Raw genomic sequence first — 56918 nt, 5'->3', positions numbered from 1 at the left:
GGCGGCTGATGCGCAGCACGCCGCCGGCACCTGCCGGATGACGGCTTATGAGGAGCCGCGTGGCGTGGTCGATCCCGATCTGCGGGTCAAGGGTGTGCGTGGCCTGCGCGTCGCCGATGCGTCCATCATGCCGGCCGATTGCCGAGCAAATACGAATTTTACGTGCATGATGATCGGCGTGATGGCGGCGCGGCTGATCGTCGGGGCGGGTCAGGTGGAACCGGAACCAACGGCGCGCTAGCCCATGAAGGCACGGAACGCTCGGCATCGGCGCCTTGCGGTGCTGGTTCAGGCACAACGTGGATGGAAAGCCGCCGGCCGCCAAGACGTCGGGATCTGTGCGGGCCGCGGGAGCAGTCTGGTTGTTCCCGAAGAGGCGTTGGGAACCGGCTCAGTGTGAGATCGCCTCCAGTTCCAGGTTGCGCGTTCGCGGACCAAATATGCCGATGGAGAGCACCACCATCAGCATGGCAAAGGCGATCAGGCCGAAGACACCGGTGGTGCCGTTGAAGTTGGCGAAGAAGAACCCGATGATGAAGCTGGCGAACACCGTGCTGATGCGGCTGAACGCATAGGTGAAGCCGACGGCGCGGGCGCGCACGCGGGTAGGGAACAGTTCGCTCTGGTAACTGTGGAAGGAATACGACAGCACGTTGTTGGCCAGCGTGATCAACACGCCGAACAGGATCAGCAGCGGCATGGTTGATTGCTGAGAGAACAGCACGCCAAAGACGCCGATGCAGACCGCCGCCCCGACCAGTTGCCATTTGCGCTCGATCTTGTCGGCGAAGCTCATGGCCAGCAGCGGGCCGAACGGATTTGCGATGGCGATGATGAAGGCGTATTGCAGGCTGCCGCCAAGGTTGATGCCGATCTGCTTGGCGATCAGCGTCGGGACCCAGGCGGCGAAGCCGTAAAAGCCGAAGGTCTGGAAGAACTGGAACACCATCAGCATGATCGTCCGGCTGCGATAGGGCGGCTGCCAGATCTCGCTGAACGCGCCCTGCGCCGAAAGATCTTCCACCGCATGCGGGTTGGCATCCGGCAGGGCGACACCGCCGCGGTCAGCGCGCACCTGTGCCTCGATCCGGGCGGTGATCGTTTCGGCTTCCATCAGTCGGCCCTGGTTGAGCAGCCAGCGCGGGCTTTCCGGAATGCTGCGCCGCAGGAACCATACCGCCAGCGCGCCGATCGCGCCGATCGCCACGACCCAGCGCCAGCCGTCCCAGCCCAGCGGGCTTCGCGGCACCAGGATGTAGGAGAGCAGGGCAACCACCGGCACGACGGCGAACTGCACACACTGGTTGAAGGCGAAGGCTCGGCCGCGCATGTGCTTTGGCACGAGTTCGGCGATGTAGGTGTCAATGGTCACCAACTCCACGCCAATGCCGATGCCGGCGATCATGCGCCACAGGCAGACACCGAAACCGGTGGCCTGGAACGCCATGACCAGCGTCGCGGCGCAATAGGCCAGCATCGAGAAGGTGAAGATCGCGCGCCGGCCGTACTTGTCGGCGACGAAGCCGAACACGAAGGTGCCGATGAACAGGCCGAAGAAGGTCGAGGCGACGAACAGTGCCGGTCCAGAGAACATGCCGATGGCGACTCCGGTCAGCATTCCGGTCTTCACCAGGCCGGGAATGACATATCCGGTCATGAACAGGTCGTAGAACTCGAACATGCCACCGAGGGAGAGCAGGGTGACCATCTTCCAGATGTGGCGGGTGGCCGGCAGCCGGTCCAGGCGGGCCAGGATGGCGGCCGCGGTTTGCGGTTCGGCGCCGAATGTCGCGGTGCCTGCTGTCGTGGACATGGTCTTCCTCCGCGGCTCCGCCGCTGTCTATTGGGTCGCGCGAACGACTTATTCGCTGGCTGCCGTCTCGGCAATGGTCAACCATGTGTTCGGCGGGGCAAGCGGAGGATTGCCTGCTGCGTCTCAATCCGTAAAAATCGCATGGCGCGGTTATTCCGACGGATTTCAATCGCTGTCGTCATCGACGGCTGTCGACGTATCATTCGGCGGAGGATCGACCTGCCGCGGGATGACGGCCAGGCAATGGGGTGACGCGACGGTTTCCGGACGATTGCCCGAGGAGGAACGACCCATGCGAACACGTATCTCATCCGGATCGACATTCGAAACGGATATCGGCTATTCCCGAGCTATCATCGACGGCGACTGGGTCTTCGTTTCCGGCACCACCGGGTTCGACTACGCGACGATGACGATTTCCCCTAACGTGCGGGAACAGGCCGAGCAGACGATGCGGAATATAGCGGGGATTTTGCGAGAGGCGGGCTGTGACTTCGCTGATGTCGTGCGGGTGCGCTACCTGCTGCCGTCGGCGGCGGATTTTCCGGCATGCCGGCCGGTGTTGAAGCGATATTTCGAGGATATTCGTCCTGCCGCGACGATGATGGCGGTGGGACTTGCCGATCCACGCATGAAAATCGAGATCGAGGTGACCGCCCGCCGGTCGGGCTAGTATCGCGCATCAGAGAAGCGCGATACGTCGCTATTGGCCTGAAGTATCTGATTCACGCGCCGAAACGTGGCCGCTACGCGTCTCAAGCTTCTCTGCGATCAGATACTAGACGTGACGGCTGTCGTCAGCCGATCTCCGGTGTTCCGCAGGCGCATGCGACCATCAATCGGCCTGGCCTTGTGGCCCTGACCTTTTCATCAAGCATCGCCCGCGCCAAGGGTCGAGCGGCCGGCGTGATCGGCTGGCGGATTTCAGGTCGTCGATCGTGCGACACGGGTCTGGGCGCCGCCGCGAATTGAAGCGGCGCCCGTTCCGCGATTGGCTACTCGGCCGCATCCGGCAGTTGACGCCCGGTATCCCGCGCCACGCCGCGCATCGCCGGACCCACGTAGCGGGCCGAACGGCCGCCGCGCGCCAGATCACCCAGGGAGATCACGCCGACCACGCGCTTGTTGCGGTTGACTACCGGCAGCCGGCGCACCTGCTGCTCCGCCATGTTGTCCGCGACATGCGCGAGGTCCTCGTCCTCGTAGACGTACTTGACCTCCTGGGTCATCACCTCGCGCACCTTGGTGCGCACTGGGTCCTTGCCTTCGGCAACCAGCCGCATGGCGACATCGCGGTCGGTGACGACGCCGACCAGCCGATCGCCTTCGCCGACCGGCAGGACACCGGTATCCTCATCGCGCATCAGCCGTGTCGCCTGCTGCACCGTGTCGTCCGGGGTCGCCAGCTTGACGTCGGAACTCATCACGTCGGAGACGATCCCGTTTTCCTGGTGCTGCTGGTTCCGCGGTTCATGGCCGTTGCGCTGCCGTTCCTCGAGCCGCGCCTCGATCGGACGCAACGTCTGTTCGGCGGTCTGCTGAGCGGCGCGAACCAGAGTGCTGGTGCCCTGCAGCATCGCGTCCATGTAGTCACGCATGAAGCGCCGCTGCAGGTTGAAGACCGCTTCGGGATCGGTCATGCGGAGCAGTTCCTGGGCGGCCCGTACATTCGACTGCACAACGCCGTTGACCAGGCCTGATACGCTTTCCTGCATATCGCGCAGCCGGTCGGTGGCGGTATCCGGCGCGAGCACGAAGCTGCGCACGCCAGCGGCGGTTTCCTCGACCGCCTGTGCCATGCGGCGGCCGATCGTCTCGAAGCGTTCCGCCGTCTGTTCCAGCAACTGGTGGTGTCCCTGCGCCAGCGCCTCGGCGCCGCGGCGGCCGACTTCAGCGCCGGCCGCCGCGGTGGCCCGCGTCGCCTCGGCCCCAGCCGCACCGCGCTGGCGCAGCGCGTTGCCCATTTCGCGGCTGCTGTCCCGGGCGGCCTGGCCGCCATGCTGAGCGGCCACCGCGCCGGCCAAATTCAGGCTCTGCTCGCTGTTCGCGGCCTGGCCTGCCGCCGCGCGGGCCTTGCGCTCGCCTTCATTGGGCGTTGCTTCATTGGTTGCATTGGTAACCTTCGTGTCGGGTAACTGCGCCATCATTCACTCCTAGCAGGTAATGTGTTTTCGACTTCAAGCCGGATCAACGGACGATAGCCGGGTGCGGCTGCGCACGCACGCCCGCAACCCGGATACTTCCTGATTTCAGCATCTGATTTTGCCAGACGGGTTTGAAACGGGCCCCGGGCGCGCGCGTGATCTGGCTCCGCATCGCGCGCCATCGTTCTGAGGCCAGCCCCTCGTTTTCCGAGACAGGCAAAGACCTAGCACGCAGCATCCGGCTTGCACACCACCTCGCTTTTTTGTGAGCGAAGATTATTATGCTGGCTCATGTTGTTGCCGGGCTCGATCAGTAGCAAATGCCGTTGCTGAAGATGAACCTTGGGTAATAGTTGCAGCAACTGAAAGATCAATTGGAACGATCAGGTAGACCATTCCTTCTAAGCAACATAACCCGGAAAGGCCGCGGCCGGCACCTCGGCCGGCCCATGCGGCTGGGGAACATGATCCTGCCGCTGCGTGCAAAGCAACTTCACCGCCGGGTTTTGGCCTTTGGCGGACAGACGTGTAGAACCGGCGCATGCATCGACCCTCCCTCCCGGACTTTCCGCCGCCGGCGCTGGTCGCGACCAGCGCCGCACTGGAAGCCTTCTGTCAGCGCATGCACACCGAGGGGTTCATTACCGTCGATACCGAGTTCATGCGCGAACGCACCTACTGGCCCGAGCTGTGCCTGGTGCAGATCGCCGGCGAGACCGAGGTCGCGGTGATCGACGCCATGGCGCACGGCATCGACCTGACCGCCCTCGGCAGGCTGTTCGCCGACCCCACGGTCACCAAGGTCTTCCACGCCGCCCGCCAGGACATCGAGATCTTTGTCCTGCGCTATGGTGACGTGCCGCGTCCGCTGTTCGACACCCAGGTCGCGGCGATGGTCGCCGGGTTTGGCGACCAAGTCGGCTACGACGCGCTGGTCGCCGCGCTGACCGGCGGCAGCATCGACAAGGCGCATCGCTTCAGCGACTGGTCGGTGCGGCCGCTGTCGGACGCGCAGCTTGCTTACGCCGCCGCCGATGTGACCTGGTTGCGCGCGGTCTACACAAGGCTCAGCGAGAAGCTGGAGCAGGATGGCCGGCTCGCCTGGGTCGCGGAGGAGATGGCGATCCTGTCCAATCCCGCGACCTACCGCACCGATCCGGCGCAGGCCTGGGAGCGGCTGCGTCCACGCTCCAGCAACCGCCGCTTCCTGCAGGTGCTGAAGGCCACCGCGGCGTGGCGGGAACAGGAGGCGCAGCGCGTCAACATCCCTCGGCAGCGGCTGGTGAAGGATGAGGCGCTGCTGGAGATCGCTGCAACCGCGCCGGCCAGTGCCGACGCGTTGGCCCGCGTGCGCGGGGTGACCCGTGGCTTTGCCGAGGGCCGCTCCGGCGCGTCACTGATGCAGGCGCTGGCCGCTGCCCGCCGGGTGCCGGACGGGGACCTGCCGGCGGCGCCGCAGGGGCGCGATAACGTGCGTCCGTCGGCGGCGCTGGTGTCCTTGCTGAAGGTGATGCTGGCGGCGAAGAGCGAGCAGCATCACGTGGCACCCCGGCTGGTCGCCAGTTCGGACGATATCGACCGGTTGGCACTGGAAGACCAGCCGGACATCCCGTCGATGGCCGGCTGGCGGCGGGAGGTGTTTGGCGAGGATGCGCTGCGGCTGAAACAGGGGCAGGTCGCGCTGGGGGTCGAGGGACGGCGGGTGAGGTTCATCCCGATCTAAGCTTAATCGCCATAAGTTTTGACGGATGGCCCTAAAATTTCGCCGCCATGTCATATGTCGCAGGCCTTGGCCGCTAGTTTGGGCAGTTCTCTTTCGCCCATTCGGGTCCTTTAACTCCAGTGATGCAGGGGCTCCACGGACCTTTGTAGCCGCTAGAAATAGAAGGGCCGGAGTAGGCACCGCCACCCGGGCCGGTGTAGGCGCCCCCGCCAGGGCCTGTGTAGATGCCGCCACCCGGACCAGTATACATGCCGCCGCCCGGACCGGTGTAGAGACCCCCGCCCGGACCAGCATAAAGGCCGCCGTCCGGACCAGTGTAAGCACCGCCGCCCGGACCGGTATAGAGGCCCCCGCCTGGACCAGTGTAGCAAGCCCCTCCGGGACCGGTGTAACCCCGACACTCAGCGAGAGCTGCCGATAAAGAAAGACCGCCGCCGATCAGAATCGCTAAAAGCAGTATTCTTACGTTACGCATGGACGCATTGCCTTTTCGGGCGCTAATTGTCACTGTACATTCAGAACTTCGTAGCGATTGGCTTGGCCGCAACGGCCGATCAGATGCTTTCCAGCTCCGCGAGGAAAGCAGGCATTAGGTCAGATATCCGGTTGTAGGCATACTCGAACGCGTCAAGCGAACCGAGCATTGCGCTTGTAATCATGCCGCGTGCGCTATCTGCACCGCGCAGGCCGCGCCCAAAGTAGGTGGTAAAACTGGGTTCGTCGTTCTTGGCATAAAGCCCTGCAACGCCCCACCAATTGGGATGAGCAACCTCGCTCAGGCTGTCATAGCTCGACAGAACACCCGGAATCTTCTTATCCATTTTCCTTAAGCAGTCGAGGATGTGAACCGGCTTCGGCGCTTCCGGCCATTTTCCTGAACCGGCCAGCAGGCGCATAAGGAGGTCATTCAATTGCTGCGGAGGATATTTGCTGCGTGCATCAAGCACGTCCATGAGCTTCCATGCCAGCGCGGCGTTTTCGGTGACGGCGCGCGTCAGGATCGCAGCGGCGGCGAAGTCGTCGCGCTCCAAGGCGTTGCAAGCAGTGCGCGCCAATTCCTCGGTGCGCCAGATCAGGGCTTCCCGCGTGCAAAGTACTTGAAAGGGAGCCTTCGACTTGACGCCCAAGGCTGCGGCATCAACAGATTGTGGGAGGTTGGCCCGCAGCCTGTCAACCCACGTGCGCAAGTCTGCGACTGTGTCTAAGTGTTCTGCCATCGTGTCCTTTGACCACCGCGCGGCACGGTATCAAAGCCTTCGGCGGCTGGTAGGACAACGACTGCCGTCAGTCTCAAACCGGCAACAGATCCTCCAGCTTCCATTCCTCCGCCGAGGCCCCCGCCAGCGCCTGGATGCGGCTTTCGTCCGCGCGCAGTTCCGCGGCCGGTCCGTGATAGACCATCTGGCCGTTTTCCAGCACATAGGCGTCGTCGGCGATGTCCAGGCTCATGCGCACATTCTGTTCAACCAGCAGAACGGAAATCCCTTCGGTGCGCATATGTTCGACGATCCGGAACACCTCCTTGACGATAAGCGGCGCCAGGCCTTGCGAGGGTTCATCCAGGATCAGCAGCCGCGGGTTCAACAGCAGCGCGCGACCGATCGCCAGCATCTCCTGCTCGCCGCCCGACAACTGCCGCCCGAGGTTGCCGGCGCGTTCGGCGAGCCGAGGAAACAACTGATACACGCGCTCGATCGTGTAGGGCCCGGGACGCTCGATCGGTACGCGCAGGTTGTCGTCGACCGTCAGGTTGGCGAAGACGCGGCGGCCTTCCGGCACGTAGCCGACGCCGGCGGCGGCGATGCGGTAGGGCGGCAGGCCGGAGATGGTCTGTCCGAACAAGGACACGCTGCCGGACCGGGGTGGCGTCAGGCCCACCAGGCTGCGCAACGTCGTGGTCTTGCCGGCGCCGTTGCGGCCAAGCAACGTGGTGATGCGGCCTTCCGCGACGCTCAGGCCAACATCGTGCAGGATATGGCTCTTGCCGTAATAGGTGTTCAGCCCCTCGGCCGTCAGCGCGCTCATTCGGCTTTCCCCAAATAGGCTTCCTGCACGATCGGGTTGCCGGCGATTTCGGCGGGAGTGCCTTCAGCCAGCATCTTGCCTTCGCCCAGCACGGTGATCTTGTCGGCCAGGTTGAACACCACGCGCATGTCGTGCTCGATCAGCACGATGGTGTAGGCGTGGTTCCGGTGCAGGCGGCGGATCAGATTGGCGACGGCGTAGGTTTCGTGCTCGCCCATGCCGGCGGTGGGTTCATCCAACAGCAGCAGCCGGGGTTTCAGGGTCAGCGCGGTGGCGATCTCGGCGGCGCGCTGGTCGCCGTGAGACAGTTCGCCGACGCGGCGATCCGCCTTGCCGGTCAGTCCGGACTGGGTCAGCGCCTCGTCGATCCCGCGGTTGACGGCGGCGCTGTGGCTGGCACCGAGCCAGAAGCGCTGGCGGAAGCCCTGGGCGCTTTCCACGCCGATGCGGATGTTGTCGCGAACCGTCAGTTCCGGAAAAACCTCGGTGATCTGGAAGGTGCGCGCCATGCCCCGGGCGACCCGTTTGGCCACAGCCAGCCTAGTGACGATGTCGCCGTCGAAGACGATGTCGCCGGAGGTCGGGGCAAAGAAGCCGGAGATCATGTTAAAGAACGTCGTCTTGCCAGCGCCGTTGGGACCGATGATGGCGCGCAGTTCCCCGGCCGCCACCTGCATCGAGACACCGCTGACGGCGACCAGGCTGCCAAACCGCTTGGTGACGTGGCGAACGTCCAGCATGGTCATCGGCCGCCCCTGAATTGCAGCATGCCGAGGATGCCGCGGGGAAAGAACAGCACGACCAGGACGAAGATCAGGCCGACGAACGACATCCAGTTGACGGTCATCGAGGAGATGTAGTCCTGCACCACGACGAAGACCGCCGCGCCGACCAGCGGGCCCCAGAAGGCGCGCATGCCGCCCATCACGGCCATGATCACGATTTCCCCGGACAGGGTGTAATGCAGCCCCATCGGGTCGGCGAAGTTGTTCAGCAGGGCATACAGCGCGCCGGCCAGGGCGGTAAAGGCGCAGGAGATCGAGAAGGACATCCAGATATGCCGCTCGATCGGGATGCCGAGGAAGCGGGCGCGGCGTTCGTTCTCGCGGATCGCCAGCAGGGTGCGGCCGAAGGGCGAGGCGAGCAGCAGGCCTTGCAGCGCGGTGGCGACAGCGAACACCGCGAGCAGGAAATAGTAGAAGGCGAGGTCGCTGTTGGCGATGTCGATGGTGGCGAAGCCCAGGTGCAGCGGCGCGCGGGAAAAGCCGCGCAATCCGTCGTAGCCGCCGGTCAGGCTGTTCCAGCTATAGGCGACGTAGAAGGCGATCTGGCCGAAGGCGACGGTGACCATGGCGAAGTAGACGCCGCGGCGGCGGACGATCAGCAGGCCGAACAGGGTGCCGGCGAGACCGCCCAGCAGTACGCCTGCCAGCATCGCCAGGGGCGTGCTGGCGGCAAGGTATTTCAAGGTCAGGCCGGCGCCGTAGGCACCCAGGCCGAAATAGGCGGCATGGCCAAAGCTCATGACGCCGGTGAAGCCCAGCAGGATGTTGAACGACATCGCGGCAAGGCCGAGCACCAGGACACGGCCGGCCAGGGCGGTGTAGCCGCCGAGGAGGGGCAGCCAGAGCGGGACGGTCAGCAGCAACGCCCAGACGATGACCGCACTCAGCCACGGTCGCGCCGCCGCGGCGGGGGCGGCTCGGATGGCGGTGGTGGCACTCATGTCAGCATCCCTTCCTCGCCCATCAGGCCGCGCGGTCGCAGGACCAGGACGACGAGCATGATGACGTAGATCACGGCCTCGCTCGCGGCGGGCCAGAAGACGGTGGTGAGGGCGGCGGCGACGCCGATCAGCAGGCCGCCGACCAGGGTGCCGGTCAGGCTGCCGACGCCACCGACAATGATGGCGATGAAGCTGGGCATCAGCAGGTCGTCGCCCATGTTCGGGTTGAGCCCAAGCTGACCGGCCGCGAGCACGCCGGCGACACCCGCCAGCAGGGAGCCGACGGCGAAGTTGAAGGATCGCAGCATGCCGACGTTGACACCCAGGGCGGCGACGGTGTCGAGGTCGAGCGTGCCGGCGCGGATGCGGACACCCACGCGGGTGTAGCGCAGGAAGGCGAATAGGCCTGCCACCGCGGCGATGACGATCGCCACCATGAAGATGCGGTACCAGGTAATAAAGAACAGATCGGCCGACAGCGGCGCGGCGAGGACGTCGGGGATGGTCATCGGCAGGCCGTTCGGCCCCCAGATATAGCGGCAGGCATCTTGCAGGATGAACGCCAGGCCGAAGGTCAGCAGCAGGCTGTAGACCGGGTCGCGGGCGTAGACGCGGCGGATCATCAGCCGTTCAATAATAAAGCCGAACACGCCGGTCAGGATCGGGGCCACCAGCAGCGCCCCCCAGAAGCCGATGTACGGCGTCAGCACGAAGGCGATGTAGCCGCCCAGTGCGAGGAAGTTGCCGTGCGCGAAGTTGATGACGTTGGACAGGTTGAGGATGAGCGACAGGCCCAACGCCATCAGCACGTAGAACGCGCCGATGATGAGACCGTTCGTGACGTTGAACAGAACGAGTTGCAGCATCGGCCGCCCTTCAGAGGTCGGGGTTCAGGGCACTTGCGTCAGGACGGATAGACCATCTTGCAGCCGGTGTCGGCGACCGGGCCGGCGGCGTGCTCGCCTGGGACGACGTTGGTAACGGTCACCACGTTGTCCGGATTGCTGGTCGGCGGATGCACGTCGCCGACGAAGATGTTGGACATCAACTGATGGTCGCCGGCGCGGTAGGCGATGGTGCCGGGCTGTGCGGCGATGTCGGGCGGCAGCGCCAGGCCTTCCATCGCCCGCGACATCTTCAGGCCGTCCAGGGATTTGGCCTTCTCGGCGGCCAGGCGGACGGATTCCACGGCGACCATACCGAACCAGTGACGCGCGGAGGGCGTCTTGCCGGTTGCCTTGCGGAAGTCGGCGACGAACGCCACCGCCTCTGGCACGTTCGGCTGATCCCACCACCACTCCATGGCCCAGGTGCCGGACTGGGCTTCCTTTGGCACCGCCTTGATGGTTTCAAGCTCGAACAAGGCGCCGCCCAGGTGCATCTCGTTCTGCATGCCGAACTGGGTGAACTGCTTCATGCAGTTAATCTGCGCCAGGCCGCCCATGTTGTTAAGCAGCACGTTGGGCTTGAAGGCCTTGGCCTTGATCAGTGACGCGGAGAAGTCCGACGTGTTGATCGGCAGCATCTCAGCCTGGTAGGTGCCGCCGAGCGCCTTCAGATGTTTGATGAAGCTATCCTGCAGGGTGTGGCCGTAGGCGTAGTCCGGCGTGATGAAGAAGAACTTCTTGCCGAAGCGCTTCACCAGTTCCCCGGTGACGGCGGTGGCATCCATCGATGTGGTGTTGCAAATGCGAAAGACGTTCCACTTGCAGTCCGTCCCGGTAATCGGGTCGGTGTGGCCGCCCGGCACGATCTGGAAGACCTTAGCTTCGTTGGTCACCTGCGACATCGCGTAGGCGATGCCGGAGTTCACGTCGCCGAAGATGACATCGACCTTGTCGCGCTCGATCAGCTTGTGGGTCTTCTGCACGCCGGTGCCGACGTCGTTGGCGGAATCTTCCACCAAAAGCTCCACCTGGCGGCCGAGGATGCCGTTCTTCTTGTTGATTCTGGCAACGGCGTATTTCGCGCCCTCGACCTCGCTGGCGGCGAGGGCGGAGAGGATGCCGGTCAGCGGATCGACCATGCCGATCTTGACCGAGGTCTCGCCGCGGGCGGCGATGATCGGTGGGGCGCCGAGGACGCCGAGGACGAGTGTCGACTGCAGCAGGCCACGCCGGCGGATGGTCGGTGATGTCATCTTGTCGTTTCCCGAAAGGTTTATATTTGGTAATGTTCTTGCATTTTGGAGCGTAGCCGCTCGCGGTGGCGGCGTCGAGGGGTATATTCCGGATGCGGCGTCGTCGCGAATCACGACCGCGCGCCCTGGATGAGACGCCTCGGGCGCGGTCATCCCGAACGCACTTGCAAACATGCAGATAGCTTTATATAGCCCGGCCGCGCAGCAGGAGCCGACATCATGACGACGATCCAGGATTTCAGGGTCAAGGACCTTTCCCTCGCCGAATGGGGCCGCAAGGAAATCAGCATGGCCGAGGACGAGATGCCCGGGCTGATGGCGATCCGCGCCGAGTACGGCCCATCGCAGCCGCTAAAAGGCGCCCGCATCGCCGGTTGCCTGCACATGACGATCCAGACCGCCGTGCTGATCGAAACGCTGACCGCGCTCGGCGCCACGGTGCGCTGGTCATCGTGTAACATCTTCTCGACGCAGGACCACGCCGCCGCCGCGGTCGCCGCCGCGGGGATTCCGGTGTTCGCCTGGAAGGGGCTGAACGAGGAAGAATTCTGGTGGTGCATCGAGCAAACCGTGCGCGGTCCCGCCGCAGCGACCGGTGACGCCTGGACACCCAACATGATCCTGGATGACGGCGGCGACCTGAGCCTGCTGATGCACCAGAAGTACCCTGAGATGCTGACCGATGTGCGCGGCATCTCAGAGGAAACCACCACCGGCGTGCACCGCCTGTGGGACATGGCGAAGGCCGGCACGCTGCTGACGCCGGCCATCAATGTCAACGACAGCGTCACCAAGTCGAAGTTCGATAACCTCTATGGCTGCCGCGAGTCGCTGGTGGACGGCATCCGCCGCGGCACCGACGTGATGATGGCGGGCAAGGTCGCCGTGGTGAACGGCTTTGGCGATGTCGGCAAGGGATCATCCGCGTCGCTGCGCAACGCCGGCTGCCGCGTCATGGTAACCGAGGTCGATCCGATCTGCGCGCTGCAGGCCGCGATGGAAGGTTACCAGGTTGTCACGATGGACGATGCCGCGCCGTTGGGCGATATCTTCGTCACCGCCACTGGTAACATAGACGTGATCACGATCGAGCACATGCGGGCGATGAAGCATCGCGCTGTGGTCTGCAACATCGGTCACTTCGATTCGGAAATCCAGATCGACGCCCTGCGCAACTACAAGTGGGACAACGTCAAGCCGCAGGTCGACGAGGTCGTGTTCCCCGACGGCAAGCGGCTGATCGTGCTGTCCGAAGGCCGCCTGGTGAACCTGGGCAACGCCACCGGCCACCCCAGCTTCGTGATGAGCGCCAGCTTCAGCAACCAGGTGCTGGCGCAGATCGAACTGTTCACCGCGCCGGCCGGCAAATACCAGCGCACCGTCTATACCCTGCCGAAGCACCTGGATGAGAAGGTCGCTGCGCTGCACCTGGCCAAGGTGGGCGCCAAGCTCACCGCGTTGTCAAGCAAGCAGGCCGAGTATCTTGGTGTTGCCGAACAAGGACCTTACAAGCACGACCTCTACCGCTACTAGAGCGTCCCGCGCGCATTCACCGGCTTGTCACAACGGCGCGCTGGCGGCGCATGATTATGCTTCCTATTTGAAGCCCGTGTCGCTCATAAGGCCATTCCGGCGGTCGCTGGATTGGCCGGAACGATGCGGGCTTGAACGGGGATCGCGTGATGCTGACGGTGACACGGCCGCCGCAACCACCTTACACGGATGCGGTGCGCAGGGCCTTGGCGGGGGTGAAGGATTCCAGGGTGGCGGACGACCTGTTGTTCCTGGAGGCCTGGGAGATCCGGCCTTCGTCGCATCTGGGCACCACCTTAAGGGCCAGCCAGATCCGGCGCGCCAATCCGGCTCTGGCGGCTGAAATCGATGCCGAGTTGAAGGCCCGCCTGAAATCGCTTCGCCTGTCATGACCCGCGCGCCGTGATTCCTGCGTCGGATCGGCGTCAGGCGCCTCGCCCCGCGCCGTTCGCCCGCCGGGTTTGGGCGGCGCTGACGGAGCTTCCGCCGGCATAGCCGGTGTTCTTTGGCTGGAAGGATTGCCGCTCATCGAGCGGGCGATAATGTTCCGCTCGTGCGCTGGCTGCCGAACCGGGCGCTGGTCACACTTTGGGCAAACGACCTGTGCGGCCGCATGGGCGCGCGGCGCAGCCAAACCGTCAACAGCCGTCATGAGCGAGTCAAGGATCTGCTTCGCCGCCACCGGGGCATTGCCACCAAATGCCTTGCCAGCTACCTCGCCAGCTACCTCGAATGATTTTATCTCGCAGGCATCCACGCGGATCCATCGCCTCGCGCATGTCTCGACGCCGCGCTCGGATGTCACGCATAGCAATTGAGAACAGAGCCAAAAATTCACCACGCCCTTCGCGACGGGCTCATCCGAGTTACATGCCACTCAGCCGGTACGGCCAAAGTCGAGTTAGACCATGATCGTTTGAGGTTGCCTCATAGCGGATGTCTGATCATGGTCTAATCCTTTGTCTGATCGCGTGATTTACGCCTTCCGGCGGATCAGCCTCAGGCGATGACGCTTCAATGTGCGGTAGCGACGGCGTAAGTAGCGGTGGCGCCTGTTGTCAGTAGCGATGACACGCCGCTGCCGAAGTGCGTCCCGTTGACGTCGATGCCGTTCACGTAAAGATTTCGGTCAGTGCTTGATGTTCCACCGTAAGCGTCGTTGGTGAATGTTATCGCGATCTTGTGCGTGCCCGTGCCAAAGTTGCCGGCGAACGTGAGATCTTCCCATGAGCCCGCGCTGTGGGATGCGACAATTGCCTGCGGCGTGGTAATCTGCTTGTTGTCGACAGTCAGTTGGAAGTCGGCATTGCCCTGGTAGGCATCCTCGGACAAATGCACCGTCAAGACATCGGCTGGAACGGCTGACGTGGGGGCGCCGCCCGTCTGGAGCATCGCCGTGCCATTGGAATACAGTGCGGCACCGGCATAGGTGCTTCCATCATAGCTGATGGAGTCCGCATACAGATTACGATCGCCAACCCCAGGGCTATAGAGATCGTTTAGAAACTGTATCTTAACGCTCGCGTTCGCACCCCAGTTACCCGTCAGCGCGAAGACATCGCTGTCGCCGGTCGCATGCAGCGCGGAAGCCGTCATTGTGCCACCGGTCTGCTGGCCGTTCACCGATACAATGAATTGCGCATCGCCCGCGTAAGCATCTTCCGACATGCGAAGTGTAAGCGTATCGGAGGTGGGAGTAGGAGTGGGAGTGGGAGTGGGAGTGGGAGTGGGAGTGGGAGTGGGGACGCCCTGAAAGAGATCACCCGCGGTCGACTTCTGCCAAACCGACACGTTTGAAACGGTCATCGGATTATTTGGCCCGGTGCCAAGTATCAGCGCCAGATGTGACACGTCCAGCAGGCTAAACGGATTAGCCGTTGCTGACTGCGCCGGATTATACTGATTCCAGTGATCGGCGGTGCCGACCTGCTGGCCGTCGAAAAACCACTCCATGGTGCCTTGCGCCGTGGCGGTGGCGGGGATCCACAGCATGCCATAGGTGTGCGGTTGCGCGAGGTTGGTTCCGGCCGGAAGCGTTATGGGGGCGTTCTGGGCTGGAATCTGAGGGCCATTGCCGCCCGCATACCAATCATGCATGTTGCTGCCATACGACAATCCCGCCCATTGGGTATCATACTCCATGGCGTCAACTTCAATCGTGTTGCCATTGGCATATTGAGCCATACCTTCGATGGTGTTGGCCCAAAATGAAGGCCAGCCCCCGGACGTGGAAGGCGCGCCGGTGAATGATAGCGTGGCTTGGAAATAACCGCCGCCACCAAACGCTTCTCCGGTCCAGGTTGTCGGCGTGCTGCCGACCGAGGCTGTGGTCATCTGTGCGTTATAGGCGTTGTCGCCGCCCGCGCCGGATATGGTTACGCTTCCATTAGTATCTTGCGTTGTGCCAGAACGGCCTGGATAGTTGCCATAGAAGTTCATTGGGTACCAGTTTTGTCCCAATGTCAGCGCCGGCCCGAAGGTTTGTGTATTGTAACCGACTGCGGCGGCAGGAACGGGGGCTGTGCTCATACGTCACTCCTTTTCCATAGTTATTGGGTTAAATCGTTTTGCCAGAGCTGAGCTTCGGGCTGTGATCCACCAATCGTGTGAAAGCGGCGAACCCGCTCATGGAAGTGACGCCCGACATTTAAGGCTACCATTTTCGTGATTGCCAGATATCTTATGTACGATCCGAAATCGAATTCAATTAAAATTTGATGCCGATATATTATTTCGAAGTAAAGACGCTAACGTCCGATATCGCAACGTTAATTTTGAATAAACGGGACTGGTTTTACAATGCTCAAACCGGGTTGGAGGACTGGAAGGCGTCGGGCGCGGTTCCCGAAACTCCTCGGGATTGTTTCTAGGTTGCGCTAAGCCTGCCGCCGTACGACCGCGACATGATCGACATTCCGTGCACCCGCCACGACAGGCTTGGCCGAACAGCTTGCTGTTCGGCGCGAACGGGCCAACCTCAAGCTGACAGCGTTTTTTGCTTCCATGCTCCATGAAGGCGGCTGGCATCGACGTCGTGACCATATTTCCCCGGTTGTGCCCCCTTTACCGATGTGGTGGCATCAGGGGACCGACGATAAGGAAATCCTCGATGGCCACGCACCGTCTTGCCTCGACACCGGAAACCGTGCGCTGGGGTGTCTTCGACCCCAAGTTTCCGCCGCTCATCACCATCGATTCAGGTGATACGCTGGTGCTGGAGTGCGTGTCCGGTGGTCCGGACGTCATGCCGCCGCCCGACTCTGGCCTGAAAATTCCGGCCGCGCTGGCCGCCATTCATGCCGCGAACCTGCCGCGCGCGCCCGGCCACCTGATCACCGGCCCGGTCGCCGTCAGCGGCGCTGAACCAGGCGATATGCTGGAGATCCATATCGACGACATCGAACTCGGCTGTGACTGGGGGTATTGCGGCTTCCGCCCGCTGGCCGGCACGCTGCCGGAAGACTTCCCCGAGCGCTACCTGTCGCACATCCCGGTGGACCGGGACCGGAAAACCTGCAAGCTGCCCTGGGGCACCGAGCTGAAACTGTCGCCGTTCTTCGGCGTGATGGGGGTGGCTCCGCCGCCCGCTTATGGGCCGATTTCCACGGTCCAGCCGCGCGAGCATGGCGGCAACCTGGACAACAAGGAACTTGGCGTCGGCTCGACGCTGTTCCTGCCGGTCTGGGCGCCGGGCGGGTTGTTCTCGGCTGGCGACGGCCATGGCGTGCAGGGTGACGGTGAGGTCTGCATCAACGCGTTGGAGATCTGCCTGACCGGCAGCTTCACGCTGACCCTGCACAAGGGCGGCGGGGTGCGCGATCCGATCCTGAAATACCCACGTGGGGAAAGCGCCAGCCACTACATCTCGATGGGGATGAACGAGGACCTGGACGTGGCGATGAAGACCGCCCTGCGCGAGATGATCGCCTTCATCACCAGCCGAACCAACCTGTCCCGCCAGGAGGCTTACCAGTTCTGCTCCCTGGCGGTGGATTTCCATGTCACCCAGACGGTGAACGGGGAGAAGGGCGTGCACGGGCTGCTGAAGAAAGGGCTGCTGTTCTAGTATCGCGCATCAGAGAAGCGCGATACGTCGCTATTGGCCTGAAGTATCTGATTCACGCGCCGAAACGTGGCCGCTACGCGTCTCACGCCTCTCTGCGATCAGATACTAGGCGTGGCTACAAGGTGTTCCGCACACCGCCGCGCCAGGCGCCTGGGCGGTGCCAACCGCATTCCGCGGACGTCACCCGAGACTCGCGCCGCCTATCCCGAACAGCGTCCCCGCCGGTCAGCCCCAGGCAACGGCGCAGTTGATGCCACAACCTTGAGAAGCTCAAAGTTGGGGCCGCTCGTCTGGCAGACCAGGGGCAGGCGGGGAGAGATGTGGGCCAGGGCTGGAACCAGGACCAGGACATAGTTGTAGTCAGGTGAAAGGCGGTCCAGCGAGGTGCGGCTTTCGCCGAGAGCGTCCTGCTGCCAAAGTTTCGTGAAGTGTGGCTGGAAGAACAGGATCTGCCCCGACATGTTGGCAAAGATGCCGGGGTCGAAGGCTTGCCTGCGTGCCACGGCATAGGATGCGAACCGTGTCAGCGTCGGCTGGCGGAAAAACCCGCCGCCGGGCAGTCGCCCCTCGACCACCATCAGGCGAGCGCCCACCGGCAAACCGCTGAGTGCATGGTCGAGTGCCGTCAGGGTCGGCTCCCAACTTAGCCAGAAGGTCGCGATCATGGCGATGCGGCCCAGCGTTAGCGCGCCGAAATACAGGCCGAACGGAACGAGCAGGCGCTGATGGCGCAAGCCCGGCAGCAGACCGACGAGCAGAAAGAACGATATCGCCCAAGGCAGCCGATAATCGATCAACGCCGTGCCGTATGCGGTGGCGGGCAGCAACAGCCAGACGATCAGCAACATTGCCACGATGGTTGCCGCGATTGCGTGCAAGCGGATCGTCCGGCTCAGCAGCGCGGCAGCCAATCCCGCCATGGCCAAAGCCAGCAGCGTGACCTCCAGCTTCGGGCTCGAGAACAGCATGATGGAGGCAAACGACCGCGCCTTGTCGTGCAAAGTGCTGAACGAGATCGCATGGTCCGCCGCGCCGTCGCCGTTCCGCGGGCTGAACCCAAGGAAAATCAGGAACACCGGCAGCAGGCAGCATACTGGCCGGAGCTGACGCTTCAGCAATTCGCGCGGCAGACGGCGCGTGACGCCTCCGGCGGCAATGTAGCCATGGTTCAGCTCGCAACAACCGATCGCAATGGCAAACAGGCCGAAGGCGGCGAGATGGCAAAGCAGGAGTGCGACGCCGAGGGGAACCAAAGTAGTGGCGAGGCGTGCAAGCGGCTGGCTGCGAAGCCGCAAATAGAAGCCGAAAAACAGCAGCGCCAGCCCGACGCCAAAACAGTAGCTGAGGAAGCCGTACTGGAATGGGCCACCATAGCAAAGCAGCGGCGCCAGCCGGTAAATCCTTGTCTGTCCGCTGCCGAGCTCACGGTTCACCAGACGAGTGCCGAGGAAAAGCAGCAGCATCGTGCTGATGCAGAAGGCCCGGACCGCCATGTCGATGGACACAACCTGTCGCGCCACAAGGACAAATATTTCCAGCGCCAAATTCGGCACGAGAGCCCAGTGAATGTAATAGAATCTCTGCAGGTCGGGACTGCTTGACCAGTCGCGGATGACATATTGGCGCGCCAGATGGCCGGGCAGGTCGACCAGCGGCAGGTGTGCGGTGAGCAGCAGCGGGATGATACAGATCATGCCGACGAGGCCGTCGATCCAGGCATCACGTGCCGGTTGAAGACTCGACAGAGAAGGAAGGCGGAACCTGTCAGCTTTCACGTAACGATCGGCTACACGCATCGGTGGCATACGGAGCACTTTCTCGCTGTTATTTCGTAGTATGCCGGGACTTTCCCAGGCATGCCGGAAAATTGCTAATGATGAAAGCGTTATGGATTTCAAGTTCAGAGGATCAGGGCACCTGCACAGGACCTCCTGGCGCGCCGGTCAGCGTGATCAGTCACGAACGGGCTTCTGGCGTGGCTGCCGATCCGCACGCCGCTACCCGGTCGTGAATGTTTCGGACCCTCCACCGAGCGTGCTGTTCGTGAAGCCGCCGATCGATGCATTCCGCGGGATCACCCGCCACCACGGCGTTGGCGCCGCGCGTTCGCTATCCGCACGCCAAGCTTCTCCCGCTTTGATGCCCGGTCATAGCGTGACGGAGAGAGGCAGGCCATGAACGGCGACCCGTCGCATCTGTTGCCAACCCAGGAGCGGGCTGGCAATTGCTCACCCGGACGTGCCCGCAGGCGGGTCTGTTGCATGCGCACGGCGCTGCACGTAACGTCCGGCCCGCAACATGGGGTAGTTCTTGAATGGACATGACGGGTGAGCGGCGCATTCCGGCGCCGCGCCAGATTGTGTGGGGGGCGTTGAACGACCCGGAGGTGCTGAAAGCCAGCATTCCGGGCTGTCAGACGCTGGAAAAACTCTCCGATACAGAGATGAAAGCCACCGCCGCCGTCAAACTTGGGCCGATCTCGGCCCGCTTCACCGGCAACGTGTTGCTGTCGGACATCGACCCCCCGAACAGCTACCGCATCAGCGGCGAGGGACAGGGCGGCGTCGCCGGTTTCGCCAAGGGTGGCGCCGCGGTAACGCTGACCGATGATGCCGCCGACACGTTGCTGAGTTATCAGGTCAATGCCCAGGTCGGCGGCAAGCTGGCCCAGCTTGGCGCCAGGCTGATCGATGCCAGCGCCAAGCAGATGGCGGATGCCTTCTTCGACAAATTCAGCAAGCAGGTGCAGGCGATGGCGCCGCAGCCCGCGGCAGCGCCGGATCTCGCGGCAGTATCGCAGCCGGCGGCAGCGCCGGAACGCGCGGCAGTATCGCAGCCGGCGGCACGACCTGGGCCGGTGACAGCGCCGCAGCCCGCAGGGGACCGGATGAACGCGAACGCGCCGGACGCCGAACTGGGCGGGGAGGAAACCATGGCCGAACCCGTCGCGGCGGCCATGGCCGCCACCCGGCCAGCCGGCGGCGTCTCGCTCTGGTCGCTCATTCCGCGTGAGCCCTTCGGCATGCCGCTGGCGGCCTGGATCGGCGGCGGCGTCTTCGTCATCATGATGCTGCTGATGCTGGGAAGCATGCTGTAGTGGCGGCTTTGCCCCAGACGGTCGCCGACACCGCCAGGCTTCTCACCGAGCACGGCTACATCGCCGACCGGGAACTGGCGACCACGGTGCACCTCGCGCTGTCGATGCAACGCCCGCTGTTCCTGGAAGGCGAGCCCGGCACCGGCAAGACCGAGATCGCCAAGGTCCTCGCCGCTGGGCTGAACCGCCGGCTGGTACGGCTGCAATGCTACGACGGCATGGACCTGTCGGCCGCCGTCTATGAGTGGGACCACGCCCGCCAGTTGATGGCGATCCGCATGGCCGAGGCCGCCGGGCAGACCGACCGCGACGAACTGTCCCGTGACATCTATGCGCGGGAGTTCCTGCAGGCGCGCCCGTTGCTGTCCGCCGTCGATCCCGACCTGCCACCGGCGGTGCTGCTGATCGACGAGCTCGACCGCGCCGACGAACCGTTCGAGGCGTTCCTGCTGGAACTGCTGGCCGATTTCCAGATCAGCGTGCCTGAGTACGGCACGGTGCGCGCGGTGACGCGGCCGGTGGTGGTGCTGACCTCCAACCGCACGCGCGAGGTGCACGACGCGATCCGCCGCCGCTGCCTGTATCACTGGGTGGACTATCCCGACGCCAAGCGGGAGCGGGCGATCCTGGACGCCAAGGCGCCGGATGTGCCGGCGCATCTGGCCGCTCAGGTCATTGCTTTCGTGCAACGGCTGCGTGGCGAGGAACTGTTCAAGCTGCCCGGCGTGGCCGAGACGATCGACTGGGCGCAGGCGCTGACCTACCTGAACAAGACCGAACTGACCGCCGGCGACGTGGAAGACACGCTCGGTGTGCTGCTCAAATACCAGGACGACATCGCCAAGGTCCGCGGCGCGGAGGCGGCTCGGCTGGTCACGGAGGTCGCGGCCGAGCTTTAAGGCGTGATTGGTTTAGGTTGACCCAGAAGTCGCGCTTTAACGCATTGTTTCGTCGCGTGATTCACGCCTTCTGACTACGTCAGCCTCAGGCGATCACGCGCTGGACGCTCCTCTCGATAGAGGCGTCATTCATCCCGATGCGGCGCGCTCTCAACGTCATGACGGGCGCAGGCGGCCTTGGCCTATCCGCGCCGGTGTCCTGCCGAAAACCTTGTAGGATGAATCCTGGCTTGTTGCTTCACAGGTCAAGACCAAGCTGCCTTGCCGCACGCGCTTTCCGTTCAGCTCGGATCGCCTGCCGCTTTGGCGGGTCGTCTTCATCGATACGTCTCTTGCGACTGCCGTGCCGGGCGTACACCGCCTCCGCCGCTTCGCGGTAGCCGGGCTGCTGCCGAATGTGGCTTAGCCGCTCACGCGCGAGCCGGATCGCAACGACGGGATCAACGATCGGCGGTGGATAATCGCGGCCGATCGCGCAGCCCGCGGCATCCTGCATGCCGGCATCCATGGTCCAGGGCGTCTGCAGGTGGGCGGGCGGGAGGCGGGCAAGCTCCGGCACCCAGCGGCGGGTGAAGATCCCGCCCGGATCCTGATCGGCGCCTTGCTTGACCGGGCTGTACATCCGCGGCGTGTTGATGCCGGTCTGGGCCGCCTGCATCTGTACCTGGGGCCAGTGAATCCCAGGTTCATAGTCGGTGAACAACCGCGCCAGACAGGTGCCGGAGACTTGCCAGTCGAGGCCAAGCTGGTGGCTGGCGAACGCCTGCACCATCGCCCGCATGCGGAAGTTAAGCCAGCCCGTGGCGATCAGCGAGCGCATGCAGGCATCAATGAACGGAAATCCGGTGCGGCCGGTAGCCCAGGCTTGCAGAACGGCATTGTCATTCGCGGTGGCGGCGCGGGCTTTTTCATGCGCCGGATGCAGTGAGCGGAACTCCAGGTCCGGCTCGCTCTCCAGCTTCTGGATAAAGTGACAGTGCCAGTGCAGCCGCGAGACCAGGCTGTCGATCGCGGTCAGCGGGATCGCGCGGACCTCCGGCGGCCGTTCGTCCAGAGCCCGCCGTTCGGCGTTGATACGCGCCAGCACCTCTCGTATCGAGATGGCGCCGGTGGCGAGCGGCACGGATAACCGCGAGCACGCGTGCGCGCCGCCGAGCGGGCTTGACATCGCTCGACGATACGTGGCGCCGCGGCCGGCTAGAAAGCTTTCGAGCAGGTGCCACGCCGGCTGGCGGGCGCCGGATTGCGGCTGTTCGCAGCCGTCCGGCGCAAGGCCGAGGTCGTCGGCGGTCGGGATGCGGTTCGGCGGCGCCGTGGTTGCCGGAACCAGCCTGGCCGGTTCGGCGAAAATCGGCGCGTTGAGGAAGTCGCCATGCAGCCGCCCCCAGTCATCGCGGTTCCGCAGCCGGCGGATAACGCCGAACTGAGGATACTCGACAAACGGGATGCCGGTTGAACGGCAGAACCGCCGCACAGCCTGATCACGCGCGTAGGTCCAGCCATTGCCGGTTTCCTCATGCGACAGAAGCCGCGTGATGCCGATGGCGCGATGGATGCGCGCGAGGCAGTCGACGACGGTCCCGGTCCGGACGATCAATGGCGCGCCGAGGTCGTCGAGCCGTTGTGCAAGCGCCGCCAGCGCCTCCTGGATCGCGCGCCACTGCCGCCGCGAAGTGTCGGGTAGGGCCCAGTAATCAGGCTCCGCGACGTAGAGCGGGAGCACCGGACCGGCAGCGGCGGCTTCGGCCAGGGGACGATGATCGGTGGTTCGCAGGTCGCGCTTGAACCAGACAACCTGCACCATGACTTCGTACCGTGGCGTTCTATTGGGCGGCCAGGACGGAACGCGCAAGGCTGCGGCCGCTGTCATAGGCGGCTTCGACCCGGCCGCCCAGACACCAGTCTCCACAGGCGCCGATCCGGGCCACCGGGTCCCACAGGCTAGGCAAGCCGAGGGCGGTCTCGACCAGGGCGTGGCGCCACCGATGGGCCTGCGCCAGGTCTGCCGCGGACGCACCGGTCAGGGCCTGGAACGCGGCCAGCAGCTCCTGGCACACGTGCTCCGCGCTGTCTTCCAGATGGGTGCGGCTCCAGGAAGCGGTGGCATGCAGGGTCCAGGCATCCGGTTCGGCCGAAGCGCCAGGCGGCGGATTGTTCCGCGCGGCAGGGTATGGCCCCTCGGGGCGTGACCCCTCCCGCGCGGCCCAGGCGATCGGGCTGGCCTCGGGTTGCAGCACGTCGGAGCCGGCAACGGGCACGGGAAACCGCGCCATCACCGCCCAGCACGGCGCCATCACGGCGCGCGCCGCGGCTTCGGCGAAGGGATGCGGCGCGGTCGCCAGCAGTGCGGCTGCCTGGCCCGAGGGCAGCGCGATCAGCACGGCATCGTGCCCGTTCGATAATTCACCGCCCGATGGAGACGTGGCACCGGGCCGTATGTCGCCGGCGGGCAGATGACGAACGACCCAGCCGGACGCGGCGGGATGCAGGAAGGCGGCGTGGCGCGCCGTCAGCAGCGTGACGCCCCGTGCCGCCGCCTGCTCCGCCAGCGCCGCCGGCAAGGCGGACATGGCTGGAAGAAACACGATGCGGCGGCCGTCCCTGCTGGCGGCGGCCCAAGGCGCCGCACGTCCGTCAGTCCGCAACTCCGCCAGCAAGGTGCTGAAGTCCGAGCCGCGGGCGGTGGCGTATTGAGCACCATGATTGAACGATACTCCGTCCGTGCGGCGTGTCGCCACGCGGCCGCCTGGCCGACGCCCCTTGTCAAGCAGCGTGACGGAGACGCCAGCCTGTGCCAGCGCATCGGCGCAGGCGAGTCCCGCAATGCCGGCGCCGACAACAAGGGCGGAACGCACCGGCGTGTTCATGACCTGACCCTTGACACAACAACAAGCGCGTGGCGTGCGGAAGCCGCGGCTCGACCGGGCGCCAGCCGACCGAAGTCATTAGCCGCCATGGGACGTGAACCGCACGAGCACGCCGCCCGCGATCAGCATCTGGGCGAGGTTCACGGCGACGGAAAGACGGTGCGCGCGGTCGAAGCGATGCTTCGCGGCGCGGTCGCCTGCCTGTGCGGCGTCACTGAAGACATTGATGCGCGGCATCAACCACTGGCGCAACCAGATGGTCATCGCCGCGATAAGTGCGACGGCCACTGCTGCCGGCAACGGCGCCAGCGCCAGCGCCGCCACCGCCGAGGTGAGGAACACATACAGGTAATAGAACGGGAAGACGGCTCGGATGAAGCCGCCGGCTTGCGGCGCTGGCAGGCGTGTGAACACCAGCGGCGCGATCACAGCCGCGAAGAACACCATGCCGCCAAGCAGCAGAGCGAGGGCGAACAGCGCGATGAGGTCAGACATGCAAGATAGGTAACGACCGCCTGGGCTTGCACAAGGTTTCATCCACTGATTACCAGAGCCGGCGCTGCGCCGTGGACGCTGGTCGGGCGGCCTTGGGATCAGTCGGCCCTGGGATCAGTCGGCCCTGGGATCAGGCTGCCAGCTACAAGCGCATCCCGATGTCGCTTGCCTGCCGCATCTCGAACGCCTGGCGCGTCTGGTCATGCGCTTGCCCGATGATCCCGCCGCGCACCTTTCCAGGTTCGACTGCCCGATAAGCCGGACGCCAGCTTTCCGGCAGCGCCACGCTGTCCGGGGGCGCCAGCCAAAGCCGAAACAGGCAGCGCTTCAGCGCGGGATCGTCATGGTCCTCGAACTCCGTCCTGGCGTGCAGCGTGACATGGTTGTTGAGGATCTGCATGTCGCCGGGCCGCAGATACATGTCGTACATGACCGACGGCCGCCGAAGGATCGTATCCAGCGTGTCCAGCGCCGCCTGCTGCGACACCGACAGCGGCGGAACACCCTCGATCTGCTGAGCGGAGCGGACGCGGTTGCGGTTCCACTTGCTGAACAGCAGGCCGTCGCGCTGGTCATAGATCGGGTTGGGATAAAACGGCGCCTCATCCGGCGCCTGCTCCTGCTGGCGGCTGAAATGGTATGGCAGATGCAGCAGCTCCGCCAGATCGGGCCGCTCCGCCAGCATGACCTGGTATGCGGTGACCGAGCTGCAGACCATGCTCATGCCGCCGGACTTCGCCACGTTGTAGCAGGTCAGCAGCACGATATCGGCGCTGTCGGTGTGGAAATCCAAGTCCGAGTCGGACGAATAGCCGCGCCCCTTGCCGGTGCGGTAGACCGTCCCGGCGTTGCGCACCGGGGCGAGGTATTGGCTGGCCCCGCCTTGCGGCCGAGCAACACCGATGTGCAGGCCGATGGCCCAGGTGAGGAGGGCGAATTCCAATTCGGTCAAATCGTTTCGCGGCAGCCCGCGCAGAACGGCGAAGCCGGTGCCGTCCCGGATCTCCCGCAGGGCGACGGCGATCACCGGCCACGCGGACCCCAGGTCGAAGTCGCCGGGCCGGTAGTCGAACAGGCTCTTGTCGGGGTCGTGGGCGCTACGCACCGCGCCGGTGAGGTCGCGGCGGGCACGGTCGTCCAGGACGTAGATCCAGGTCTGATCGGCCCGCAGTGTCTCCACGGTCCAGGCGGCTCTTTGGTTCGTGTGGTTCGCCTTCATCGGCTTCCTCCTGATGCACGTGCGGTAGATGGCAGCGACCAACAAAATTTCCTTTGCGTCAACTATCGGCCGGGGGCTGGCGAGTATGGAATCGATGACGTTACCACAGGCTAACCGATGTTTGGTGGCAATATCGATATGATGCAGGATGGTCACGGAACAGCGAGCCGAACCGCCACCTGGGACGCAACGGCGGCTTGCAATCCCTGCTGTTCTTCGCCATATCCCGCGCGCTGGCGGCTTATGCCGCCGGTAATTCACACGCGGGGTGCCTTTCCCGGCCAGTCATGGTCCGGGTCCGGTGCCGAACGGCAACCCCCGCGGAGGCAACAACCGGACGACAGGAAAGGATGCTCGCCGATGGCGATGCCCGATTTCACGATGCGCCAGCTTTTGGAAGCCGGCGTCCATTTTGGCCACCACACCCGCCGCTGGAACCCACGCATGGCGCCGTTCCTGTATGGCACGCGCAACCAGGTCCACATCATCGACCTGCAGCAGACCGTGCCGATGCTGGATCGTGCGCTGCGGGCCGTCCGCGACGTGACCGCCGCCGGCGGCCGCGTGCTGTTCGTCGGCACCAAGCGGGCGGCGGCTGAACAGGTGGCTGAATCCGCCAAGAAGTGCGGCCAGTACTACATCAACCACCGCTGGCTCGGCGGCACGCTGACTAATTGGAAGACCATCACCGGCTCGATCAAGCGGCTGCGGCACATCGAGGATCTAGTCGGCGGCGACACCCAGGGCCTGACCAAGAAAGAGGTGCTGGACATCACCCGCGACAAGGACAAGCTGGACCGCGCGCTGGGTGGCATCAAGGACATGGGCGGCCTGCCGGACATCCTGTTCATCATCGACACCAACAAGGAAAAGCTGGCGGTCGAGGAAGCCAACAAGCTGCACATCCCGGTCGTCGCGGTGCTGGACAGCAACTCCGACCCGACCGGCGTCACATTTCCGGTCCCCGGCAACGACGACGCGCTGCGGGCGATCTCGTTGTACTGCGACTTGATCGCCGGCGCTGTGCTGGATGGGATCAGCGCCGAGATGGCGGCCTCTGGTGCCGATATTGGTGCGCGGGAGGAACCGCCCGTGGAAGCCCCAGTGGGAATGCCGGCGGGAGTTCCGGCAGGTTCCCCTGCGGCAGCCCTTACGGAAGCGGAAGCCGAACCGGCGACCGCCTGAACGACAGGAGAAGCAAGATGGCCGCGATCACCGCCGTCCTGGTCAAGGATCTGCGCGAAAAGACCGGCGCCGGCATGAATGCCTGCAAGCAGGCGCTGACGGAAACCGATGGCGATCTGGAAGCTGCGGTCGACTGGCTGCGCACGAAGGGTCTTGCGGCGGCCGCGAAGAAATCCGGCCGTATCGCGGCGGAAGGGCTGGTTGGTGTTGCCTCCGCCGCCGGCAAGGCGGCAATGGTCGAGGTCAATGCTGAAACCGACTTCGTCGCCCGCAACGACGGGTTCCAGCATTTCGTGGCCAGCGTGACGCAAGTTGCGTTGCGGATCGGCGACGACCTTGATGCGATCAAGGCTGCGCCATTCCCTGGCACCGATCGAACCGTGGCCGATGAACTGATCAGCATGGTGGCGACGGTTGGGGAGAACATGACCATCCGGCGGGCCAAGGTGTTGACCGTGTCCCAGGGCGTGGTCGCGACCTATATGCACAACGCCCTCAAGCCTGGTCTCGGCAAGATCGGCGTGCTGGTCGCCATCGAAGGCCCCGGCGAATTCGATACGCTGGAACTGCTTGGCCGGCAGATCGGCATGCATGTCGCCGCGACCCGGCCGGAGGCGCTGGATACCGATGCGGTCGACCCGGCGGCGCTGGAGCGGGAACGTGCCGTGTTGAGCGAGCAGGCCCGTGCCTCCGGCAAGCCCGAAGCCATCATTGAGAAGATGGTCGAGGGCCGCATCCGAAAGTACTACGAAGAAGTGGTGCTGCTGGAGCAGGTCTGGGTGCATGATAGCGAGAGCCGAGTGCGGGCCGTGGTCAAGAAGGCCGGCGTCACCCTGACCGGCTTCGAGCGGTTCGCGCTGGGCGAAGGCATCGAGAAGCCGAAGGACGATTTTGCCGCCGAGGTTGCCGCCACCGCGGGGGTCTGACGCAGGAGCGACTTGTTCGGCACGGGCGGTGCCACTACGGTGCCGCGCATTTCCCCTGGCCCCTCGGAGTCGCATGACGCAGCCTGCGGTCTACCAGCGTGTTTTGTTGAAACTGTCCGGGGAAGCGCTGATGGGCCGGCGCGACTATGGGCTGGACACAGAAATGGTCGGTGCCATTGCCAATGACATCGGCGCTGTTGTCGGCATGGGTGTGCAGGTCTCGGTTGTCATCGGCGGCGGTAACATCTTCCGCGGCGTGTCGGGGGCCGCGTCCGGCATGGATCGGGCGCAGGCTGATTATATGGGCATGTTGGCGACCGTGATGAATGCCCTGGCGATGCAGGCGGCGCTGGAAAAGCGTAACGTTCCGACCCGGGTGCAGTCGGCGATCCCGATGTCATCAGTCTGTGAGCCGTATATCCGGCGCCGGGCGGAACGACATATGGAAAAAGGCCGGGTGGTGATCTTCGCCGCCGGCACCGGCAACCCGTTCTTCACCACCGATACCGCCGCCGCCTTGCGCGCGACCGAGATGCACTGCAATGCGCTGCTGAAAGGCACTCAGGTGGATGGCGTCTATTCCGCCGATCCCAGGAAGGTGGCGGACGCCAGGCGCTACGACCAGCTAACCTATCTGGATGTGCTGGCCAACGACCTGGGTGTGATGGACGCGGCGGCGATCAGCCTGGCGCGCGAAAATCACCTGCCGATCATCGTATTCAACATCCACGCGCCGGGCGCCTTCGCGCAGGTGATGCGGGGCGAAGGTGCCTTCACCCGGATCGTTGAAGTGGAACTTTAAGGAGTTGGGAGGCAGTTATGGCCACCGCTGATCTGAACAGCCTGAAGCAGGACCTGACGCGTCGCATGGACGGCGCGCTGGAGACCCTGCGGCGTGAGTTCGCTGGCCTACGCACAGGACGCGCCCATCCCGGCCTGCTGGAGCCGGTGAAAGTGGCCGCCTATGGCACCGAGATGCCGCTCAATCAGGTCGGCACCGTCGGCACGCCGGAACCGCGCATGCTGACCGTGCAGGTGTGGGACAAGTCGATGGTCTCGGCGGTGGAAAGGGCCATCCGCGACTCTGGTCTAGGGCTCAATCCCGCCGCCGACGGGATGCTGGTGCGCGTGCCGATCCCACAACTGACCACGGATCGCCGCAACGAACTGGCCAGGACGGCGAACAAGTACGCCGAAGGGGCCAAGATCGCCGTACGCGGGGTGCGCCGCGACGGGATGGAGCAGATCAAGGCGCACGAGAAGAAGCACGAGATCGGTGAGGACCTGGCGAAGAACTGGTCCGACGAGGTGCAGAAATTAACTGATCAATATATTAAAAAGGTGGACGATTCGCTCGCCGACAAGGAAAAGGACATCAGGCAGGTTTAAAGCGAGCCCTAGCCACGATGCCTGTCGTTATGCAGCCGGTTCCGGATGTCCGTGATCAAACCCAGCCGGTTGCCGCGGGAGGCGGACCGGCATGTGTTCCGGCTACCGGTTCGCTGGCCGTGCCGGCTCATGTGGCGATCATCATGGACGGCAACGGGCGGTGGGCGGCGTCCCGAGGCCTGCCTCGGGTTGCCGGCCACCGGGAAGGCGCCCGTGCCGTCCGCCGTGCGGTGGAAGCGGCAATTCGCAGCGGTGTTTCCTGGCTGACCATCTACGCCTTCAGCAGCGAGAACTGGCGCCGTCCTCTAGGTGAAGTTCTTGACCTTACGGGATTGCTGCGGCGCTACCTGAGGACCGAGATCGCGGAGCTGAAGGCGAACGGCGTGCGTCTGCGTTTCATCGGCGACCGGACCCGGTTCGACCGTGACATCCAGGGCGATCTGGCAGCCGCGGAGCACGATACCCAGCGCAACATACGCCTTAACCTGACGATCGCGCTGTCCTATGGCGGCCGAGCGGAGATTGCCGCCGCGGCCCGCGCCGTGGTGGCCGCCGCGCTGGCGGGTCAGCTTGATCCGGCCAAGCTGTGCGAGGAGGTGTTCGAAGGTTTCCTCGCCACCGCCGGCACACCCGACCCCGACCTGATCATCCGCACCTCGGGCGAGCAGCGGCTGTCGAATTTCCTGCTCTGGCAGTCGGCTTACGCCGAACTGGTCTTCCTTGATGTGCTGTGGCCTGACTTCAACGAGACCCATTTTGCCGCGGCGCTGTCGACTTACGCGGCGCGGGAACGGCGCTTTGGCGCTCGCACAGGCTGAGGAACCGCATCATGGCAGGTCCGTGGCGCGCTGCGGCCACGTCCGCGGCGCGGTGGGGAGACTTGCGGACGCGGGTGCTGTCGGCTGCGATCATGGTCCCGCTGGCGCTTGGATGTGTCTGGATCGGCGGGATGGCATTTGCCGGCCTGGTGGCGCTGACCACCATCGGCATGGCGCACGAATGGCTGCGGCTGTGCCGAGCGCCGAGTGGTCCGCGGCCGGTGCTAATGTTCGCCTCCTTGCCGCTGGCAGTGTTTCTGGCGGCGCTGGGGGAAGCCGGCTTTGCCGTCGCGCTGCTGGCGCTGATCACGCTGCTCGGCTGCATACGCCGCGGCGCCCAGGGAAACGACCGGGCGATCAGACGCCTGCTGCCTTTCGGCGTTCCCTATATCGGACTTGGCGCGGTCGCGCTGATCTGGCTTCGGGGCCTACCCGGTGACGGCCGCAACGCCGTGATCGTGCTGCTGCTGGTCATATGGGCAACCGATGTAGGCGCCTATGTGGCCGGCAGAGCTATCGGCGGTCGCCGGATCGCGCCCGGGATCTCGCCCGGCAAGACCTGGTCGGGTTCGGTAGGCGGCCTGTTCGCCGGCATGGCGGTCGGCTTCCTTGCCGCTGGCCTGCTGAACGCCGCCGATGTTCGCTGGCTGTCGGCCCTGCTCGCCGGCCTGATCGGATGCGTCGGCCAAGCCGGGGATCTGTTCGAAAGCGCTCTAAAGCGCCGTTTCAACGTCAAAGATTCCGGTTCCATGATACCCGGTCATGGCGGCTTGCTCGATCGCCTGGATGCGGTCCTCGCCGCCGCTCCCGCCACGGTGCTATTGGCGTTTGCGCTCGGACGTGGAGTAATAGCGTGGCAATGAACGCCCCGCATAGTTCCCCAGGCGCCTCCGGCGCCCCGCATAGTTCCCCAGGCGCCTCCGGCGCCCCGCATAATTCCCTAGGCGCCTCCGGCGCCGCTCGATCCGTCACGGTTCTCGGCAGCACCGGCAGTGTCGGCACCCAGACCGTCGCACTGCTCCTGGCCGCGCCAGCCCGCTTCCAGGTGCGCGCCCTGGTGGGAGGACGCAACGTCAAGCTGCTGGCGGAACAGGCCATCGCGCTGCGCGCCGAACGGGCGGTGATCGCCGATCCGGACCAGTATTCGGCCTTGCGTGACGCGCTGGCCGGTTCGGCGACCCAGGTCGCGGCCGGTGCGGAGGCGGTAACCGACGCCGCGTCAATCGAGGCCGAGTGGACCATGGCGGCCATCACCGGCGCCGCGGGCCTGGCGCCCACGCTCACCGCGATCCGGCGCGGCGCCTATATCGGCCTCGCCAACAAGGAGGCGCTGGTCTGCGCCGGCGAGGTCATGCTGCGCGCGGTGCGGCAGGCCGGCGCCACGCTGCTGCCGGTCGACTCGGAGCACAACGCCATCTTCCAGTCGATGGCCGACGGCAATCACGGCGCCGTCGAGAAGATCGTGCTGACCGCCTCGGGCGGCCCGTTCCGCACCACCAGCCTGGAGGATATGGCGCGTGTCACGCCCGAGGCCGCGCTGCGCCATCCGGTCTGGTCGATGGGTGCCAAGATCAGCATCGATTCAGCGACCATGATGAACAAGGGGTTGGAACTGATCGAGGCGGCGCGCCTGTTCGGCCTGCCGGAGACCGCCATCGGCGTGCTGTTCCACCCGCAATCAGTTATCCACGGCATGGTGCATTACCACGACGGATCCGTCATGGCGCAGCTCGGTTCGCCCGACATGCGCATTCCGATCGCTCATGCCCTGGCATGGCCGAACCGCATGGCGACGGTCTCGCCACGGCTGGATCTGGCACAGATCGGCCGGCTGGAGTTCACCGAGCCCGACCTGATCCGCTTCCCGGCGCTGCGTCTGGCGCGCGAGGCATTGCAGGCAGGTGGCGGAGCCCCCACCATTTTGAACGCGGTGAACGAGATCGCCGTGGCGGCTTTCCTGCAGCGCCAGATCGGGTTCCTCGATATCGCCGATATTGTCGATCTTGTCTTGCAGCAACTTGGAACGCCACCGGCGGAGTCGCTGGAGGCGGTGGTGGCGCTTGACGAATCCGCCCGCCGGTCCGCCCGCCTGCTGATCCCGGCGCGGGCGGCGTGATGACCGTGTCTGCAATCTGAAGGGCAAGATCGTGTTGACCGCCGTTCCGGAATTCTTTCGCAGTGCCGCCGCTTTCATCGTCGTGCTGGGTGTGCTGGTGTTCTTCCACGAGCTTGGCCACTACCTGGCAGCCCGCTGGCGCGGCGTCCGGGTGGAGACGTTCTCCATCGGTTTTGGCCAGGCGATCACCTCCTGGACGGACCGCCACGGCACACTGTGGAAACTCGCGTGGATCCCCCTCGGCGGCTATGTCAAGCTGCATGGGCAGGAGCGGCCGGAAGACGTTTCCGACGAGGTTCGTGCCGGCTGGGTCCGCGGCCAGACCTTTCACGAGAAATCGGTGCTGTCCCGCGCGATCGTGGTGGCGGCCGGACCGGTGGCGAATTTCCTGCTCGCCATGGTGGTGTTCGCCGGTCTTTTCATCGCTGTGGGCAAGCCGGTTGTCCTGCCAATCGTCGCCGAGGTGCTGCCGGACAGTGCCGCCGCCCACGCGGGCCTTCTGGCGAACGACCGGATCATCGCGATCGGCGCTGACCATATCGGCACGTTCGAGGACCTGCAGAGGATTGTCACCACCCGTCCGGGACAGACCCTGCAGATGACCGTCCAGCGCGGCGGCGCGGATCAGACGCTGCCAGTGACCACCGAATCGCGGGATGTCGGCGGCCATCAGGTGGGCCTGCTTGGCATCAAGGGTGGCGCCGTCGCGTATCAGCATGTCGGTGTCGCGGCGGCTGTCTGGGGCGGTATCACGCAGACCTGGACGATCACCGCCGAGACGGTCAAGGGCCTGGCTCAGATGATCAGCGGCACACGCGGCACCGACGAACTTGGTGGCCCGCTGCGTATCGCCCAGCTCTCCGGTCAGGTGGCGCAGCTTGGCTTTGCCAGCCTGGTGTCGTTCATCGCGGTGTTGTCGGTCAATCTTGGATTGATCAACCTGTTCCCGATTCCGGTGCTGGATGGCGGCCACCTGCTGTTCTACCTGGCGGAGGCGCTGCGTGGCCGTCCGCTGCCGCCGCGGGCGCAGGAGTATGGATTCCGTGCCGGCCTGGCGGTGCTCGCCTGCCTGTTCGTCTTTGCCACGTGGAACGATCTGACCCATATCGGACTGTTCCGCTGGGTCGCCGGCCTGATTGGCTGAACGGATCGCAAAGCAGCGGTTCCGACAGGTTTTTCGGATTGAATCAGTCACTTACACAGAAAGCTCTATACGGCACACTAGCAACGCTGGTACTAGCCTGACGGGTGGCGCGTCGCTATGGTGCGCGCCGTGCGCAATGCACGACCTGCTGTCGAGCGTTCACGCGCACGTGCCTTGGGGGGACCAGCCTTTTGTTGATACGCCGAGCTGCGCGGTTCGTCGCCGCCTGCCTGATGCCAATGCTGGTCGTTAGTGCCGCCGTTGCTCAAAATCCATCCGTTCAAACGCCGGGACGGGCCCGGCCCGCGGCGTCGCATCCGGTTCGGCGCCCAGCGACGGAAGCCGGGTCCGGCATCATCGAGGCGATCAAGGTCGACGGCAACCAGCGCATCGAGAGTGGCACCATCCGGTCCTATCTGCTGGTTCAGCCCGGCGACCCGTTCAATCAGGACCGTCTCGATCGCAGCCTCAAGACACTGTATGCCACGGGTCTGTTCCAGGACGTCCGACTGGGCCGCAGCGGCGATGACCTGCTGGTGCATGTCGTCGAGAACCCGATCGTCAACCGGGTGGCGTTCGAGAACAACCACAAGCTCAGCGACGACACGCTTCGACCGGAACTGCAGCTTCGTCCTCGTGCCGTCTTCACCGCGGCATTGGCGGAGACAGACCGTCAGCACATCCTGGATCTCTATGCGAGGAAGGGAAATTACGATGCGACGGTCGTACCCCAGATTATCCGCCTGCCGCAGAACCGCGTGGATGTGATCTTTCAGATCACCGAGGGATCGGCAACGTTGATCGCCAAGATCGTGGTGAACGGCAACAAGGCATTCAGTGAAGGTCGTTTGACCGAAGTCATCAACAGCCGCGAGTCGCGTTGGTGGCGCTTTCTCTCCACGTCCGACCAGTATGATCCGGAGCGGCTGGCTTTCGACCGGGAACTGCTAAGGCGCTTCTACCTCAAGAACGGCTATGCGGACATCGATATCGTCGATGCCAGCGCCGAACTGTCGCCTGACCGCAAGGGCTTCTTCCTGTCGTTTACCGTCAACGAGGGCGCGCGTTACAAGGTCGGCAAGGTCACCATCAACTCGCAGCTCCGCAAGCTGAGCGGCGAGGACCTGCGTCCCGTCCTGCAGTTGACCGAGGGCGACTGGTATGATGGCGATGCGGTTGGGCGGACCGCCGACCTGATCGAGCAAACGGTGCATGACCGCGGCTACGCGTTCGTCGAGGTAAAGCCGCGCGCCACGCGCGATGTCGCCAAGCACACCATCGATCTGGCGTTCGATGTTGGAGAAGGGCCGCGTGTCTATGTCGAGCGAATTGATATCGTCGGCAATACGCGCACCGAGGACAAGGTTATCCGGCGCGAGTTCCAATTCGCGGAAGGCGACCCGTACAGTGCCGACGCGGTCCGTCGTTCCAAGACCCGGCTGACCGATCTTGGCTACTTTCAGAACGTCGATATCGCGACGCAGCCAGGTTCCACGCCGGACAAGGCGGTGCTCACCACCACCATCGCGGAAAAGGCAACCGGGGAACTGAGCTTTGGCGGTGGCTATTCGACCGACGCCGGCGCCCTGGTCGATGTCGGCCTGGCGGAGAGGAACCTGGTCGGCACCGGCATCAATGCCAGCATCAACGGCACGCTTGCGCAGCGGCGCAGTTCGATCAACACCTCGATCACCGACCCTTATTTCCTTGATCGCAACCTGGTCGCTGGCGCGGACGTCTTCCTGATCCAGACCAATGCCCTCGGCACCGAACCCTACGACGAACGGCGCGAAGGCTTTTCGCTGCGCCTCGGCTATGACTTCAACCAGCATCTGCGGCAGGTCTGGAGCTACTCGCTGGTCAACCGAGACGTGTTCAACATCATCAGCACGTCCAGCCCGTTCATCCTGAACGAGGCCGGCACCACGCTGCTGTCGCAGATCAGCCAGGTCACGACACTGGATTATCGCGACAGCAGGGTGCAGCCGCACAGCGGTTACATTGTCGAGGCAGGCACCGATCTCGCGGGACTTGGGGGTGCCGCGCGTTTTGCCCGCGGCAACCTGAACGGTGCCTATTACATTCCGCTGGAGCGTGAGTTCGGCAACCCGGACTGGGTGCTCAAGTTTGCCGCGAGCGGAGGCTACATGGTGCTGCTTCCGGGCGGCCGCGAGGAGATCATCGACCGCTTCTTTCTAGGCGGCGACAACTTGCGCGGGTTCCAGACCGGCGGCGCCGGGGCGCATGATGCTGTTTCGGGCGATCCCCTGGGCGGCCGTCTGATTTACACGGGGACGGTCGAACAACGCTTTCCGCTGCCGGTTTCGCCCGACCTGGGGCTGGCTGGTCGCGCCTTCGTGGATGTCGGCGGATTGAGCCAGTCATCCTTCCGGAACGGTGGCGGCTGCATATCGACGGGCGGGGTCACTTGCCAGATCAGGGATTCTCCGGCACCCCGCCTGGGCGCTGGTGTCGGCATTTCCTGGCGTACTGGTTTCGGCTTGATAAACGTTGACTTGGCGCCGTTTGTGCTCAAACAACCAGGCGATCAGACACAAATATTCCGGTTCGGCTTCGGCACGAGGTTCTAGTGGTTCATAGACGTACAAGAAGCGTTGGCGCGATCGGCGCACTGGCGCTGCTGCTTCAACCGGCTGCTGCCATCGCGCAGCAGGCACCCAACGGCGACTGGTTCATTCCAGGGCAGCCTCGGGCTGGCGGCGCACCGGCCGGGGCTGCCCAACGTCCGGCGCCGCGGCCCGCGCCGCCGCCTAGTGGCGCGGGCGGCGGGTTACCCCTGCCGGCCGACGGCGATGCGGAGCGCGCCGGGCTGACCCAGCAGCAGCTTCAGGTGCAGTTGCCGCCTGCGCCGGAAATTCCCCCGGTGCCGAAGGGGCCGGCAACCCCGGCCGCGATCGTCGGCATCCTGTCGGTACAGGACGTGCTGCGCGTGTCGACCGCGTATCAGGCCGCCTACAAGGAGTTGAACGGGCGCGGCCAGAAATTGAATGAGGACGCGCAAAAGGAACAGGTCGCGCTGCGCGACCTGGGGCAGACCTTCGGCGCTGAACGGGCGAAGCTGACGCCTGAACAGATTCGTGCCAAGGAGCGGGAGATCCAGGACCGTGCCACCGAGGCTCAGCGCAAGCTTGGCGAGCGGAACCGGATCATCCAGGAGGCTGGTCAATACGTGATGGCGCAGATCAACCGCACGATGGAGCAGGTGGCGCAGCAGGTGGCGCTGTCCCGCGGTATCAACCTGGTACTGAATCGGGCGCAAATCCTTGGCACGACAGCAGATTTCGATCTGACGCCGGCGGTCGCCGAGGTGCTGAACAAGGTGCTGCCGAGCGTCGTTGTACCACCTGACGGAATTTCCCCGCTGGCGATGGCTCCGCCCACCGCGCCGGCGCCGGGCGCGAAGCCATCCCCGGTTCAAGCCGCGGCCCGCGGCGGCGTTGGCGCAGGGGGCGCGGCCTCAACCGCCGCGGCCACTCCGGCCAAAGCCTCGCAGAAGCGCTGATCGCATGACCACGGGTGCGGACGGTTCGGCATTAGCGGGCGATCCGCGCTTCTTCCGGCGTAGCGGGCCGTACACGCTTGCCGCGGTGGTGGATGCGGCGGAAGCCGAGGCGCCGCCGCGCCGCCTGATGCTGTACCAGGTCGCGCCGCTCGCCACCGCCACACCGCGGGACGTCAGCTTCTGCATCAACAGCCGCAAGCACCTGGGGGCGTTGGCTGGAACGCGGGCGGCGGCGGTGATCGTGCATCCCGACATGAAGGATTGCGTGCCCGAAACGGCCGTGGCGATCGTCGCGGCGGATCCCCTGGTTGGCTGGACCAAGGTCGCCGCGTTGTTTCACCCGGCGCCGCCGGTGACCCCAGGTATCCATCCGTCGGCGATCGTCGCCGCCACGGCCCAAATCCATGCCTCGGTCGAGATCGGGCCGCTGGCGGTGATTGGTGAGAACGTCGTGATCGGGCCGCGCGGCCGTGTCGGGGCTCTGGCGGTGATCGGGCCGGGCGTGGTCATCGGCGTGGATGTCCGGATCGGGCCGCATGCCACTCTGTCGCATGCCCTGATCGGCGACCGGGTCTACATCTACCCTGGTGCGCGCATCGGCCAGGAAGGGTTCGGTTTTGCCATTACGCCAGACGGTTTTCGCTCAGTGCCGCAACTCGGCCGGGTGATGATCGAGGACGATGTTGAAGTCGGTGCGAATACCACGGTGGACCGCGGTGCGCTGGAAGACACGATCCTCGGCGCCGGAACGCGAATCGATAATCTTGTGCAGATCGGACACAATGTTCGCATCGGCCGGGCTTGCGTGATCGTTGCACAGGCGGGAATTTCCGGATCAACGATCCTGGAGGATCATGTGGTGCTGGCGGCCCAGGCCGGTCTCGCCGACCATCTGCGGATCGGTGTCGGCGCCCGCGTCGGTGCCAAAGCCGGTGTCATGGCGGACGTGCCCGCTCGCTCAGACGTCATCGGCAGCCCCGCCCAGCCCGTGAAGGCGTTCTTCAGGGAAGTGGCGATGATCCGCCGCTGGGTCCGCACCGGCCATCGGCCCGGCCAGCGTATCGAATCCGGCGCCAATACGAACTCCGACGGGAGTGAAGATCATGGATGAGGCTTCGGCGCCCGACGCCGATCCACCCGGCAAGACGATCGAGCTGCTCGATATCCACCGGATCATGCACGCCATCCCGCACCGCTATCCGTTCCTGATGTTGGACCGGATGGTTGACGTCGTGCTGAACAAGTCCGCCATCGGCGTAAAGAACGTCTCGGTCAACGAATCGTTCTTCGCCGGGCACTTCCCCAACCATCCCGTCATGCCAGGGGTGCTGATCATCGAGAGCATGGCGCAGACGTCGGCCGTGCTGGTGGTGGAAACCCTAGGGCCGAACGCGGTTGGCAAAGTGGTCTATTTCATGTCCATCGAGGGTGCGAAATTCCGCCGTCCGGTGGTTCCGGGCGACCAGTTGCGCATCCATGTGACCAAGGAACGTCATCGCGGGAATGTCTGGAAGTTCAATGGGATCGCCCGGGTGGATGGCGTTTCGGTGGCCGAAGCCACCTTCGCGGCAATGATCATGGATCGGGTTCCGGCGGCCTGAACTTTGCCGAACCGCCGCCTTGGTAACGCCAAAATGGCAAGCGAAACAGTGCGTTACGAAAGCGGGTGCGAAACATCCGGCAACAATGATTGAGTTGGTGGACAGCCCGCCGGCCCATAGGGTCAGGTGGTGCACCTGCAAAAATTCTGCCGATGGAACAGAAAACATGGATTCGATGACTGACCTTGGTCTGCACATCTCGGAGCGCGCGAGCATCCACCCGACCGCGATTGTTTCGCATGGCGCCGAACTGGGCGCCGGCGTGCGGATCGGCCCGTTCTGCACTGTCGGTCCGGACGTGGTGATCGAGGCTGGCGCCAAGCTGATTTCCCACGTGGTTGTCGAGGGCCATACCCGGATTGGCGAGAAGGCGGAGCTGTATCCGTTTTGCACCGTCGGTCTGGCACCACAGGATCTGAAGTACAAAAACGAGCCGACACGCTGCGAGATCGGCGCCCGCACCGTGGTGCGGGAGCATTGCACCATCCATCGCGGCACGGCGACCGGGACAGGCGTCACCCAGGTCGGCAACGACTGCGTGCTGATGGCGGTGGTCCATGTCGCGCATGATTGCACGTTGGGCGACAACGTCATCGTGGCAAACAATGCGGTGATGGGCGGCCACGTCAGCATTGCCGACCATGCGGTGATCGGCGGTTCGGCGGCGATCCACCAGTTCGTACGGATCGGCCGAGCCGCGATGATCGGCGGCGTTTCGGGGGTGGAGGCGGATGTGATCCCGTTCGGCAGCGTGATCGGCAACCGGGCCAGGCTGGCCGGTCTGAACATCATCGGCCTGAAGCGCCGCGGCTTCGACAAGACGCAGATCCATCGGCTGCACATCGCGTTCCGCAGTCTGTTTGGCAAGCAAGGCGTGTTCGCTCAGCGCCTGGAGATCGCACGCGTTCGGTTCGCCGACGATGCCCTGGTGGCTGAGGTGCTGGCGTTCATCGATGCACCGAGCCACCGTGGTCTGATCAGGACGGAGTAGTCCCAACGGATGCAAAGCGTGATCGCGCCGGCCAGAACGTTGAAGGCACGTTGATCATGCGGTCAGATAGAGTGCCAGACCTAGAGGCCGTTGTTTCATGTGCAGCTTGTATCGTCGTTGATGTGCCCCATGGCGGTTGGTGCTCCGATGAAATGATTGTAGTCGTCCGTTGAAGACAGCACGCGGCGACGGATGCCGTCCTTCAGCGAAACCGTATTGAAACTGAGTAGAAGTCCAACTTCGCATCGGCTGAACCTCAGGTAGGTAAGGAGCTGAGCCTCATGTAGCGGCAGAATGTGTTCAAGCGACTTGAGTTCCAGAAGCACCGCATCCTGGACGATAATATCGGCGCGGTAGCCGCATTCGAGGCGTATGCCGTAATACGCCAGCGGCAGTTCGGCCTGACGCATGTATCGCAAGCCGGTCCGGTGTAGCTCGTGGCACAGGCAGCGTTCGTTGACCTGCTCCAGAAGGCCGGGGCCAAGGTGGCTATGCACGCGCATTGCCAATCCGATGATCTGCCGCGTTAATCTGGTGTCATGAGCAAGCGTCATGCCGGCATGGTCGTTGGTTTTGATTTAGGAAGAGTTAATGCCGGCAGAGAAAGTCGCGAGTGAATGAAGCTAAATCAAGCAGACACGGAGTTGCACGAAGGGTACGCGGAGTTTCACGGAGTGACGACTTCAACCAATCATGCTTGGTGTGCGATTGACTTGCCGGGAGGCGAGCTACCGCTTGGCTAACAATCAAATCCGAGAATGCGCCTGATCTACTCTGCGCAACTCCGCGTACACTTCGTGCAACTCCGTGTCTGCTTGATTTGCCTATCATCCGCCGCCCCAGCCTGCGGAGGATCAGGTATTTTTTTCGATCAGACTATCCTAGTTCGAACTTCGTAACAATGCTTTAGCCGCGCAGTAATCACCATGGCGTACAAGCAACGGTATGGCTGGCAGCCGATACGTTTAATTAAGGCGCTGTCCACCGTGCCGATCGGAACGGGCCTACCCGATCAGGACAGACCCGTCGACGGTGCAGGCTCGCCCGCAAACTTGCCGTCCAGCGTGGCCGCTGCGATCCTCCGACCAGGAAAGCGGCCAGGAGATCGTCATGAGCGACATGTTGCCCACAGCCACTCGGGTGGCCGATCCGGGCATCCGCGACTTGTATCGTCTGGAAAACCGCTGGCAGGCCTGGCTGGATGTCGAAGTCGCGCTGGCGCGCGCGCAGGCTGATCTGGCGATCGTACCCGCCGCGGCGGCGGATGCGATCGCTTCGGCGGCCACGCTGGAAAAGCTGGATCGTGCCCGCATCGACGAAGGCTTCGCACGCACCGGCCACACGATTGTTCCGCTGGTTTGGGAACTTGGCCGCGTCGTCGGCGATCCGCACGGCGGCTGGGTTCATTGGGGTGCGACGACTCAGAACATCACGCAGACCGGTGACCTGCTGGTGTTACGACAGGCGCATCAGGTATTCCTGCGGCTGATCGGGGAAGGGCTGCTGGCAATGGCGGATCTGGCCGACCGTGGCGCCGAGATGCCCATCGCCGGGCGCACCCATGGCCAGCACGCGGTGCCGGCGACGTTCGGCTACAAGGTCGCCGTCTGGATCGACGAGCTGATCCGCCATGTCGAGCGGTTGCGACAGGCCGCACCACGCCTGTTCGTCGCCATGCTGGGTGGCGGGGCAGGGACCTATGCCTCGCTCGGCGGGAACGGCCCGGCGGTACAGCAGGGCATTGGGCGGTTGTTGGGCTTTGGCTCCATGCCGGTGCCGTCGCGCGCGCTGGGCGACCATCTGGCGGAGAATATCTGCCTGTTGGGCCTGCTGGCGGCGACCTGCGGCAAGATTGGCCGCGAGATTTACACATTGATGAAGACGGAGTTCGGGGAAGTCGAGGAGCCGGTTCCGCCTGGCACCGTCGGCAGCTCCACCATGCCGCAGAAGCGCAACCCGAAGCTTTGTCAGGACATCATCGCCGCCGCGGCGGAGGTCCGATCGCAGGTGCCGCTGGCGCTGGAGGCGATGACCACCGAACACGAGGCCGACCGCACCACCAGCCTGATGATGGACACGGCGGAGCAGCGCGCCTGCATCGCGACCGGCGACATGCTGAGCCGCTTGCACGAGGTCATGCGCGGCCTGCGCCTCGATCCGCGCCGGATGCGGTCCAACCTGGACCTTGGCGGCGGCCTGATCATGGCGGAGGCGGTCATGCTGGACCTGGGTGCGGCGGTCGGGCGGCAGCACGCGCATGACGCGGTCTACGACGCCGCTCAGGCGGCCTTTACCGAGGGACGGCCGTTCGGCGACTTGCTGGCGGCCGATCGCCGTGTCACTGCGCACATGACCGACCAGCAGATACGCGGACTGCTCGATCCCACGGCCTATACCGGCCTGTGCGCGGAGATGGCGCGGGACGGCGCCGGCAGAGCGCGGGCGATGGCGACGGAGTTGTTGGCATGACGGAGCTTGATGTCGATCATCTGCGATCCTGGATCGGCCGACGGGAGACGCTGTCCGATACGGTCACGCGGTTTCCAGTTGCTGCCTTGTCGGCAACGCTGGATCGCGACGATCCGCCACCACGGGCTGGCGATGCGCTGCCGCCCTTGTGGCACTGGCTGTATTTCCTTCCGGTGGCGCGCCATTCCGCGCTGGGCTCGGATGGGCATCCCACCCGCGGCGGGTTCCTGCCGCCGGTGCCGCTGCCGCGCCGCATGTGGGCCGGCGGACGTTTCACCTTTCACCAGCCGTTGCGGGTGGATGAGACTATCACCCGGATTTCGACCGTGCAGGACGTCACCGTGAAGCATGGGCGAAACGGGACGCTGTGCTTCGTGCTGGTTCGCCACGACATTGCTGGCGAGAACGGGCTGGCCTTGGTGGAAGAGCATGACATCGTCTATCGCGACCTGCCGGGGCCGGAGGAGGCGCCGGCCGCGCCTCGTTCGGCGCGGGACGATGGCGTGTGGCATCATGACATCCATGCCGATGCGACGATGCTGTTCCGTTATTCCGCCTTAACGTTCAACAGCCACCGTATCCACTATGACCGGCGCTACGTGACCGAGACCGAAGGCTATCCCGGCCTGATCGTGCACGGTCCGCTGATCGCCACGTTGCTGATCGACCTGCTCCGGCGGAACACGTCGCGCGATGTTGCCTCATTCCGGTTCCGCGCGATCAGTCCGCTGTTCGATATCGCGCCGTTCTCGGTGCACGGTGCGCCGGACCACGATGGCGGCGCCACCCTGTGGGCACGCAGCGCCGCCGGTCATCTGGCGATGGAGGCGGAGGCAAAGCTAGCGACCTGAGCTGTCATCCGATCTCCATTCGGTGAAGGCCGGATCAAGGCAACTCTCGACAAATCCAGTGGGCTGTCGCACCGTCCGGGTTAGAGGGGTTTCCGATCGGGTTGCTCCACCTTTAACCCGTCATGACCCGCCCATGCCACCTTCGCACCAGCGGCGCGGGACGGATGGCCGGGCAAGCACCGCCATGACGAATTGCTGCAACGGGATTGGAAAACGCTCTACCCAAGCATCCGCGATCGGCCAACGATCAGCGCCAGGAGGTTGCCATGACGGATATCACGACCAGGGTGCTCATCGCCGGCGGTGGTCCGGTGGGATTGTTGCTGGCGATGGATCTTGCCTGGCGTGGCATATCGGTGCTGGTGCTGGAAAGCCGCGCGCCCGGCGAACCGCCAAGCGTCAAGTGCAATCATGTCGGTGCGCGCACCATGGAGATCTTCCGCCGTCTGGGCGTTGTCCAGGCGGTGCGGGATGCCGGGCTGCCGGCCGACTATCCGAACGACATCGCGTTTCGCACGACAACCACGGGCACCGAACTCTCGCGCATTCCGATACCATGCCGAGCGGAGCGTTATACGGCCACGGGCGGACCGGATACATGGTGGCCGACGCCCGAGCCGCCCCACCGGATCAACCAGATCTTTCTGGAGCCGGTGCTGTTCAGACATGCCACGTCGATGCCGGGCGTGCGCATCCTCAACCGGACGCAACTGACGGACTTTGTGCAGACGCAAGCCGGTGTGACTGCAACCGCGGAAGACCTGGACGGTGGCAAGCCGCTGAACATCACCGCGCAGTACCTGATCGGCTGTGATGGCGCCCACTCGACGGTGCGGCGGAAGATCGGCGCCAGCCTGACGGGTGATCCGCATCTGGAGCAGCGCCAGTCGAGCTATATCCGGGCGCCGGCCCTGCTGGCTGCCATCCCGACGAAGCCGGCGTGGGCCAATACGTCGCTCAATCCGCGCCGCAGCGCCAACATGTTCGCGATCGACGGCCGGGAAACGTGGCTGGTCCACAACTACATGCGGCCGCACGAGACATTCGATTCAGTGGATCGCGAGCACTGCATCCGGCTGATCCTGGGCGTCGGGCCGTCGTTCCCGTTCGAGATCCTGGCTAAGGAAGATTGGACGGCGCGGCGCATGATCGCCGACCGGTTCCGCGACCGGCGCGTGTTCCTGTGCGGTGACGCGGCGCATATCTGGGTGCCGAATGCCGGCTATGGCATGAATGCTGGTATCGCCGACGCGATGAACCTGTCCTGGATGCTGGCCGGCGTGTTGAAGGGTTGGGCGCCACCGGCGATTCTGGCGGCGTATGAGGCCGAGCGGATGCCGATCACGCAACAGGTGTCGTTTTATGCAATGGATACGGCGCTTGCCCTGGCACGCCAGCGCGGCGCGATGCCGGACGATATCGAGGCGCCGGGAGCAGCCGGCGACGCTTCACGTGCCCGTATCGGCCAGGATGCCTACGACATCAACGTTGGACAATTCTGCTGCGGAGGGTTGAACTTCGGTTACTTCTACGAGAATTCGCCGGTGATTGCCTACGACCGCGGGTCAGCCCCGGCCTACACGCTGTACGATTTCACGCAGTCCACCGTGCCTGGCTGCCGCACGCCGCATATCTGGCTAGACGACGGCGTGTCCCTTTATGATCGGCTGGGTTCCGACTTCACGCTGCTGCGCTTCGATCGCAGCCTCGATGTGACCGGGCTTCTCGCGGCTGCCGGGTCTCGTGGCGTGCCACTGACCCTGCTTGATCTCCCGCGCAAGGACGACGTGTATGACGCCAAGCTTGTTCTGTCGCGTCCCGATCAGCATGTGGCCTGGCGTGGAGACGAGGCACCGGCGAACCCGCTCGAACTTGTTGACCGGATTCGCGGCGCTCGGTCGCAGCCCGACGTATCGGACGTGCGCGTAACTCCTGTCAGGCCGCCTGCTGACTTTCGCTCTCACCAAACAGCTTGAGCATCTCCCGGCAGAAATCCGGCAAATCGTCCGGCTTGCGGGAGGTTATCAGCTTGCCGTCCGTCACGACCGTCTTGTCTTCCCAGTTTGCGCCGGCGTTCTTCAGATCGGTGCGCAGCGACGGCCAGGACGTCATGCGACGGCCGCGAACGCCATCAGCCTCGATCAGCGTCCAGGGACCGTGGCAGATCGCCGCGATCGGCTTGTTGGCCTGGACGAAGTGTCGCACAAAGGCAACCGCTTGCGGATTGGTGCGGAGATGGTCGGGATTGGCCACGCCACCGGGCAAGACCAAGCCATCAAACTGCTCGGGCGAAACGTTCGCAAGCGGCTGATCGACCGTAAGCTTGTCGCCTTTTTCCGGGCCGTTCATACCCTGGATCTGGCCACCCTGCGGTGCGATCACCACAACTTGCGCCGAGGCCGCCTTCAGCGCTTTCACTGGTTCTGTCAACTCGACCTGCTCAACCCCATCGGTTGCCAGCACGGCGATCTTTCGATCACGAATTCCAGCCATGAATGCTTTACTCCTGTTGTCCCGTTGTTCACTCGCAAACGAGTCAGACCAAGCGGCGTTGCGTGACAAAGCTTCAATGCCCCTTACGGTTCAGGCACGCTTCCGGCGTTTCGGAGCGGGTTTTTTCGGCGCGTCCTGGCCCAGGCTGGCTTTTAGGGCGGCCATCAGATCGACGACGTTGCCGTGGTCGGGTTCGGCCTGTGCCTCCGGCGTGATACCTTCACCCTTCAGCTTGGCCTCGATCACCTCACGCAGCCTGGCCTCATAACGATCTTCCGAGTCGGCCGGCTCGAACTTGCCCTGCTGGCGGTTGATCAACTGGATCGCCAGATCCAGCATGGACGACTCGGAGCGGATCGTCTTGATGTCCTCGAACAGCGGTCCGGCGTCCCACAGGTCGGACGGCTGATGCAACGTGTGGCAGACCATGCCGTTGCCGGAGGGGATGATCGCGACGGCATGTTCCCGGCGCGCGATGACGACACGGGAGAGGGCGGCGGCGCGAGATTTGCGAATAGCATCGCGCAGCACGACGAAAACGTCCTCGCCGCCATCGCCATCCGGCGCCAGGTAGTAGGACGTATCGAAGAAGATCGGCTCGATCGAGCCGGCGTCGACAAATTTGCTGATTGTCAGGACGGACGAGCTTTCGATTCGCGCCTGCTCAAAATCATCATCGTCCAGCAGGACGTAACGATCCTTTTCAAATTCATAGCCCTTGACGGTGTCGGAGCGGGACAATTCGTCATCGGTTTCCGCATCCAGTGTCGCCATGCGGATGCGGTGCCCGGTGTTCGGGTTGATCAGATGGAAATGCAATCCGCTGCCGCCGCGCACGACGCTGTAGAGAGCAATAGGGCACGACACCAACGCCAGGCGAAGGTGGCCGCGCCAGATGGGCCTGGGTGCCATGATGAAAGCGGAACGCCTCGGGCGGCGGCGGGTTTTTGACGTTTGGCCGGGTCTTCCTAAAGTGAGATCGAAATGGGCTACTGACAAAAAGTTGTTCGTCTTTGCACGACCGGACAACAATACCGTGCGTTCAACTTCACCCGGAGGATCAGAATGGACGACGTCGCGCACTATCAGGAACCATCGGGGTCCGCCGACTGCCACACCCGGTTCCGAGACGTGCGAGGCCACACGGAAAACCTCTCCGCGACGCTGAGCGACGAAGATCAGTGCGTTCAGTCGATGCCTGATGCTAGCCCGGTCAAGTGGCATCGCGCGCACACCACGTGGTTCTTTGAGCAGTTCCTGCTGGTGCCGTTTGTTCCGGCATATCAGGTCTTCGATTCGGCATTCGGCTTTCTGTTCAATTCCTACTACGAGGCCGTCGGCGCTCGGCATCCGAGACCTTTTCGCGGCCTGTTGACCCGACCGTCAGCCGCGCAGGTCGGCGATTACCGGCGTCATGTCGATGCCGCCATGCAGGCTGCGCTGGCGGATCTGAAGGGGGACGCGCTGTCCATTGTGGAACTCGGCCTTCAGCATGAGCAGCAGCATCAGGAGTTGTTGTGGACGGACATCCTGCACGCGTTCTCCGGCAATCCGCTATATCCAGTCATCTTGCCTGGGTGGCAGGAATGTCTTGGCTCGCCGCAGGAGACCCGATTTGTTGCCTGTCCTGGTGGACTGCGTCGCATCGGCCACGCGAACGGCGGGTTCTGCTTTGATAATGAAACTCCGGCGCACCAGGTCCACCTGAACGGCTACGCGATCGGCTCCCGTCTCGTGCGCAATCGGGACTGGCAGGCTTTCATCCAGGACAAGGGCTATCAGACCGTATCCCTATGGATGTCAGACGGCTGGGCAAGCGTCCAGTCCGCCGGATGGACTGCCCCGTTGCATTGGCGGAACCGGGACGGCGCGTGGTGGCAATTCGGTCCGGGTGGTCTTCTGCCGCTCGAACCCGATGCCCCGGTTCGCCATATAAGCTGGTATGAAGCCGACGCGTTCGCACGTTGGGCAGGGGCTCGGCTGCCGACGGAAGCGGAATGGGAAGCCGCCGCCGCCATTCCCGGCATCGATGAATATACCGGGCATGTCTGGCAGTGGACCGACAGTGCCTATCGGCCGTATCCCGGCTATCGCCCCGTGCCAGGTGCGATCGGCGAGTACAACGGCAAATTCATGATCAACCAGATGATGCTGCGCGGCGGATCCTCGGCGACGCCAGGCGGCCATACCCGCACGACCTACCGAAACTTCTTTCACCCGGACAAGCGATGGCAGTTCACGGGCCTTCGTCTGGCGCGGGATATTTAGCAGGAGAATACCGTGCCGAATGATTCTGGCCTGGTCCGGCGGCCGGGAGGAAACGACGTTGTCGACGCCGCCCTTTCGGGGTTGATGGCATCACCCAAGACATTGCCGCCCAGGCTGTTCTATGACGAGGAAGGCTGCCGGCTGTTTTATGAAATCACCACACTGCCAGAATATTATTTGACAAGAACGGAAAAGCGGCTTTTGTCGGATCATGCGCGGGAGATGGTGCCCGCGGACGTGGCAAATGGCACGCTTGTCGAATTTGGCGGCAGCGACGAGGATAAGGCAAGATATCTACTTGATTTGAAGACCGAGCGCCATCAGCCTATCTTTAAAAGCTATGTGCCGATCGACATCGCGGCCGGGGCGCTTGCCGCGATGCAATCACGCCTGCGCGGGTCGCACCCGCGCCTGAACGTATCGCCGATTGTCGCCGACTTTACGCAGCCCCTTCAGTTGTCAAGCCCCGACGCGCCGTGCTTCGGCTTCTTTCCAGGCTCCACCATTGGAAATCTTGATCCTGCTGCAGCGGTGGATTTTCTGCGATCCGCCGCTGCCTCTCTCGGTGGCAAGGCTTGCTTGCTGCTGGGCGCCGACCTCCGAAAAAGTCCCGAGACCGTTTTGCCCGCGTATAACGATTCCGCGGGCGTGACGGCAGCCTTCAATCTAAACCTGCTCCGGCGACTCAACCGAGAGGCGCACGCCGACTTCGACCTGACCGGTTTCCGGCACGAGGCGATCTGGAATGGCTCCGCAAGTCGCATCGAGATGCATTTGGTGGCTCGCCGGGATCAGGTGGTGACTGTGGCGGGACACCGGTTCGCGTTCGGGCGAGGTGAGTCGATTCACACGGAAAACAGTTACAAACATTCGCCTGAGGCGTTGATCAGCCTGGCGCGGACCGGCGGCTGGATCAACGACAAGGTTTGGACCGACCGGGCGGGTCTGTTCGGCATCTTCCTGTTTTGCCGAACGTAGCGTCAGGCAGCCATCTGCTCCGGTACGTGGGTCTTCACGTGGTCGTTGATCTTGATCTGGTCGCCTAGCAGGAATGCCCGAAGTTGCAGCCTTGCGCGATGCACCCGGCTCTTCAAGGTCCCGATCGCGCAGCCTGTCATCGCCGCCGCATCTTCATAGGATTTTTCCTGCAGCACGATCATATACAGGGCTTCACGCTGATCGCGCGGCAAGCGGTTCAGGGCCCAACCAAGTTCACGCAAAGCGGTACGGTCCTCATGCGGCGCGGCGACCTGGATTTCCGGCATGTTGTCGATATCGGTAAATTCCCGCCGGCTGCGCACACTGCTAATAAAATGGTTGATCATGATGCGATGCACCCACGCCGAGAAGTTCGTGCCGGGTATGAAGCAGTCCTTGGCGACCAGAGCCTTCGTCGCGACGTCCTGAGTCAGATCGTCCGCGGCAGCGCGGTTTCTGGTTAATGCGAGCGCCCAAACCCGCATTTTCGGCAAGAAGGATGTAAGCTGTTCATGAAATTCCTGCGGCATGGGCGGGACCTCCTGATCATTTAATTGCCGATAACTCAGGTCACCTGTGTCGCCCCGTATGAACCCGCAAGCCGTCTGACACGACGGTGATCGGTATTTGCGTTAGGCTTTACGTCTGGGTGAACACGATCACTTTCATTGTGTGCCGCGTTCAGCCGGAGCATTGTTTGTCCAACAGCAATTGTTTGAGAGCACCGCCGTGCGTGTCGCCGTGTCCGCCCTGGCCGCAACCTCCGGCCTTATTCTGCTCGGTCTTGCGTTTTTCGGCCGGCCCGACGTCTACCTCCATCAGGCGCAGCAGGAGTGGAAGTCGCTGTTCCAAAGCGCGCCCGCCGACGATGGTTCCGATCAGGGAAGTGACGCGTTGGCGCTGCAGATCGCCCAACTTCAACAACAGGTGATGCAGCTCAAGGATCAACTGGCGATCCATCCGTCCAGCGCCGATCCGGTGGCTCAACCATCGGTCACTCAGTCGCCGGCCGCTCCGACATCGCCCGCCCAGCCACCAATCGCCCAGCCACCAATCGCCCAGCCACCAATTGCCCAGCCGCCGGTTACCCCGTCGGCAATCGTGCAGCCGCCAATCGACCAGCGACCGGTTGTACAGCCATCGGTTGTCGGGCCATCGGTTGTCGGGCCATCGGTGGCGCAGCCGCCGGTCGTTCAGGCGCCGATTGTCCCGCTGACCGCCCCGCCGTCTGAGCATGCGGGGACCCAGGCACCGGTTGTCGTCATTCCGGAACGTCACGAAGTCGCCAAGGCATTCAATCCGCCGACGGCAAGGCCAAGACTTGAGGCACCCGTTGCCCGAACCGAGCCTGACGACACGCAGTCGGTCCTGGCTCGCCTGCGGCAGCACACGAATACCGCTGGCCAACCAGTTGATAATGCGGATGTTGTTGAACAGCCGAATCCGGAGCCTGCCCGTCAGCGACTGGCGATGGCCCGGAACGCGCTACTGAACGGCAGCATCGACGATGCCAGACGCATGCTACAGGAGGTGCAGTTGCGGCTGGTGTTCCGCCCTGTTACGCCAGACAACAACGAACCGGCCACGGCTGGGCCAAGCGCATCCGACGTCGCCCATGCGCTGGCGGCGCTTGGTGACAACGACACGCGGCGCGGCTTGCAGTTCATCGCGCGTGCCATGGTGGACATATCCAGGGCGCCTCTGCCGCAGCGCGAGCCCGGACCAGCGCTGTCTGCCACCGGCTATGCGCCGCCCTATCCCCAGTATTAGAACGTTTACATCAACGTTACGTAACACCTGCCTGCCGACGGTCAGGTAAGCCTGACAACAAGCCACACTATGTTGGCACGCGCCTTGCTGTTTCACAGAAGCCATTGTTTCAACGGTTCAGCGTTAATGTCGGCGGCGCTGGATCAATACGTAAATCAACCAGCGCGACCCTTCGCTGACCATCCGACCGAGGTGCATAGACATGCGGCAGCATCAATCCACGATTATCAGACGTTTCAGCGAGGAGAAGCCCCTATCTGTGTCCCGGCCTAAACCCGGTATGCCGGCCGCCATCGCACTGGTTTCAGCGGTAGCGCTCAGCGCCTGCTCCGTCGTCCCGAACCTTCCGCCGGCCCCGCCGGAGCCGCCGCCAGTGGCGTTCAACACCAATCTTCCGCCTTATCGCATTCAGGTAGGCGACGTGCTGGAGGTCCGTCTGTTGCTGAACCCCGAGTTGAACGAGGAGGTTGTGGTTCGCCCTGACGGCCACATCTCCACCACGGTCGTGCCGGATGCCGAGGCGTTTGGCCGTACTCCGAGCGAGCTAGCGTCATCCCTGCGCAGCGTTTACGCACATGACCTGCAGAACCCACGTGTTTCCGTTGTGGTGAGGTCCTTCGCGCCGACCCGCATCTATGTCGGCGGCGAGGTCAACACGCCCGGTGAATTCGTCACCGTAGGCCCGACGCTGACCTTGTCTCAGGCGCTCGCCCGTGCGGGTGGAACCAAACTGACCAGCGACGACACGTCGGTCTTTGTCATTCGCCGCGGGCCGGACGACAAGCCAGAGTTCCTGTCGACGAAATGGCAGGCGCTGCGGCGCGGACGCGATCCAGCCGCCGATATTCGGCTGGCGCCTTACGATGTGGTGTATGTGCCCAAGACGGGCATCGCCGAAGTCTATACGTACTACAACCAGTACATCGGACAGTTCGTCAATCCGAGCTTCGGGTTCTCCTATATTGTCAATAATGCCACTACCGGTGGTGCAGTCGTGGCGGCTCCCTCGGCCTCTGTCCGCTGACATTCGGCGGGCGCCGGTCTTTCCGGCGTCCGCTTGAGGTTGGCCGTTCCTATTGTCCGACAGTGGTGGAATATGGGTCCGGCGTGGCGGCTGGCGCGATCTGCGGCGCTATGACGCATGCGCCGTGCTGACGCGCGGCATCCAACGCGCAGGTGCGATTATCCGCGTAGGCGCAGACGGATACCTGTCCCGACGTCACCACGCAGTATTGGCCGACGCCGCGGGTCAGGCGCAGTTCGGTCGGGTTGGCCGAACATTCCGCACCCTGGCGATTGGCTTCCTGTTGGCATTCCTGTGCGTCGTAATAGATGCACAGCGGGGCAATGACTTGGTTGGATATACAGAACGGTGCCGCGGCAGCCTGCTGGCAGAACGATCCGCCGACCGCCAGGATCAGAACACCGAGCCGAACAGCCTGAGTAAGAGTTTTCATGTGCTCGCCTGTATGGAAAGTGGAAGCGGATGAACCCGGTGCCAGATCGAAGTAGCCATGCCAGATACAAGGGCGATTGGCACAAGCCTTGCGGATAAGCGCAACGTTCGTTTCATGACCAATTGGAGCGGGACGCCCTGGGTGTTCGGAAAAGAGGCATTCGCCGGGCTTGATCCAAACGACAGGCAGGTCCTGGCGGATTGGCTTGCCACCGCGAAACCCGGCGAGGTCAAAACAATCTGCGATTTCACGCCGCGGCCGTGGCATCTCGCCGCGCTGGAGGTGGTGATCGGCGTCTTTGAGAGCGGCAGACCCCTCGCCTCATGGTTGCTGGTTCGATACCAGTCGTGCTGGGTCCTGGCGACGGTCGACGACGATGCCGTCTCCGAGGTTTGCGACAGCCTGACCGAGGCGCTCGGCCTGATCAGCGGCCCTTTGCCTTGCTGAAGGTTACGATCCGGCATGCTGCACGCGGCGGGCCAGCGGCGGCTCCGCCAGGCCGCGCTTCAGCACGATCCGTTGCCGGCGCAGCATGCGATAAAGCGTCACGCGGGACACGTTCAACGCATCGGCAGTGGAACTGATGTTTTCCCCAGTGCGCTCCAGCGTCGCCAGCAGCGTCAGCCGTTCCTCCCGCGAGCCTGGCTTGGGCATCAGGACGGTGACCGGAGACCGGCTTGTCGGCAGGTCTTCCAGCCCCAGCAGATCGGGTGCGTCGAGGCAGGTTCCGTCAGTGACCACCACCGCCCGACGGATCACGGACATCAGCTCGCGGACGTTGCCTGGCCAGCGGTGCTGCAGCAGCGTGGCCATGGCCTTTGGGGTGAAGCCGAGCATCGTTCGTCCGAAGTCGCGCGCCGCGATCCGCAGGAAGTGCTCCGCCAATGGCGGGATATCGTCGCGCCGCTCCCGCAACGGCGGCACCGGAACGGTCAGCACGTTCAGCCGATAGAACAGGTCTTCCCGAAAGCGGCCCTCGGAGATGGCTTCTGCCAGACGGACGTTCGTCGCCGAAACGACCCGAACGTTCAGGTTGATGGACTCGCGGCCGCCCACCCGCCGGATCTGGCCCTCCTGCAGGAATCGCAGCAGATGGCCTTGCAGATCGATCGGCATGTCGCCGATCTCGTCCAGGAACAAGGTGCCGCCATTGGCGTGCTCGATCTGGCCGGAGGCACGCGCGATGGCGCCGGTGAAGGCGCCTTTCTCGTAGCCGAACAATTCCGAGGCCACGAGGCCCGGCGGGATTGCCGCGCAGTTCACCACGACGAAAGGACCATGGGCCCGGCATGATCCGTGATGGATCGCGCCAGCGAGCAATTCCTTGCCGGTGCCGCTTTCGCCGGTGATCAGCACCGGGTCGTCGGTCTGTCCGAACCGCCTGACCAGGTTCGCGACATGTCGCATGGCAGGACTGGCGCCGACGATCAGCGGACAGGTTGCCGCCGTGTCGGGTGTGGCGTCTCGATCAATCGATTCGTATAACCGACCCAGCAACGTCGGATCTTCGGCGGCTCGGTCGAGCAGCAACCTTGCCAGGCGCTGCGCCGGCAGCCGAGCAAGGTCATCAAAGCCGATCCGTGTTCCAGACAGTGTGGCGATGCGCCCCGCAACGGGAACTTTTGGCACGGGGTCAGCCCTTGGCGGCATTCATGTCTCCCGATAAAACGGCAGGCCTTCGGACATCCTGGGTTGGTTCCCGCGGCGTGTTAACGTCACCTGTTTCATCACGTGATGTGTTAACGCAAAGCTTTGGCCGAGGGAATCACGAGCGCGTGCCAGGACATCATTAGAAGAGGAGCGTGACTATCTCAACATCATTAAGGCTGATGCATCCACGTCAAGCGGTCAGGTAGGCTTTGCTGAGCAATAACGACTGCTAATCAGGCACCGGTCACCCGATCGCGTCATGGCACATGCACGGTTTTCATGCATGGCACTGTCGAGGCCAGGGACCGCAAGGCGTGGATGGGGCGGCCCCGCGGCCGCCATAGGCTGCAAACGGCCGGTTTGTTGATCAGCATCGGTATAGTCCAAATTCGCGCCAACCAGCAATGAAATCCGTTATCATATATATATTATAACAGAAAACGATAATTGTCCTGGTCGCAGGTATGGGATTTTGCCTAAAGGCGGCCGATGCGCTTGCTCCTGTGTCTTTTGGTTTTTCTGCCCAATGCCGGTTGGGCTGCACCGCCGTCCGCGCCGATCCGGACGGATGCATCCAGTTTGTGCGAAACCGCCGTCACCACCGCCGAGTTCATCGGGCGGCTGCCGCTCCGCCTGCTCGGCGCCATTAGCCTGACGGAGACCGCACGGCTCGATCCGGCCACAGGTTTCGTGCGTCCCTGGCCATGGACCGTCAATGCCGACGGGCAAGGGCAGTTCTTCGCTACCAAACAGGATGCGATCGCCGCGGTGACCGCGCTTCAGGCCCACGGCGTACGGTCCATCGATGTCGGCTGCCTGCAGATCAACCTGATGTACCACAAGGGAGCCTTTCATTCGCTCGGGGACGCGTTCGATCCGCGGAGCAATGCGCTGTATGCCGCCCGCTTCCTCAACGCGCTGTATGCCGAGGACAAGGATTGGTCACACGCCATCGCCGCCTATCATTCGGAGACGCCGGCGCTGGGCAACGCGTATCGCGTGCTGGTCCTCGCCCGCTGGCAAAATCCTGATCTTCAGCACAGCGTCTCGCGGACCGGCGCGTATCGGGATTTTGTCCATGATGCGCGGGTCTATGGCGCATTCGCGCCACGCGATCAGGTCTACCGGGCGTTTGCGCCGTCGCTGCCGACGAACTGATCAAGCCAACGCCAGTACCACCACGCCGGCGCAGATCAGCCCAAGTGCCCCGATATGCACACTGCCAAGAGGTTCGGCGAAGCCGTAATGCCCGATCAGCGCGGCAGCGACGTAGGAGGCCGCGGTGCAGGGCAGGGCGACCGACATCGGAATCCGGCGCAGCGCCACGATGTACAGCAGCGCCGCCCCGCCGTACAGGCACAACCCGATCATCGTCCGCGGATCGAACAACTGGCTCAGGAAGTTGGCCGCACTGGCCCCCGCCTTAAGCAGGATCTGTCCCACCAGGCTGGTGACGACCGCCGCCGCCAGCACGCTCCAGTATAAAGTCATGGCCGCTCCAAAGGCCCACCGCGCTGGACGCTGCGTACCGTCCCCTGTGGCTTGCCGTTGGCCGACAGAAAGGTACGCCCGACATACTCACCCAGCACGCCCAGGATCATCGACTGCACGCCGGACACCAGCAGCAGCACCACCATGATGGAGGTCCAGCCGGACGGCGTATCGTGCCTGAACAAGGCTTCACCAATGGTCGCGACGGCGCCGATACCGCCGGCTATCGAGAGCGCGGTGCCGGCGTAGATCGCCAACCGCAGCGGCGCCAGCGAAAAACTGGTGGCCAGGTTCAGCCACAGCCGCACCAGCCGCCGCAGATTGTAATTCGACTGGCCCTGCTGGCGCGGCAGATGGCGCACCTCGATGCTGTCGATGCGCTGTGTCACCTGCATGATCAACCCGTCCACATACGGGTAGGGGCCGCTGTAACGGGTGACCGCCCGGACCACCAGCGCCGAAATGCAGCGAAACGACGACAGATAGAGGCCGCGCGGCTTGTCCAGCAGCCTGTCGGCCACGGTGTTGGCGAAGCGGCTGCCCAGGTTGCGCCAGCCCTGGTGATGCTTGAAGGCGTAACGGGTATAGACCACGTCCCAACCGCCGAGACGGGCGTGGTCGTACAGCCGAACGACTTCCTCGGGCGGGTTCTGCAGATCGTCATCCATAGTGATAACGAAGTCGCCGCGCGCGTGGCGCAGTCCGGTCATCACCGCGTTATGCTCGCCGTAGTTACGGGCGTGCTCGATGTACACCACCGGCACCTGAGCTCCCGGCAGCAGCGATCGGCAGACGTCGCCGGAGTTGTCGGGACTGCCGTCGTTCACCAGCACGATCTCCAGTCCACCGGCCGGGTGCAGGTCGGACAACGTGTCGACAAGGCGGCCTATCGTCGCCGCGCCGCGATAAACCGGAATAACGATCGAAAGCCCGAACCGAGTCGCGGTCGGCGTGCCGACAAGGCTGTCAACGAGGGTGACTGAGTCGTTCATGAAGTCTCCGCGATGGCCAACACGGATCCGCCGACGGGCAGCGGAAACGGCAGGCGCCGTTCAAGTTCGGTCATGCCATGCAACGTCGCATCGAGCCATGGCGGAAACACGGCGACATCCGACGCGGCGCCGCCACGCGCCAGGATTTTGCGCTGCACCACCATCAGCGGCAGCAGCAGTCCGTTCCAGTAGCGGGCGCGGATCAGGTGGAAGCCGGACCGTTGCAGCAGGCTGACCACGGCCGAGGCAGTCAGGCGGCGGGCGTTGTGAACGCGGCGGTCATGCGCGGAGGCCAGCCACTGGTAGGCCGGCATGTTCAGCACCACGCGTCCGTTGGGCCGCAGCACCCGCTTCAATTCCTGCAGCGCCGCCGCGGGGTCTACCGCTGCATGGCACAGCACATCGGCCGAGACCACGGCATCAAAGCAGGCATTCCCGAACGGCAAGGTGTTGACGCTGCCGCGCGCGATCGCCGAACCGGATTTGCAGCGGGCGCGTCCGGCTGCCGCGCCGTCCCACTCCACACCGACCCGCGCCAGGTCCGGCCGGCGCGTGCGGAGGACCGTGAGGAAGCCACCGGTGCCGCAGCCGGCATCCAGTACGCGGCCCGTTACGCCGGCCAGCGCGTCGAGCAGGTAGGCATGTAAAGCACGGTACCACCACAGCCTGGCCTCGGCCTTGTTCATCAATGCGTATTCGGCGGGCTCCATCGGTCAGGCGGTGATCAGTTCGCGCGGCTCCCGCCCCACGTCATTACTTCGCGGTGCCCCTTTGGCGTCATCAAGGCAGTGAATGCAACCATGCGACCGCCGTTTCATGGTCGGGCTGTTGTCGACACTCGAGTTCTCACACCGCCTGATCGACCGACATGACACAAGGCGGTGGACCGTTGCACCATCCGCTAGGCCGCGCATCCCGCCTCCCGCAGCAGTTCGGTCACCGCGTCGGGTGGCACGTCGGCACTGGTGAACGCCTGGCCGATCCCGCGTGCCAGCACGAAATGCAGCGTGCCGTCGCGCATCTTCTTGTCGCGGCGCATATGGCTGACCAGTGTCGCGG

At 64.0% G+C, this 56918-nt stretch carries 54 protein-coding genes and 1 pseudogene (2 of these 55 running past the window's edge); 31 read left to right on the top strand and 24 right to left on the bottom strand.

The window, feature by feature from the left end:
- Positions 1-241, top strand: the 3' end of a protein-coding gene (locus tag ACQY4S_RS04860) for a GMC family oxidoreductase (protein ID WP_428484061.1). Its footprint begins 1343 nt before the window's first position; 241 of the gene's 1584 nt are visible here — the last part of the coding sequence; its start codon lies beyond the left edge, outside the window; it ends in the stop codon at positions 239-241.
- Between the two features lie 150 nt (positions 242-391).
- On the opposite strand, the gene ACQY4S_RS04855 is transcribed toward ACQY4S_RS04860, so the two are convergent.
- Positions 392-1813, bottom strand: a complete 1422-nt coding sequence (locus ACQY4S_RS04855; RefSeq protein WP_428484060.1) for an MFS transporter — start codon at positions 1811-1813, stop codon at positions 392-394.
- 292 nt (positions 1814-2105) lie between these two features.
- Between ACQY4S_RS04855 and ACQY4S_RS04850 the strand changes: the two genes are divergently transcribed.
- Positions 2106-2486 carry a RidA family protein gene (locus ACQY4S_RS04850; RefSeq protein ID WP_428484059.1) on the top strand — a complete coding sequence of 127 codons (381 nt, stop codon included), beginning with the start codon at positions 2106-2108 and terminating at the stop codon, positions 2484-2486.
- 322 nt (positions 2487-2808) lie between these two features.
- Here the strand turns inward: ACQY4S_RS04850 and ACQY4S_RS04845 are convergent, their stop codons facing one another.
- Entirely contained in the window at positions 2809-3960 is a 1152-nt protein-coding gene (locus tag ACQY4S_RS04845) for a CBS domain-containing protein (protein WP_428484058.1), read from the bottom strand.
- Positions 3961-4498: 538 nt separating this feature from the next.
- On the opposite strand from ACQY4S_RS04845, the gene rnd reads away from it, so the two are divergent.
- Positions 4499-5680, top strand: coding sequence for a ribonuclease D (gene rnd, locus ACQY4S_RS04840; RefSeq protein WP_428484057.1), 1182 nt, complete (start codon positions 4499-4501; stop codon positions 5678-5680).
- Between the two features lie 554 nt (positions 5681-6234).
- On the opposite strand, the gene ACQY4S_RS04835 is transcribed toward rnd, so the two are convergent.
- From ACQY4S_RS04835 to ACQY4S_RS04810, 6 genes are all read right to left on the bottom strand, one after another.
- Positions 6235-6897, bottom strand: a complete 663-nt coding sequence (locus ACQY4S_RS04835) for a hypothetical protein (RefSeq protein WP_428484056.1) — start codon at positions 6895-6897, stop codon at positions 6235-6237.
- A 73-nt stretch (positions 6898-6970) separates the two neighbouring features.
- Positions 6971-7705 (bottom strand): ABC transporter ATP-binding protein, encoded by a 735-nt coding sequence (locus tag ACQY4S_RS04830; RefSeq protein WP_428484055.1) that lies wholly within the window; start codon positions 7703-7705, stop codon positions 6971-6973.
- Positions 7702-8451: an ABC transporter ATP-binding protein gene (locus ACQY4S_RS04825; protein ID WP_428484054.1), complete on the bottom strand. Its 750-nt coding sequence runs from the start codon at positions 8449-8451 to the stop codon at positions 7702-7704. Before ACQY4S_RS04825 ends, ACQY4S_RS04830 begins: the two co-directional genes overlap by 4 nt.
- Positions 8448-9431 carry a branched-chain amino acid ABC transporter permease gene (locus tag ACQY4S_RS04820; RefSeq protein ID WP_428484053.1) on the bottom strand — a complete coding sequence of 328 codons (984 nt, stop codon included), beginning with the start codon at positions 9429-9431 and terminating at the stop codon, positions 8448-8450. The genes ACQY4S_RS04825 and ACQY4S_RS04820 overlap by 4 nt, the downstream gene beginning before the upstream one ends.
- On the bottom strand, positions 9428-10297 hold the full coding sequence (locus tag ACQY4S_RS04815; RefSeq protein ID WP_428484052.1) for a branched-chain amino acid ABC transporter permease: 870 nt from the start codon (positions 10295-10297) through the stop codon (positions 9428-9430). The genes ACQY4S_RS04820 and ACQY4S_RS04815 overlap by 4 nt, the downstream gene beginning before the upstream one ends.
- A 38-nt stretch (positions 10298-10335) precedes the next feature.
- Positions 10336-11571, bottom strand: coding sequence for an ABC transporter substrate-binding protein (locus ACQY4S_RS04810; RefSeq protein ID WP_428484051.1), 1236 nt, complete (start codon positions 11569-11571; stop codon positions 10336-10338).
- Positions 11572-11790: 219 nt separating this feature from the next.
- On the opposite strand from ACQY4S_RS04810, the gene ahcY reads away from it, so the two are divergent.
- The 3 genes and pseudogenes from ahcY to ACQY4S_RS04795 form a co-directional block, all read left to right on the top strand.
- Complete coding sequence (ahcY, locus tag ACQY4S_RS04805; protein ID WP_428484050.1) at positions 11791-13104, top strand: adenosylhomocysteinase; 1314 nt, start codon at positions 11791-11793, stop codon at positions 13102-13104.
- Between the two features lie 131 nt (positions 13105-13235).
- Entirely contained in the window at positions 13236-13496 is a 261-nt protein-coding gene (locus ACQY4S_RS04800; RefSeq protein ID WP_428484049.1) for a hypothetical protein, read from the top strand.
- 224 nt (positions 13497-13720) lie between these two features.
- Positions 13721-13915, top strand: a pseudogene (locus ACQY4S_RS04795) (hypothetical protein); the annotation flags it as partial.
- A 203-nt stretch (positions 13916-14118) separates the two neighbouring features.
- Here ACQY4S_RS04795 and ACQY4S_RS04790 read toward each other — a convergent pair.
- Complete coding sequence (locus ACQY4S_RS04790; RefSeq protein WP_428484048.1) at positions 14119-15633, bottom strand: carbohydrate-binding domain-containing protein; 1515 nt, start codon at positions 15631-15633, stop codon at positions 14119-14121.
- A gap of 580 nt (positions 15634-16213) precedes the next feature.
- Here ACQY4S_RS04790 and ACQY4S_RS04785 point away from each other — a divergent pair.
- Positions 16214-17170, top strand: coding sequence for an acetamidase/formamidase family protein (locus tag ACQY4S_RS04785; protein WP_428484047.1), 957 nt, complete (start codon positions 16214-16216; stop codon positions 17168-17170).
- A gap of 200 nt (positions 17171-17370) precedes the next feature.
- Here the strand turns inward: ACQY4S_RS04785 and ACQY4S_RS04780 are convergent, their stop codons facing one another.
- Positions 17371-18864, bottom strand: coding sequence for a hypothetical protein (locus ACQY4S_RS04780; RefSeq protein ID WP_428484046.1), 1494 nt, complete (start codon positions 18862-18864; stop codon positions 17371-17373).
- Between the two features lie 620 nt (positions 18865-19484).
- Here ACQY4S_RS04780 and ACQY4S_RS04775 point away from each other — a divergent pair.
- Both ACQY4S_RS04775 and ACQY4S_RS04770 read left to right on the top strand, forming a co-directional pair.
- Positions 19485-20267, top strand: coding sequence for an SRPBCC family protein (locus ACQY4S_RS04775; protein ID WP_428484045.1), 783 nt, complete (start codon positions 19485-19487; stop codon positions 20265-20267).
- Entirely contained in the window at positions 20267-21166 is a 900-nt protein-coding gene (locus ACQY4S_RS04770) for an AAA family ATPase (protein WP_428484044.1), read from the top strand. Before ACQY4S_RS04775 ends, ACQY4S_RS04770 begins: the two co-directional genes overlap by 1 nt.
- 238 nt (positions 21167-21404) lie before the next feature.
- On the opposite strand, the gene ACQY4S_RS04765 is transcribed toward ACQY4S_RS04770, so the two are convergent.
- The 4 genes from ACQY4S_RS04765 to ACQY4S_RS04750 form a co-directional block, all read right to left on the bottom strand.
- Positions 21405-22970: an FAD-binding domain-containing protein gene (locus ACQY4S_RS04765; protein WP_428484043.1), complete on the bottom strand. Its 1566-nt coding sequence runs from the start codon at positions 22968-22970 to the stop codon at positions 21405-21407.
- Between the two features lie 19 nt (positions 22971-22989).
- Complete coding sequence (locus tag ACQY4S_RS04760; RefSeq protein ID WP_428484042.1) at positions 22990-24033, bottom strand: NAD(P)/FAD-dependent oxidoreductase; 1044 nt, start codon at positions 24031-24033, stop codon at positions 22990-22992.
- 78 nt (positions 24034-24111) lie between these two features.
- A complete protein-coding gene (locus ACQY4S_RS04755) occupies positions 24112-24528 on the bottom strand; it encodes a DUF4149 domain-containing protein (protein ID WP_428484041.1) in 417 nt (138 codons plus the stop codon).
- A 142-nt stretch (positions 24529-24670) separates the two neighbouring features.
- Positions 24671-25747: a TauD/TfdA family dioxygenase gene (locus ACQY4S_RS04750; RefSeq protein WP_428484040.1), complete on the bottom strand. Its 1077-nt coding sequence runs from the start codon at positions 25745-25747 to the stop codon at positions 24671-24673.
- 360 nt (positions 25748-26107) lie between these two features.
- Between ACQY4S_RS04750 and rpsB the strand changes: the two genes are divergently transcribed.
- The 13 genes from rpsB to lpxA all read left to right on the top strand — a co-directional run bounded on the left by rpsB (position 26108) and on the right by lpxA (position 39440).
- On the top strand, positions 26108-26932 hold the full coding sequence (rpsB, locus tag ACQY4S_RS04745; protein WP_428484039.1) for a 30S ribosomal protein S2: 825 nt from the start codon (positions 26108-26110) through the stop codon (positions 26930-26932).
- A 17-nt stretch (positions 26933-26949) separates the two neighbouring features.
- A complete protein-coding gene (gene tsf / locus ACQY4S_RS04740) occupies positions 26950-27858 on the top strand; it encodes a translation elongation factor Ts (protein ID WP_428484038.1) in 909 nt (302 codons plus the stop codon).
- Between the two features lie 73 nt (positions 27859-27931).
- On the top strand, positions 27932-28660 hold the full coding sequence (pyrH, locus tag ACQY4S_RS04735; protein ID WP_428484037.1) for a UMP kinase: 729 nt from the start codon (positions 27932-27934) through the stop codon (positions 28658-28660).
- Between the two features lie 17 nt (positions 28661-28677).
- On the top strand, positions 28678-29247 hold the full coding sequence (gene frr, locus ACQY4S_RS04730) for a ribosome recycling factor (RefSeq protein ID WP_428484036.1): 570 nt from the start codon (positions 28678-28680) through the stop codon (positions 29245-29247).
- A 113-nt stretch (positions 29248-29360) separates the two neighbouring features.
- Positions 29361-30065, top strand: a complete 705-nt coding sequence (gene uppS, locus ACQY4S_RS04725) for a polyprenyl diphosphate synthase (protein ID WP_428484637.1) — start codon at positions 29361-29363, stop codon at positions 30063-30065.
- Between the two features lie 11 nt (positions 30066-30076).
- Positions 30077-30928 (top strand): phosphatidate cytidylyltransferase, encoded by an 852-nt coding sequence (locus ACQY4S_RS04720; protein ID WP_428484035.1) that lies wholly within the window; start codon positions 30077-30079, stop codon positions 30926-30928.
- Positions 30919-32181: a 1-deoxy-D-xylulose-5-phosphate reductoisomerase gene (gene dxr / locus ACQY4S_RS04715; RefSeq protein ID WP_428484034.1), complete on the top strand. Its 1263-nt coding sequence runs from the start codon at positions 30919-30921 to the stop codon at positions 32179-32181. The genes ACQY4S_RS04720 and dxr overlap by 10 nt, the downstream gene beginning before the upstream one ends.
- Before the next feature lie 34 nt (positions 32182-32215).
- On the top strand, positions 32216-33325 hold the full coding sequence (gene rseP, locus ACQY4S_RS04710; RefSeq protein ID WP_428484636.1) for an RIP metalloprotease RseP: 1110 nt from the start codon (positions 32216-32218) through the stop codon (positions 33323-33325).
- Between the two features lie 239 nt (positions 33326-33564).
- A complete protein-coding gene (bamA, locus tag ACQY4S_RS04705; RefSeq protein WP_428484033.1) occupies positions 33565-35916 on the top strand; it encodes an outer membrane protein assembly factor BamA in 2352 nt (783 codons plus the stop codon).
- Positions 35916-36848 carry an OmpH family outer membrane protein gene (locus tag ACQY4S_RS04700; RefSeq protein WP_428484032.1) on the top strand — a complete coding sequence of 311 codons (933 nt, stop codon included), beginning with the start codon at positions 35916-35918 and terminating at the stop codon, positions 36846-36848. The genes bamA and ACQY4S_RS04700 overlap by 1 nt, the downstream gene beginning before the upstream one ends.
- Positions 36849-36852: 4 nt before the next feature.
- Positions 36853-37959, top strand: coding sequence for a UDP-3-O-(3-hydroxymyristoyl)glucosamine N-acyltransferase (lpxD, locus tag ACQY4S_RS04695; protein WP_428484031.1), 1107 nt, complete (start codon positions 36853-36855; stop codon positions 37957-37959).
- Positions 37952-38449: a 3-hydroxyacyl-ACP dehydratase FabZ gene (gene fabZ, locus ACQY4S_RS04690; RefSeq protein WP_428484030.1), complete on the top strand. Its 498-nt coding sequence runs from the start codon at positions 37952-37954 to the stop codon at positions 38447-38449. Before lpxD ends, fabZ begins: the two co-directional genes overlap by 8 nt.
- A gap of 166 nt (positions 38450-38615) precedes the next feature.
- A complete protein-coding gene (lpxA, locus tag ACQY4S_RS04685; protein WP_428484029.1) occupies positions 38616-39440 on the top strand; it encodes an acyl-ACP--UDP-N-acetylglucosamine O-acyltransferase in 825 nt (274 codons plus the stop codon).
- A gap of 95 nt (positions 39441-39535) precedes the next feature.
- On the opposite strand, the gene ACQY4S_RS04680 is transcribed toward lpxA, so the two are convergent.
- Entirely contained in the window at positions 39536-39994 is a 459-nt protein-coding gene (locus tag ACQY4S_RS04680) for a GxxExxY protein (RefSeq protein WP_428484028.1), read from the bottom strand.
- Positions 39995-40550: 556 nt separating this feature from the next.
- Between ACQY4S_RS04680 and ACQY4S_RS04675 the strand changes: the two genes are divergently transcribed.
- The 3 genes from ACQY4S_RS04675 (at position 40551) to ACQY4S_RS04665 (ending at position 44736) form a co-directional block, all read left to right on the top strand.
- Positions 40551-41909 (top strand): class-II fumarase/aspartase family protein, encoded by a 1359-nt coding sequence (locus ACQY4S_RS04675; RefSeq protein ID WP_428484027.1) that lies wholly within the window; start codon positions 40551-40553, stop codon positions 41907-41909.
- Positions 41906-42760, top strand: a complete 855-nt coding sequence (locus ACQY4S_RS04670) for an FAS1-like dehydratase domain-containing protein (protein ID WP_428484026.1) — start codon at positions 41906-41908, stop codon at positions 42758-42760. Before ACQY4S_RS04675 ends, ACQY4S_RS04670 begins: the two co-directional genes overlap by 4 nt.
- Before the next feature lie 266 nt (positions 42761-43026).
- Complete coding sequence (locus ACQY4S_RS04665; RefSeq protein WP_428484025.1) at positions 43027-44736, top strand: FAD-dependent oxidoreductase; 1710 nt, start codon at positions 43027-43029, stop codon at positions 44734-44736.
- On the opposite strand, the gene ACQY4S_RS04660 is transcribed toward ACQY4S_RS04665, so the two are convergent.
- Both ACQY4S_RS04660 and ACQY4S_RS04655 read right to left on the bottom strand, forming a co-directional pair.
- Positions 44696-45253, bottom strand: a complete 558-nt coding sequence (locus ACQY4S_RS04660) for a type 1 glutamine amidotransferase domain-containing protein (protein ID WP_428484635.1) — start codon at positions 45251-45253, stop codon at positions 44696-44698. The two genes, ACQY4S_RS04665 and ACQY4S_RS04660, sit on opposite strands and share 41 nt — an antisense overlap.
- A 90-nt stretch (positions 45254-45343) precedes the next feature.
- Positions 45344-46165 carry a Ku protein gene (locus ACQY4S_RS04655; protein ID WP_428484024.1) on the bottom strand — a complete coding sequence of 274 codons (822 nt, stop codon included), beginning with the start codon at positions 46163-46165 and terminating at the stop codon, positions 45344-45346.
- Positions 46166-46318: 153 nt separating this feature from the next.
- Between ACQY4S_RS04655 and egtB the strand changes: the two genes are divergently transcribed.
- Complete coding sequence (gene egtB, locus ACQY4S_RS04650; RefSeq protein WP_428484023.1) at positions 46319-47521, top strand: ergothioneine biosynthesis protein EgtB; 1203 nt, start codon at positions 46319-46321, stop codon at positions 47519-47521.
- 12 nt (positions 47522-47533) lie between these two features.
- Positions 47534-48499 (top strand): L-histidine N(alpha)-methyltransferase, encoded by a 966-nt coding sequence (gene egtD, locus ACQY4S_RS04645; RefSeq protein ID WP_428484022.1) that lies wholly within the window; start codon positions 47534-47536, stop codon positions 48497-48499.
- Between the two features lie 2 nt (positions 48500-48501).
- On the opposite strand, the gene ACQY4S_RS04640 is transcribed toward egtD, so the two are convergent.
- Positions 48502-49029 (bottom strand): sigma-70 family RNA polymerase sigma factor, encoded by a 528-nt coding sequence (locus ACQY4S_RS04640; RefSeq protein WP_428484021.1) that lies wholly within the window; start codon positions 49027-49029, stop codon positions 48502-48504.
- 199 nt (positions 49030-49228) lie between these two features.
- Here ACQY4S_RS04640 and ACQY4S_RS04635 point away from each other — a divergent pair, with 199 nt between their 5' ends.
- Positions 49229-50269: a hypothetical protein gene (locus ACQY4S_RS04635; protein ID WP_428484020.1), complete on the top strand. Its 1041-nt coding sequence runs from the start codon at positions 49229-49231 to the stop codon at positions 50267-50269.
- A gap of 202 nt (positions 50270-50471) precedes the next feature.
- Complete coding sequence (locus tag ACQY4S_RS04630) at positions 50472-51293, top strand: polysaccharide biosynthesis/export family protein (protein ID WP_428484019.1); 822 nt, start codon at positions 50472-50474, stop codon at positions 51291-51293.
- 49 nt (positions 51294-51342) lie between these two features.
- Here the strand turns inward: ACQY4S_RS04630 and ACQY4S_RS04625 are convergent, their stop codons facing one another.
- Positions 51343-51726, bottom strand: a complete 384-nt coding sequence (locus ACQY4S_RS04625) for a hypothetical protein (RefSeq protein WP_428484018.1) — start codon at positions 51724-51726, stop codon at positions 51343-51345.
- Positions 51727-51840: 114 nt separating this feature from the next.
- Here ACQY4S_RS04625 and ACQY4S_RS04620 point away from each other — a divergent pair, with 114 nt between their 5' ends.
- On the top strand, positions 51841-52173 hold the full coding sequence (locus ACQY4S_RS04620; protein ID WP_428484017.1) for a hypothetical protein: 333 nt from the start codon (positions 51841-51843) through the stop codon (positions 52171-52173).
- 3 nt (positions 52174-52176) lie between these two features.
- Here the strand turns inward: ACQY4S_RS04620 and ACQY4S_RS04615 are convergent, their stop codons facing one another.
- Positions 52177-53376, bottom strand: a complete 1200-nt coding sequence (locus ACQY4S_RS04615) for a sigma-54 interaction domain-containing protein (RefSeq protein WP_428484016.1) — start codon at positions 53374-53376, stop codon at positions 52177-52179.
- Positions 53377-53955: 579 nt separating this feature from the next.
- Between ACQY4S_RS04615 and ACQY4S_RS04610 the strand changes: the two genes are divergently transcribed.
- Complete coding sequence (locus ACQY4S_RS04610) at positions 53956-54534, top strand: hypothetical protein (protein ID WP_428484015.1); 579 nt, start codon at positions 53956-53958, stop codon at positions 54532-54534.
- On the opposite strand, the gene ACQY4S_RS04605 is transcribed toward ACQY4S_RS04610, so the two are convergent.
- The 4 genes from ACQY4S_RS04605 to aroB all read right to left on the bottom strand — a co-directional run.
- Positions 54535-54867 carry a DMT family transporter gene (locus tag ACQY4S_RS04605; RefSeq protein ID WP_428484014.1) on the bottom strand — a complete coding sequence of 111 codons (333 nt, stop codon included), beginning with the start codon at positions 54865-54867 and terminating at the stop codon, positions 54535-54537.
- Positions 54864-55859, bottom strand: a complete 996-nt coding sequence (locus ACQY4S_RS04600) for a glycosyltransferase family 2 protein (protein ID WP_428484013.1) — start codon at positions 55857-55859, stop codon at positions 54864-54866. The genes ACQY4S_RS04605 and ACQY4S_RS04600 overlap by 4 nt, the downstream gene beginning before the upstream one ends.
- Positions 55856-56545, bottom strand: a complete 690-nt coding sequence (locus ACQY4S_RS04595) for a class I SAM-dependent methyltransferase (protein WP_428484012.1) — start codon at positions 56543-56545, stop codon at positions 55856-55858. Before ACQY4S_RS04595 ends, ACQY4S_RS04600 begins: the two co-directional genes overlap by 4 nt.
- Positions 56546-56760: 215 nt before the next feature.
- A protein-coding gene (gene aroB / locus ACQY4S_RS04590) for a 3-dehydroquinate synthase (protein ID WP_428484011.1) crosses the window boundary here: on the bottom strand, positions 56761-56918 show its end. The gene runs 1522 nt beyond the window's last position; 158 of the gene's 1680 nt are visible here — the last part of the coding sequence; the start codon falls outside the window, past its right edge; the stop codon is at positions 56761-56763.

The sequence above is a fragment of the Rhodopila sp. genome (assembly GCF_965276935.1).
Classification (GTDB): Bacteria; Pseudomonadota; Alphaproteobacteria; order Acetobacterales; family Acetobacteraceae; genus Rhodopila.
This window is presented reverse-complemented; position numbering and strand designations above follow the sequence as displayed.

Coding starts and splice junctions, on each gene's coding strand:
- ACQY4S_RS04855 (WP_428484060.1), bottom strand. CDS start 1,813: ATGTCCACGACAGCAGGCACCGCGACATTCGGCGCCGAACCGCAAACC.
- ACQY4S_RS04850 (WP_428484059.1), top strand. CDS start 2,106: ATGCGAACACGTATCTCATCCGGATCGACATTCGAAACGGATATCGGC.
- ACQY4S_RS04845 (WP_428484058.1), bottom strand. CDS start 3,960: ATGATGGCGCAGTTACCCGACACGAAGGTTACCAATGCAACCAATGAA.
- rnd (WP_428484057.1), top strand. CDS start 4,499: ATGCATCGACCCTCCCTCCCGGACTTTCCGCCGCCGGCGCTGGTCGCG.
- ACQY4S_RS04835 (WP_428484056.1), bottom strand. CDS start 6,897: ATGGCAGAACACTTAGACACAGTCGCAGACTTGCGCACGTGGGTTGAC.
- ACQY4S_RS04830 (WP_428484055.1), bottom strand. CDS start 7,705: ATGAGCGCGCTGACGGCCGAGGGGCTGAACACCTATTACGGCAAGAGC.
- ACQY4S_RS04825 (WP_428484054.1), bottom strand. CDS start 8,451: ATGACCATGCTGGACGTTCGCCACGTCACCAAGCGGTTTGGCAGCCTG.
- ACQY4S_RS04820 (WP_428484053.1), bottom strand. CDS start 9,431: ATGAGTGCCACCACCGCCATCCGAGCCGCCCCCGCCGCGGCGGCGCGA.
- ACQY4S_RS04815 (WP_428484052.1), bottom strand. CDS start 10,297: ATGCTGCAACTCGTTCTGTTCAACGTCACGAACGGTCTCATCATCGGC.
- ACQY4S_RS04810 (WP_428484051.1), bottom strand. CDS start 11,571: ATGACATCACCGACCATCCGCCGGCGTGGCCTGCTGCAGTCGACACTC.
- ahcY (WP_428484050.1), top strand. CDS start 11,791: ATGACGACGATCCAGGATTTCAGGGTCAAGGACCTTTCCCTCGCCGAA.
- ACQY4S_RS04790 (WP_428484048.1), bottom strand. CDS start 15,633: ATGAGCACAGCCCCCGTTCCTGCCGCCGCAGTCGGTTACAATACACAA.
- ACQY4S_RS04785 (WP_428484047.1), top strand. CDS start 16,214: ATGGCCACGCACCGTCTTGCCTCGACACCGGAAACCGTGCGCTGGGGT.
- ACQY4S_RS04780 (WP_428484046.1), bottom strand. CDS start 18,864: ATGATCTGTATCATCCCGCTGCTGCTCACCGCACACCTGCCGCTGGTC.
- ACQY4S_RS04775 (WP_428484045.1), top strand. CDS start 19,485: ATGGACATGACGGGTGAGCGGCGCATTCCGGCGCCGCGCCAGATTGTG.
- ACQY4S_RS04765 (WP_428484043.1), bottom strand. CDS start 22,970: ATGGTGCAGGTTGTCTGGTTCAAGCGCGACCTGCGAACCACCGATCAT.
- ACQY4S_RS04760 (WP_428484042.1), bottom strand. CDS start 24,033: ATGAACACGCCGGTGCGTTCCGCCCTTGTTGTCGGCGCCGGCATTGCG.
- ACQY4S_RS04755 (WP_428484041.1), bottom strand. CDS start 24,528: ATGTCTGACCTCATCGCGCTGTTCGCCCTCGCTCTGCTGCTTGGCGGC.
- ACQY4S_RS04750 (WP_428484040.1), bottom strand. CDS start 25,747: ATGAAGGCGAACCACACGAACCAAAGAGCCGCCTGGACCGTGGAGACA.
- rpsB (WP_428484039.1), top strand. CDS start 26,108: ATGGCGATGCCCGATTTCACGATGCGCCAGCTTTTGGAAGCCGGCGTC.
- tsf (WP_428484038.1), top strand. CDS start 26,950: ATGGCCGCGATCACCGCCGTCCTGGTCAAGGATCTGCGCGAAAAGACC.
- pyrH (WP_428484037.1), top strand. CDS start 27,932: ATGACGCAGCCTGCGGTCTACCAGCGTGTTTTGTTGAAACTGTCCGGG.
- frr (WP_428484036.1), top strand. CDS start 28,678: ATGGCCACCGCTGATCTGAACAGCCTGAAGCAGGACCTGACGCGTCGC.
- ACQY4S_RS04720 (WP_428484035.1), top strand. CDS start 30,077: ATGGCAGGTCCGTGGCGCGCTGCGGCCACGTCCGCGGCGCGGTGGGGA.
- bamA (WP_428484033.1), top strand. CDS start 33,565: ATGCTGGTCGTTAGTGCCGCCGTTGCTCAAAATCCATCCGTTCAAACG.
- lpxD (WP_428484031.1), top strand. CDS start 36,853: ATGACCACGGGTGCGGACGGTTCGGCATTAGCGGGCGATCCGCGCTTC.
- fabZ (WP_428484030.1), top strand. CDS start 37,952: ATGGATGAGGCTTCGGCGCCCGACGCCGATCCACCCGGCAAGACGATC.
- lpxA (WP_428484029.1), top strand. CDS start 38,616: ATGGATTCGATGACTGACCTTGGTCTGCACATCTCGGAGCGCGCGAGC.
- ACQY4S_RS04680 (WP_428484028.1), bottom strand. CDS start 39,994: ATGACGCTTGCTCATGACACCAGATTAACGCGGCAGATCATCGGATTG.
- ACQY4S_RS04675 (WP_428484027.1), top strand. CDS start 40,551: ATGAGCGACATGTTGCCCACAGCCACTCGGGTGGCCGATCCGGGCATC.
- ACQY4S_RS04670 (WP_428484026.1), top strand. CDS start 41,906: ATGACGGAGCTTGATGTCGATCATCTGCGATCCTGGATCGGCCGACGG.
- ACQY4S_RS04665 (WP_428484025.1), top strand. CDS start 43,027: ATGACGGATATCACGACCAGGGTGCTCATCGCCGGCGGTGGTCCGGTG.
- ACQY4S_RS04660 (WP_428484635.1), bottom strand. CDS start 45,253: ATGGCTGGAATTCGTGATCGAAAGATCGCCGTGCTGGCAACCGATGGG.
- ACQY4S_RS04655 (WP_428484024.1), bottom strand. CDS start 46,165: ATGGCACCCAGGCCCATCTGGCGCGGCCACCTTCGCCTGGCGTTGGTG.
- egtB (WP_428484023.1), top strand. CDS start 46,319: ATGGACGACGTCGCGCACTATCAGGAACCATCGGGGTCCGCCGACTGC.
- ACQY4S_RS04640 (WP_428484021.1), bottom strand. CDS start 49,029: ATGCCGCAGGAATTTCATGAACAGCTTACATCCTTCTTGCCGAAAATG.
- ACQY4S_RS04630 (WP_428484019.1), top strand. CDS start 50,472: ATGCGGCAGCATCAATCCACGATTATCAGACGTTTCAGCGAGGAGAAG.
- ACQY4S_RS04625 (WP_428484018.1), bottom strand. CDS start 51,726: ATGAAAACTCTTACTCAGGCTGTTCGGCTCGGTGTTCTGATCCTGGCG.
- ACQY4S_RS04620 (WP_428484017.1), top strand. CDS start 51,841: ATGACCAATTGGAGCGGGACGCCCTGGGTGTTCGGAAAAGAGGCATTC.
- ACQY4S_RS04615 (WP_428484016.1), bottom strand. CDS start 53,376: ATGCCGCCAAGGGCTGACCCCGTGCCAAAAGTTCCCGTTGCGGGGCGC.
- ACQY4S_RS04605 (WP_428484014.1), bottom strand. CDS start 54,867: ATGACTTTATACTGGAGCGTGCTGGCGGCGGCGGTCGTCACCAGCCTG.
- ACQY4S_RS04600 (WP_428484013.1), bottom strand. CDS start 55,859: ATGAACGACTCAGTCACCCTCGTTGACAGCCTTGTCGGCACGCCGACC.
- ACQY4S_RS04595 (WP_428484012.1), bottom strand. CDS start 56,545: ATGAACAAGGCCGAGGCCAGGCTGTGGTGGTACCGTGCTTTACATGCC.